General features: G+C 44.1%; 37 protein-coding genes and 1 pseudogene (1 of these 38 running past the window's edge). 22 read left to right on the top strand and 16 right to left on the bottom strand.

What is annotated here, in order from left to right; translation table 11 throughout:
* Together AC1DXC_RS24155 and AC1DXC_RS24150 are read left to right on the top strand one after the other, a co-directional pair.
* Nucleotides 1-1,263 carry the 3' portion of a hypothetical protein gene (locus AC1DXC_RS24155; protein WP_477461743.1) on the top strand. The gene continues 1,209 nt to the left of window position 1, outside the view, so only the last 1,263 of its 2,472 coding nucleotides appear in the window; the start codon falls outside the window, past its left edge; it ends in the stop codon at nucleotides 1,261-1,263.
* A gap of 4 nt (nucleotides 1,264-1,267) precedes the next feature.
* Nucleotides 1,268-4,198 (top strand): pYEATS domain-containing protein, encoded by a 2,931-nt coding sequence (locus AC1DXC_RS24150; protein WP_477461742.1) that lies wholly within the window; start codon nucleotides 1,268-1,270, stop codon nucleotides 4,196-4,198.
* A gap of 4 nt (nucleotides 4,199-4,202) precedes the next feature.
* Here AC1DXC_RS24150 and AC1DXC_RS24145 read toward each other — a convergent pair whose 3' ends face one another.
* A complete protein-coding gene (locus AC1DXC_RS24145; protein ID WP_477461741.1) occupies nucleotides 4,203-4,973 on the bottom strand; it encodes a hypothetical protein in 771 nt (256 codons plus the stop codon).
* A 679-nt stretch (nucleotides 4,974-5,652) separates the two neighbouring features.
* A complete protein-coding gene (locus AC1DXC_RS24140) occupies nucleotides 5,653-7,347 on the bottom strand; it encodes an IPT/TIG domain-containing protein (protein WP_477461740.1) in 1,695 nt (564 codons plus the stop codon).
* Between the two features lie 735 nt (nucleotides 7,348-8,082).
* Between AC1DXC_RS24140 and AC1DXC_RS24135 the strand changes: the two genes are divergently transcribed.
* The gene (locus AC1DXC_RS24135; RefSeq protein ID WP_477461739.1) at nucleotides 8,083-8,829 is read left to right on the top strand and encodes a hypothetical protein; all 747 of its coding nucleotides are present in this window, start codon (nucleotides 8,083-8,085) and stop codon (nucleotides 8,827-8,829) included.
* A 348-nt stretch (nucleotides 8,830-9,177) separates the two neighbouring features.
* Here the strand turns inward: AC1DXC_RS24135 and AC1DXC_RS24130 are convergent, their stop codons facing one another.
* Nucleotides 9,178-11,052, bottom strand: coding sequence for a hypothetical protein (locus AC1DXC_RS24130; protein WP_477461738.1), 1,875 nt, complete (start codon nucleotides 11,050-11,052; stop codon nucleotides 9,178-9,180).
* 603 nt (nucleotides 11,053-11,655) lie between these two features.
* Between AC1DXC_RS24130 and AC1DXC_RS24125 the strand changes: the two genes are divergently transcribed.
* The 4 genes from AC1DXC_RS24125 (at nucleotide 11,656) to AC1DXC_RS24110 (ending at nucleotide 17,968) form a co-directional block, all read left to right on the top strand.
* Complete coding sequence (locus AC1DXC_RS24125) at nucleotides 11,656-12,030, top strand: hypothetical protein (protein WP_477461737.1); 375 nt, start codon at nucleotides 11,656-11,658, stop codon at nucleotides 12,028-12,030.
* A gap of 197 nt (nucleotides 12,031-12,227) precedes the next feature.
* Nucleotides 12,228-13,565: an Ig-like domain-containing protein gene (locus tag AC1DXC_RS24120; protein ID WP_477461736.1), complete on the top strand. Its 1,338-nt coding sequence runs from the start codon at nucleotides 12,228-12,230 to the stop codon at nucleotides 13,563-13,565.
* A gap of 600 nt (nucleotides 13,566-14,165) precedes the next feature.
* Complete coding sequence (locus tag AC1DXC_RS24115) at nucleotides 14,166-14,543, top strand: hypothetical protein (protein ID WP_477461735.1); 378 nt, start codon at nucleotides 14,166-14,168, stop codon at nucleotides 14,541-14,543.
* A gap of 566 nt (nucleotides 14,544-15,109) precedes the next feature.
* Nucleotides 15,110-17,968 carry a TrlF family AAA-like ATPase gene (locus AC1DXC_RS24110; RefSeq protein ID WP_477461734.1) on the top strand — a complete coding sequence of 953 codons (2,859 nt, stop codon included), beginning with the start codon at nucleotides 15,110-15,112 and terminating at the stop codon, nucleotides 17,966-17,968.
* Between the two features lie 437 nt (nucleotides 17,969-18,405).
* Here AC1DXC_RS24110 and AC1DXC_RS24105 read toward each other — a convergent pair whose 3' ends face one another.
* From AC1DXC_RS24105 to AC1DXC_RS24085, 5 genes are read right to left on the bottom strand one after another with little or no spacing between them, the layout of a single operon-like run.
* Nucleotides 18,406-19,956, bottom strand: a complete 1,551-nt coding sequence (locus AC1DXC_RS24105; RefSeq protein ID WP_252758884.1) for an argonaute/piwi family protein — start codon at nucleotides 19,954-19,956, stop codon at nucleotides 18,406-18,408.
* On the bottom strand, nucleotides 19,928-21,394 hold the full coding sequence (locus AC1DXC_RS24100; protein WP_477461733.1) for a toll/interleukin-1 receptor domain-containing protein: 1,467 nt from the start codon (nucleotides 21,392-21,394) through the stop codon (nucleotides 19,928-19,930). The genes AC1DXC_RS24105 and AC1DXC_RS24100 overlap by 29 nt, the downstream gene beginning before the upstream one ends.
* A complete protein-coding gene (locus AC1DXC_RS24095) occupies nucleotides 21,363-22,289 on the bottom strand; it encodes a DUF4145 domain-containing protein (protein ID WP_477461732.1) in 927 nt (308 codons plus the stop codon). The genes AC1DXC_RS24100 and AC1DXC_RS24095 overlap by 32 nt, the downstream gene beginning before the upstream one ends.
* 3 nt (nucleotides 22,290-22,292) lie before the next feature.
* Entirely contained in the window at nucleotides 22,293-22,766 is a 474-nt protein-coding gene (locus AC1DXC_RS24090) for a hypothetical protein (RefSeq protein ID WP_477461731.1), read from the bottom strand.
* 5 nt (nucleotides 22,767-22,771) lie between these two features.
* Nucleotides 22,772-23,104 carry a hypothetical protein gene (locus tag AC1DXC_RS24085; RefSeq protein ID WP_477461730.1) on the bottom strand — a complete coding sequence of 111 codons (333 nt, stop codon included), beginning with the start codon at nucleotides 23,102-23,104 and terminating at the stop codon, nucleotides 22,772-22,774.
* Nucleotides 23,105-23,325: 221 nt separating this feature from the next.
* Here AC1DXC_RS24085 and AC1DXC_RS24080 point away from each other — a divergent pair, with 221 nt between their 5' ends.
* The gene (locus AC1DXC_RS24080) at nucleotides 23,326-27,135 is read left to right on the top strand and encodes a PIN domain-containing protein (RefSeq protein WP_477461729.1); all 3,810 of its coding nucleotides are present in this window, start codon (nucleotides 23,326-23,328) and stop codon (nucleotides 27,133-27,135) included.
* Nucleotides 27,136-27,707: 572 nt separating this feature from the next.
* Here the strand turns inward: AC1DXC_RS24080 and AC1DXC_RS24075 are convergent.
* The gene (locus tag AC1DXC_RS24075) at nucleotides 27,708-29,234 is read right to left on the bottom strand and encodes an IS630 family transposase (protein ID WP_477461728.1); all 1,527 of its coding nucleotides are present in this window, start codon (nucleotides 29,232-29,234) and stop codon (nucleotides 27,708-27,710) included.
* Between the two features lie 455 nt (nucleotides 29,235-29,689).
* Here AC1DXC_RS24075 and AC1DXC_RS24070 point away from each other — a divergent pair, with 455 nt between their 5' ends.
* From AC1DXC_RS24070 to AC1DXC_RS24055, 4 genes are all read left to right on the top strand, one after another.
* Entirely contained in the window at nucleotides 29,690-30,049 is a 360-nt protein-coding gene (locus AC1DXC_RS24070; protein ID WP_477461727.1) for a plasmid mobilization protein, read from the top strand.
* Nucleotides 30,024-31,223 carry a relaxase/mobilization nuclease domain-containing protein gene (locus tag AC1DXC_RS24065; protein WP_477461726.1) on the top strand — a complete coding sequence of 400 codons (1,200 nt, stop codon included), beginning with the start codon at nucleotides 30,024-30,026 and terminating at the stop codon, nucleotides 31,221-31,223. The genes AC1DXC_RS24070 and AC1DXC_RS24065 overlap by 26 nt, the downstream gene beginning before the upstream one ends.
* Before the next feature lie 66 nt (nucleotides 31,224-31,289).
* Nucleotides 31,290-31,637, top strand: coding sequence for a hypothetical protein (locus AC1DXC_RS24060; protein ID WP_477461725.1), 348 nt, complete (start codon nucleotides 31,290-31,292; stop codon nucleotides 31,635-31,637).
* Nucleotides 31,565-32,440: an ATP-binding protein gene (locus AC1DXC_RS24055; protein WP_477461724.1), complete on the top strand. Its 876-nt coding sequence runs from the start codon at nucleotides 31,565-31,567 to the stop codon at nucleotides 32,438-32,440. Before AC1DXC_RS24060 ends, AC1DXC_RS24055 begins: the two co-directional genes overlap by 73 nt.
* Here AC1DXC_RS24055 and AC1DXC_RS24050 read toward each other — a convergent pair.
* Nucleotides 32,437-32,926, bottom strand: a pseudogene (locus AC1DXC_RS24050) (magnesium chelatase subunit ChlI family protein); the annotation flags it as partial. The gene AC1DXC_RS24055 and the pseudogene AC1DXC_RS24050 overlap by 4 nt on opposite strands.
* On the opposite strand from AC1DXC_RS24050, the gene AC1DXC_RS24045 reads away from it, so the two are divergent.
* A complete protein-coding gene (locus AC1DXC_RS24045) occupies nucleotides 32,923-33,390 on the top strand; it encodes a helix-turn-helix domain-containing protein (protein WP_477461723.1) in 468 nt (155 codons plus the stop codon). The pseudogene AC1DXC_RS24050 and the gene AC1DXC_RS24045 sit on opposite strands and share 4 nt — an antisense overlap.
* Nucleotides 33,391-33,527: 137 nt before the next feature.
* Here the strand turns inward: AC1DXC_RS24045 and AC1DXC_RS24040 are convergent, their stop codons facing one another.
* The 5 genes from AC1DXC_RS24040 to AC1DXC_RS24020 all read right to left on the bottom strand — a co-directional run bounded on the left by AC1DXC_RS24040 (nucleotide 33,528) and on the right by AC1DXC_RS24020 (nucleotide 45,091).
* Nucleotides 33,528-34,403 (bottom strand): hypothetical protein, encoded by an 876-nt coding sequence (locus tag AC1DXC_RS24040; RefSeq protein ID WP_477461722.1) that lies wholly within the window; start codon nucleotides 34,401-34,403, stop codon nucleotides 33,528-33,530.
* 14 nt (nucleotides 34,404-34,417) lie between these two features.
* Entirely contained in the window at nucleotides 34,418-38,035 is a 3,618-nt protein-coding gene (locus AC1DXC_RS24035; protein WP_477461721.1) for a DUF6443 domain-containing protein, read from the bottom strand.
* Nucleotides 38,036-38,050: 15 nt separating this feature from the next.
* Nucleotides 38,051-42,034 (bottom strand): hypothetical protein, encoded by a 3,984-nt coding sequence (locus tag AC1DXC_RS24030; RefSeq protein ID WP_477461720.1) that lies wholly within the window; start codon nucleotides 42,032-42,034, stop codon nucleotides 38,051-38,053.
* Between the two features lie 29 nt (nucleotides 42,035-42,063).
* On the bottom strand, nucleotides 42,064-43,458 hold the full coding sequence (locus tag AC1DXC_RS24025) for a hypothetical protein (RefSeq protein ID WP_477461719.1): 1,395 nt from the start codon (nucleotides 43,456-43,458) through the stop codon (nucleotides 42,064-42,066).
* Nucleotides 43,459-44,668: 1,210 nt separating this feature from the next.
* Nucleotides 44,669-45,091 (bottom strand): helix-turn-helix transcriptional regulator, encoded by a 423-nt coding sequence (locus AC1DXC_RS24020; RefSeq protein ID WP_477461718.1) that lies wholly within the window; start codon nucleotides 45,089-45,091, stop codon nucleotides 44,669-44,671.
* A gap of 189 nt (nucleotides 45,092-45,280) precedes the next feature.
* On the opposite strand from AC1DXC_RS24020, the gene AC1DXC_RS24015 reads away from it, so the two are divergent.
* The 4 genes from AC1DXC_RS24015 to AC1DXC_RS24000 all read left to right on the top strand — a co-directional run bounded on the left by AC1DXC_RS24015 (nucleotide 45,281) and on the right by AC1DXC_RS24000 (nucleotide 50,108).
* Nucleotides 45,281-46,771, top strand: a complete 1,491-nt coding sequence (locus tag AC1DXC_RS24015) for a HEPN domain-containing protein (protein ID WP_477461717.1) — start codon at nucleotides 45,281-45,283, stop codon at nucleotides 46,769-46,771.
* Between the two features lie 414 nt (nucleotides 46,772-47,185).
* Nucleotides 47,186-47,347, top strand: a complete 162-nt coding sequence (locus AC1DXC_RS24010; protein ID WP_477461716.1) for a hypothetical protein — start codon at nucleotides 47,186-47,188, stop codon at nucleotides 47,345-47,347.
* 41 nt (nucleotides 47,348-47,388) lie between these two features.
* Nucleotides 47,389-48,936 (top strand): recombinase family protein, encoded by a 1,548-nt coding sequence (locus AC1DXC_RS24005; protein WP_477461715.1) that lies wholly within the window; start codon nucleotides 47,389-47,391, stop codon nucleotides 48,934-48,936.
* Nucleotides 48,937-49,364: 428 nt separating this feature from the next.
* Complete coding sequence (locus AC1DXC_RS24000; RefSeq protein ID WP_477461714.1) at nucleotides 49,365-50,108, top strand: SDR family NAD(P)-dependent oxidoreductase; 744 nt, start codon at nucleotides 49,365-49,367, stop codon at nucleotides 50,106-50,108.
* A gap of 45 nt (nucleotides 50,109-50,153) precedes the next feature.
* On the opposite strand, the gene AC1DXC_RS23995 is transcribed toward AC1DXC_RS24000, so the two are convergent.
* Complete coding sequence (locus AC1DXC_RS23995; protein WP_477461713.1) at nucleotides 50,154-51,371, bottom strand: MFS transporter; 1,218 nt, start codon at nucleotides 51,369-51,371, stop codon at nucleotides 50,154-50,156.
* A 423-nt stretch (nucleotides 51,372-51,794) separates the two neighbouring features.
* On the opposite strand from AC1DXC_RS23995, the gene AC1DXC_RS23990 reads away from it, so the two are divergent.
* From AC1DXC_RS23990 to AC1DXC_RS23970, 5 genes are all read left to right on the top strand, one after another.
* On the top strand, nucleotides 51,795-54,422 hold the full coding sequence (locus tag AC1DXC_RS23990; RefSeq protein ID WP_477461712.1) for a sigma-54-dependent Fis family transcriptional regulator: 2,628 nt from the start codon (nucleotides 51,795-51,797) through the stop codon (nucleotides 54,420-54,422).
* Nucleotides 54,423-54,598: 176 nt separating this feature from the next.
* Nucleotides 54,599-55,354 carry an SDR family oxidoreductase gene (locus tag AC1DXC_RS23985; RefSeq protein WP_477461711.1) on the top strand — a complete coding sequence of 252 codons (756 nt, stop codon included), beginning with the start codon at nucleotides 54,599-54,601 and terminating at the stop codon, nucleotides 55,352-55,354.
* Between the two features lie 243 nt (nucleotides 55,355-55,597).
* Entirely contained in the window at nucleotides 55,598-55,972 is a 375-nt protein-coding gene (locus AC1DXC_RS23980; protein WP_477461710.1) for a hypothetical protein, read from the top strand.
* A gap of 19 nt (nucleotides 55,973-55,991) precedes the next feature.
* The gene (locus AC1DXC_RS23975) at nucleotides 55,992-56,165 is read left to right on the top strand and encodes a hypothetical protein (RefSeq protein ID WP_477461709.1); all 174 of its coding nucleotides are present in this window, start codon (nucleotides 55,992-55,994) and stop codon (nucleotides 56,163-56,165) included.
* A gap of 69 nt (nucleotides 56,166-56,234) precedes the next feature.
* Nucleotides 56,235-57,239: a hypothetical protein gene (locus AC1DXC_RS23970; RefSeq protein WP_477461708.1), complete on the top strand. Its 1,005-nt coding sequence runs from the start codon at nucleotides 56,235-56,237 to the stop codon at nucleotides 57,237-57,239.
* Nucleotides 57,240-57,671: the final 432 nt, after the last annotated feature.

Genomic DNA, 57,671 nt, shown 5'->3' with positions numbered 1-57,671 from the left:
CAAATTGTTTTTGTTATTGATCAGACGTTAAGCCCCGGCAGTATTTTTGTCAATGGACATGATATCCAGCTGTCTTGGTCTTTTAACCAGAAAGCGGACCAATCTCAATTATTCTACAAAGTACTGTACAATTTTTTTGTGAATATGACGGTCCCTGTCAGCTATAGCGACCTTGTCGAAATTTTACGGACGCTCGTTGAAGACGGGGGAAGTGTAGGAAGTCCGGAGATACGAATTGCGCTCCATTGCAAGCCTGATGTAGGCGATTACATCTTTTTGACCCGCAGGCCTAAAACGCAGCAAGCAAACCGCCACCTTATCGTTTATAATCGGGCGAGAGGTAATTGGCAGGTTGCTCCTCATGACTTTATTACTATCTCTAAAAATAAAACTACAACAGTTTTTCAATATAATAGCCCCAAAATAGTCAAAATGGCTGTTGGGGAGGTTTCTGACAAGTCAGGCAAATTATTATTCGCCGGCCGTATGGACAGATTGAACAAAAAAGCGGTCTACGAGATTCAACCGGAATTACCTCCATTTAAAATTTACGCTGAAAAGTTCGAAACTGCTTTTAGTAACATCGTCAATCATATACAACCGGATATTTATTCGAATTTTTCTGGTTTTAAGACTTATTTGCCGATCGCCAGTAAAGAAAGGGACAGTATTCAGGGGTTACACCTTAGCAACCTTTTCCAAGAACCAGCCAGTATAGGAGTACTTTTCAACCTGAAGGAAAGGGACAGCGGTTCTATCAACAAACTTAAATTCGATAGAATCCCCGCCACGCACTTACCTGTATTTTTAAAAATAGCCACCCGTTTTGAATATGTTTATAACCTCCGATATCCGAATCCGGGGTCTGGAGAAATCGACGTTGATACGACATTTTCTTGGATAGGTGACAAATCTGAACGGCAATTTGAGCCAAGTGGTCAATTAGCACTTGGAAAAGAAGCTTTTACGATTAGAGATGGCCGGATAACGATTTGTCAGATTGGCGCTAGGGCCAAATCTTTTGAGGATACGCCCGTTTATCTTGATATTTATATACTCACCGGCTCATTACAAATTAAACGACTAACGAATCAATTTACAACAGTCGGCCCCATTCAGACACGTGAGTTATTTTTTGATGAGCAGGAACTGGTTAGTGACATGCTGTCGAATGACCAATTTGCGGTTATTAAAATATTATTGAGTTATTTTCCGATTTTGATAGACTTCACACAGGACGGATACCGGCCTGAATTAATTTAAAGCGATGCCATTAAAAGTTAAAAAAGTTCTCTGGGATGTCCAGACAGTGCCTATTCCCAATCAGGTCAACTACGGCTGGGGAATCGCTGTGGAACTACTATTTGCGGCAATAGAAATCCTTAATAATGATCAACATGCGGAAGAAGTAAATGAAATCATGAGTTTCAAGCAATTTGCCAGGCTAGTAGTTATTTTAAGACAAGCAGGCGCTGAATTTACGGATATCAACGACGCACTAAGGTTTTGGATTAGCCAGTCGAAAGAAAATGAGGTGCGGCTAAATAAAGAAATTCAAACCTGCTTGAAGTCATTCGGCTGTAGCGGTCGGCTGATTGTGGACGGAATTGCCGGGCCGAGAACTAAATCATTGTTGGCCGATATTTTGGGCGTTTTTCACATCAGCCCGTCGAAAATTAAAACATCGATGACCGAACTGATAAGCCGGCTAGCTCAACACGTGATTAGGATTAAAACAAACGAAAGCAAACTGCTTGATAATGACAGCGGCAGTCTTTTAACTTTATTTGTAAATGACAATTCTGCAAGTTTCGAGTTTAGGACAAACCCCTTTCCTGGACTGTACTTTGCCGGTGAAGATATTTTGCTGGCTGATTTTTCAAAAGAGGCCAAATGGCAAGATGCATTCCGGGAATTTGACTTCCTTCAATGGCTGATGTTCTTTCAGTTTCCCGATGTCAACAGGCCTATGTCTGTCAGCCCAGTAATTAGCCTCGATGGTCAAAAATGGCAGCCAATGCGTAATGAAAACAGTTCGCAAATCACTGAACAGGCGTTTAAGCCCAATCAATACTTGGACGTAACCGGCAGGGATTTGCTTAAACTGAGGTTTAACGTTGCCGTTATTAACCCCCGGGCAATCTTCTGTATCTTGCTGAAAGAAGACTTTAGCCATATTTCCGTACCAGTAATTCCATTCAAATTTAACGAACGCTGGATTTACGAGGCGCAGATTGACCTAGCAAATAAGATAAAAATTCCCAAGGTTCGAAACGGAGCCTACTACCTGAAAGTTTTTATTCTGGATAACCTTGATGCAGACTATTCAATCCCCAAGGATTCAGAAAAATCGTCTGATGGGTCAGTTGACGAACCGTTCTATTTGTTGATGAAAGCAGACCCTTTGGCAATAGATCAAGTGATTACTTTAGGTCTTTTTAATCAGAAAAATAGTCCGGCTTATTTCCAGCCCTTCCGTGATCAATGGATTCTTGTCGCAGGTACAGGAACATACCAGATTCCGGATGACCAGCGCTTCATCGCTGAAGCTCTGGGAAGGGCACTTGCAGTTGCTGGTTACGGTCTTATATGCGGAGGTTGGCCGGGGGTAGATGAAGCAGTGGCCCGGTGTTTTAGGGATACGCTGACTGCAAATGGAAATTCAGATAAGGACCGGTTGATCCAGATAATCAATACCGGCCAACGGCCTATTTACGATTATGGTACGGTAGAACAGGTTACCAATGACTGGTATAATCAAGTCTCCAAACGTGTATCAGCTTTTATTATGATTGGTGGCGAAGGTGGAACATATGACACTTACCTAGCCGCATTGAACAGGGATATACCCGTGATTCCGGTTATGACAACCGGCGGGGATGCCGCACGGGCGTTCGAAGAGTTAAAAGATGTCAGTGCAGGAAACCATATTGACTTTTTCCCTGAATCATTTTTTAATGAACTTGTAAATGAGGCTAATGCACCTGCAAAAGCGGAGCTGATTGTCAAAGTTATTGGTCAGGCGCTAAAGTTAAAACGCCCGGAATTAAGAGAGTTAGCCGCCGAAATGGATAAGCAGCGGCCAGTAATTTATCCCGATGATTTACAAAAAGGCCGCTGGGGGGGGCTCGCCATCAACAATGGCATTGCCTTATCCGCGCTGATAGGGAAACCGGACAAAGAAAACAATTACGCCGTAAAACTTACGGTAACCTTTGCGGACAAGAGAAACTCAGCAGAGGAGGTGGCTTTCTTCCTTCATAATACATTTGAGAAGAAAATTCGTTTTGTAAAAGTAAAGGATGGAAAAGCGATATTGAATATCCGTGCCTATGAAGCCTTTACCGTAGGAGCGCTTACTGAAGGCGGCTTTACCCTTGAACTGGATTTAAACACTGCCCAGGGAGAACCAGCGGGGTTCTATTACCCAGAAATCAACGAAGATTTTCGCAAAAAGGTTGGCCAACTTTACCAGCAGGCTCCGGTCAAGGTGGCCGATGACCTGCAAAAAGGGCGTTGGGGCGGCCAGGCCTCGCATAGCCGGAAAAAACTGTCAGCTACGGTCACCAAAACAAGCAGCGCCAATGCATATACTGTCGTAGCGGAAATTTCAGGTGAGCCGGAACGGGCGTTTTCTAAGGATGTCGCTTTCTTCCTGCATGATACTTTTGAGGCAGAGATATTGTTTGCAAAAGTCAGAGATGGTAAAGCCTCAGTTAACATTCAGGCCTATGAAGCCTTTACTATTGGTGCTTGTGCCAGTGGCGGCGAGTTGCTGGAGCTTGATTTACAGCAACAGCCTGGCTTTCCCAACGGGTTTTATTATACTAATGGTAATTTTTCCTTTTATAAGGAGCGGGAGATTTTGAACCTGGTAGCTGCCGATCAGAAACGTTCGAACCTGGTTATTAAAAAATACAAAGCCCTTTTGCTTTTTGAAACAAACGAGCAGCATACCTGGCTGGTCGTTGCTCAGGACCAGTGCTATATCATTCTTGACGACATGGATACCCGTAAACACAAAATCGCTGTCCAAGTCCGGTTCAAAACAGCAGATTTAATGCCAATAGACACTCGCGAAAAGGATGGAAGGCATTCGGTAAAGTTTACAGGGGAAGAAAACAGGTGGCTTTTCAGCCCGCATTTATTTACCAGAAAGTCACTCGTCAAGCGTGTAACTGAACTATTGGATGCATAAAGACCTATTCTATAGTTTCCTTATCAATAACATCCTGTACGGAAAATTCCAGTTGCTTTTTGCCATCCGTAATTGATTTCTTGGCAAGTCCCGGTGTGCCCAGGCCGAGGAAAGGGTGGTGTACGCCCATAACCTGATAAAGCGGGGTAATATCACTTTGCGTAATGTACTTCATCGTGCTTCCCTGCTCCCGTGCAACCGAGAACTGGAGGCTGGCATCGGTGAGTTTAAGTCCTGCTGCATCGACACTGGCGTTTGCCTTGAGGTCAAGCGCGGCGTTACTGCTGTTGGAAATAATGATTGTTGCTGTTTCCGCTTCAATTAATTTATTGACTATCAGCCAGTCTTCATCAAATTCGCCAGACTCATATTTCTCCAGTATTTCTGCTTGAATTGCCGCCAGGTTGTCTATCTGGTTGGTTTTATAATTTCTGATTTGAAAAACCACGCCATCGGCGCTCTTAAAATTAAACGTAAAGCCGGCATCCGCCTTATTCAGCCCGCTGCCCGGGGAAGGGAGCTTGCCTGCCGCTTTAGTGGTGATATCCACTTTATCGTGCGAGGTATAATCTAAACTCGACCTGGTCTCATTGGAACTAATTTTAAGACCAATGCCTACATCTGCCAGGGTGCTGTACTTAGTTGTCGTTCCGTCACTTTCTAATTTTACTATATCCCCAATATGGAGGATGGTTGCAGGGTCCCATGTTGCGCGGTAACCGGCTGCTTTATGCATGTGCTTCAGGTAGTATTTATAAGGACTTGGCATAGACATTTTATTTGTCCTAATTTAACTTTTTTTTTAAATCATTTCAAAACACAGGAAATATAGTTTAACACCAACAGGAAACCCTGCATGCCTTATCAAAGGTGGCGACTGTCGCTGACTTTTCACTTGCAGCAAAACATGTAATCCAACAAACAAAATTCTTTTATCAAGTGAAATTATTTGATGGCGATCGGTGATAAAACAAATCCTGCCGAAACGGGTCGAGACGCAACGCATAATCATGAACCATCACAAGGTAATCAAAACCGCCAAATTTAGCGGTTGCCTAATGACAAGCCGATTCAATTATTTACTGCATCAAGTTTAATTTAGCCGATAGAGGAATCGAACTCCCATTTTTTAAGCTACTTGTAAATTGTTTAAAACCTTCAGTTGTTCTTTCAGGTGGTTCGAATTATTTCCAGTCTGGGGACTATCGGTAGTGTCCACAGAATGAGCTCTACCATATACTAAAAATCAGATAAACTCTTTAAACATGTCATGAATTGGTTCGAAAAAAGTCCAATGGGGTTCCCACCGGGTTATACGGAGCGAGAGCGACTAAAGTCGAAACGCTTAAATAGTGATATGAGGGTTTTGGATAGAATTCCCTCAGTTTATTAATGGACTTTTTAGAAAATAGTTGTTATTTAATAATTATTAGTTTTCGCAAACCAAATAATCCTTAAGGAAGACTAATCGCTTCATATAGATTGTTGCGGAAGTCGGAATCGTCATAGGACAGTACGTATATTTTGCCACCGATAGTAAAAGCCATCGTCAGTTCATCATCAAATGGATTGATATCAACAGGCTCATAAGTCCAATGGTTCGCTCCGGGATCAAAGCTGAAAACGTCGCGGTTTGGATTACCGACATTTTGTACCAGGTAACCTTTGATGGTGTATATCTTGTTTTTATAAGCAACTACCCCCGTTTGCCTGCGCGGCTCAATCAAATTGTCCAAAGCTGTCCACTTATCGTTTACCGGATTATATTTGTAATCATAGAACCAACCACCACAGAGTACATAAGCCTCGTTGTTGATGACGACCGTTGATGCGGAAGACATCGGGTAGTCATTTTCATAACCCGTCCTCATATCCGCTATCCGCGACCAGCTATTGGAACCCGGGGAATAAACATACCAGTCATCCAAGCCCTTCCGGTCGTTCCCGATATAATGATAACCAGCACCCAGGTAAATTTTGCCGCTCAGACTAAACATCGCTGATTCCCTGCGCGCGGGACCGTTATAATTGGCTCTGGCAGTCCAAACACCATTTGACGGGTCACATTCATAGAAATTAGTAGAAGCCAGGGAATTGTACAAATATATTCTACTGCCGTCCGTCCCTACACGGAAATCACCCGGATTCGGAAGCATATTGCCAACCCTCGTCCACGAAAAATCCACATTGTTGAAGCGCCACAAGTAAACTCCTTCACCATTCGCATTCTTTAATGGAGCTACTAGGTATACATTGGTACTTACCATTAGGGGCGTAGAATAATATGCAGAAAATGGAAGGCCTTCGTTGACCAAAACCCAGTTATCCTTGACTTTAATATTTACGGGATAAGTTACTTCGTATTCAAGCAGCTTAACCTTCACTGTGGTTTCGCGGCGTGGGTAAGCCTGATAAGGCAGCTTAAAAATCATCGTGCCATTGTCCGTTACGCGCGCACCGGCCGGTTTCCCATCCAGGGTGACTTCAAAGGGGGCTAAAGGATGAAAGTATTTTCCCTTAATCACGATCTCCTCACCGATAAAAGCCTCCGGAGTAACACTCGTGATCACTGGTTTCAGAACCTCAAATTCGGGATTTGAAGACACCACGGTCTGTACTTGGGAAGTCACACTTATGGAAGAATGTACACTTGCAATCTCATCCGGCACAACCACCTTAAGCTGACGTTTAGAATATGCATATGCCTTAGCCTCAACTTTCCCAAATTTTACCAGCAACCGGAAGTTGTTGAAATGCTCCCCCTTAATTACCACCGTATCACCGATCGCTTGCGTAACCGTAAATGAGGTGATTACCGGGGCGTTCAGTGTCAAATAATCCTTCAATTCAACTGTCTGATCACCGTATTTCAGATAAACTGATGTAGTAATATTATCTGAAATGGAAACAGGTACCACGCAACGTATTTCCTCACCATTGTTGGAAACCACAGCTGCATTATTATCTCCAAAAAGGACCCTGGTATTCGCGGGCAGATTCTTTCCAGCAATCGTAATCGTATCCCCCCAGTCAGCCTTGACCGTACCCTGAACCGGATTTATACTGGGTAATTTGCTCTCCGCAGATTCCTTTTTACAAGCGTTCAGCAACACAAATACCGCAACCACTAGTAGTAATCGTTTTAACATGTGGTAAAGATAACCACTATTTCCAATTTCAGCCCAAGTGACAATTCTTAGCAAAACGACATCCTTACTTACCAACGATTTGCACATTTTGGCGTGATTTGGATCAAGTTGATTACGCGTCCATAAGCTAATAAAAGCCTGCCCAAAACTTTAAGCTTTTCGATGAGTGTGAATTTTTGATCCATTATTCAATTGTGTTATTAGCAGGAGACATAAGAATCTCTTTTTTCGCCGAGGTCGATAACCAAGACGTGCAATCAGAATTGTTTGCCTGAACCCTATAGGACTTTTTTCGAACCATTTAATGCAAAATTTAAAGCGAATCACTGGAATGTTATAATGATTCGAGCCCAGCCTCTGGAGCCAGAATGGGCAAGCACGAGAAATCGGTCGCTTGCCCGTCTTTTTTTCTATCTATTTCACTGTTAATCAAGTAAATTAATCAAATCATAAACCCGGTTTGGTTGCTGTAAAATTTGCAAACATTTGCAAACACATTGACAGAAAAGGAAAGTTAGGCGCAACAAAAAACTATTCAAAATTCAAATAATATTCCAGATGGTTGTGCGGAAGGGTTTAAGGTGCTGTACAGGCTGCCGATTCCGCTAAAATTGATACCTGGTTATTATCGCAAAGCGAACGGTCTTTTGATATCCTATCCTTCATATTTTTAACTAAATTTAGCTCTTGAATTGTTCAGCTTTTCAAAACAGCTGACCCCCTTATCCGTCTATTATGCAACATTCGCTTCAGGCCTTTCATGGCGAACTTAACGAGAAACTACAACATATGGCCGCCACAACCGGCTGGTTGGAGACCAGGAAAAAGCCCAAAAGCCCGGCCGAGATTACCGATGCAATTTTTAACCCCATCCGGGAGTTCAAAGAGGCGGACATTGCTATAGAAGATTTTTCGGGATACCCGGAAGTACTGGGGCTTCCCTTGTGGCTTGGTTACCTCAACCGGACCATTGACCACCATAGTTCGTCAGGCATTGATTTCAGGAACGAGGGCTATGAATATACCTATTATCCGGAATTTTTGCTGGCTTGCCGCCAGGGCGTTGACTATACGAAAATGCTTTTCCCCTGGCAACTATTCCTGTTAAAAGAATTTATTCCTGAACCTTTCGCCAACGACTCCATGCTGGCCGATATCATTCAATTGCACGAAAACGCAGCAGCGGGGGAATTGGCCGATAATGACCATTGGCGAAAAGCGCAAACGGAACTGGAAGACTTGCTAAACAGGCTTAAAGTTTACAAAAGCTTAAGCTATCATTTGCGAAGGACGGCTTACCTTTCTGTGGAGGAGGTGATGGATATCGAGAACCTGTGGACTTCCTCGGCTGAAGCAGCAGCTGATGCAAAAATCCAGTATATACTGGATAAGGACCCGGGTGCACGGGAAGAACAGGCTCGTAAAATGGTTTGGCAGGAAATCAGGGTGCACTTATTGGCCATGCTGAATAATTGGCGATGAGCTCACTGTAATGATCTGTGCAATCTGTAGGTATTTGTGTTACTGGATGGGGAAACTATTCATTGGAGACTATTGCCGGCAGGCGAATTCCCAGCTTATAAAAATCGATATACTTCGCGACGCCCGTAGAGAAAAGCTGGTCTTGTTCAATGGTTTCCCGGTAAGCCCCAATTTTAGTTCTCTTTTGCCCAAAGACCTTTTTTTGCCTTTACGCAGAAACTTAACGATGTCCGGCCATTAGCATGTAAGCTTGGATATATTAATAAGAGTGCATTTCTTGACGCTCTTTTAAAAGAAGGAAAATTTGCGTCCCACATAATTACTCTGATTAAATACAGATACGGATGGTTAGTTTATATTGTACGGATTTACATCGATCCTTTGTTGATCATCGTGAGTTTTTAAAAACTGTAAAACTTTAGCGGTAGTTGGGTTACCGGGATCTTCTGCAACAAAATTTTCTGCCCGGTTTTGATCTGTTAACCGTCGTAAGTAAATTTTAAAAGAGATCGGAGTTGGTGGACGATCATTGACCCCAGTTATAACACCATGAAAATCGGTTACATTTTGAATTTCTTCGGCAAAGAACTTGGGATCTGCCGTTGGAATAGCAAAAGCGACGTAAATTATGTTCTTCGTAACCGTCTTGTAAGGGGCATTATCATTGTCCTGGACTACAATTTGAATAACTTCTTGCCTTCTGCTTGCCGTACCGGTAAATTTGGCCGTGTTCGAACGACGGTGTTCATATACTGCGTAAAAAGCTGTGTAATTTTCGTCATACTTAAAGAATAACTTATCGACACGAGTATTTTTTAAAATTTTGCTATCATCTATTTCTGATATCGGATCTTTGCCGAAATAGTAATAAACCTCGTACTCACCGCAGCAGCTCATCAGCCTTTCATCGACATCGAGTTCAAACTTAGGGCTAAGCCATTTTTCTAAAGAGTCATCAGTTTCATAGAGATGGCTGATACCTACACTGGGCTGCGTCATTCGGTTAAAGTCTCTGTGAGATAGAAATTTCCGGATTAATATCGGTATCTCATTAAATTTCTGTTTGCTTTGGCCTGTTGAGGTAAGGTCAATTGCATATTGGGTTAATTGTAATTGCGATAATTTATCATACTCCTTATTCGCAAAAAAACTTGGGTGGAAATCTTCCATCTTTAACCATACCGCCATTTTAGTCAAGAACCGGCCGTAGAGCGCGGAAAAATAGGTAAAGTGCCCTACCACGAGGTTTTGGGTTACGTCAGAAGTGATCGTCATTGTGAAAAATGCAATGGAAGCAACTTCTTCTTCCGTAGGGCGGCGAAGATCGGCAATGAGGTGTTTAGTTTCCGTGTCAGCTGTTGCCAGGCCTTCATAGATAACAGTTCGCGGGTCGCCTTTGGTATTTATGGACTGACTAATCATTAAAAGGCTGCTTCTGCCATCAGTATCACTGGTAATAATTACCGGACTAATCGATATCCCCAAACCTTTACCTTTTGTTTTTGACGCATCAGTCCGCCGAAAGCAAAACCACCTTGAATTTAAAAGATGTGGTTCAAGGATGCCCAGTTTCCAGTAATTACTGTGTTTTGTCCATAAATACTGATAATTATCACGACTGGAACTGCTTTGAAATGCTTTGAATTCATTCGCAATAGCCATCAGCATTTTTTTATCTTCGCTGTTATTGGCCCATTCAATTGCCAACTGAATAATTAATAAAGCGGCTTCTTTAGATAATTCAGAGGTCGTTAATTCCAAAAAAGGATTTTCGCCATTACGGTTAATACCTAATTTGAGATGCAATTCTTTATTTATTACTCGTCCGCCCCTTCTTTTTTCATTTCTTTCATTAACAGTCGACTGCGGATTGGCTGTCTTTCTGGGTTTAGAAATCAATACAGACTGAATGGTGATTATCTGAATAGCCTGGCAGGCTACAGCTATATCCCCTCTCAATGTATACCCATTGTTATATTTAATTTTAATTAATTGCCCCTCGAAATTAATTCCATTTGCGATCCATTCGGATTCGATAGGATCATTTTTTATTATTGTGATTGCGCTCAGATCTACAGGGTCAACAAAATCACCATGTGCCAACTTATTATAAATGTTGGAAAGTTCCTTCCTGTATTTAGGTAGTTGATTTTCAATGTTTTGTAATATAACAAACCATGCTTTACGGAGGAAACGACTTTCGATTTGTGATATAGGTTTCATGGTAAGGCAACTCACCATTTCCAAATAGGATTTTATTTGGTAAATGGTAGAAATTCTTTTAAATATATTATTAATGGTGTCATTTTCAAACTTTTTTTCATAAGGGTTTTGCTCTTAGAAAAGTTTGGTTAAAAAAATGGCAATAAATGCCTTCAAATAAGTTATGATAGTAAAAAATCATCGGATTTACTGCGTTTTTTTATGAAATGCCAATGATGGCAAAACCCCTATTTAACCAAATAAAATTGACCATTACCAAATGCCGATAAATCATCGGTTATATGGTAATGGAAAACATGGGGATATTTTAACAATTATTTTTGTAGAGGAATATTCCCTAAACAAAACTTTAAAAATGGAGGTAACCATTCACCAATGATAATTCTTTAACCCAAAAACTTAATGATCGTTAATTAACCCATTAGTATAACAGAGGTTCTATAAACTGCTTGCCAAGCAGCTAGCCATGAACCTTTATTATAAGAAACAAAATCAATAAATGGCTCGCAATAATTTGAAACAGACAAGCGCATAACACCGACAACGAGCGCTTGTACTGGAAAGTTGTCCTTAAAGAATTTTTAATTAACTAATTCAAGCAACATGAAAGTTCATTACGCTCAAACTTTGGCTGACGACGCCGGAGATAGATCGCCAGGCCAGGCGTTAAATCAGGCACCATTATTAAGTACTGAACTGACAAAAATCCACTGGTTCAGCTTTTTCAAAAAAGGAAAATCGGGATGCATATTCGCCTCCATGGTGGAAGAAAACCCTGATGCATTTGGCTGGGTAGCCAAGAATGTTGGGATATCGTTAAAAGAGATCCAACATGCAATTTATGAAGCAATTGTAAATCCTACCGTTAACACGCTGTCGCTGATCTTTCCAACCGTCAGGACAAAAGAAAAACTCCTAGGACTACTGGAGTTGCTCACAGATCTACCGAACATAAGTATTGAATTCAGTAATGTATAACACGATGATTTATGTTTGGGTTATCGTTATAAAGTAGGGAGCTACACATCGTGGCTTACTGGTTTTGCACCTTTTGATTTCCATCCCAGGACCAGACAAACCCCTTACACGGCGATAACATTACGCGTAAAACCTAAACCTGTATATGAAAGGGTGTTAAAAGCATCTAGTGGTCTAAATAATTAAAATGAATTGACATGAAATTAATATCAAAATGGCTAATCATGGCCGCGCTAGTTGCGGGCTATGGTTGCAACAAATCGACTGAAACTGTAAAGCCGGTCGAGTCCCTAAATACAACATCATCAACTAACACCTTGGCGGTAATACAAACATCTGTGCCAACGCTGACAGTTACTCTAACATCGGCTAAGGCACTCACGGTTGGACAATCATTTGTTCACCGAGTAGTAGTTAAATCTGGCAATGTAGTTGTGCCAAATACACTGATTGGTGTTGAGGATCCCGTTTTAGGTTATTGCACCACAGTAAGGACGAATGCTCAAGGTGTTCTGGACTATGTAAGCAAGGTGCCCAACTTTTTAACCTCTGGCTTTTATATGTTCCGCTTTATTTTGAGCGGTGGCAATTCCCTGATAAGTACGGTATCGGTATATAAAAATACAACTGTCAATTACCTGCGACATGCAAATATGTTTTTAAATATTAACTCACCCGAATCGATCAGCCAGGCACAATTGCTTTTGGGCATAAGGGCACAAAATTTCACCAAATATGATGCTAACACCGCGAAATATCTGGTGAACTCAATAGGGCAGGATATTTTAGATGATGCGATGAGCAACCCGGTCACTAATACCATTTTAACGGTTTCTGGAGTTGGATGTGCTACGCCACCCACAGCTGCAGTTGCTTGTCCGGTATTTTTTACGACTCTAACAGATGTTGTCTCCGTTTCTACTGTGAAAGTACTCGCCAAGAGAGCGGTCGCGAAGCGGGATATGCCTATAGCCACTCGTAATAGTCTGAACAATATGATAGATATTGGCGCAATTACCTATAGTGTCAGTAAATTCAAAGTAGACGGAGGCTTAACATCATTCAGCGATGCGGCGGCGATAAACTGGGATCTGTATAATGTTCAGCAATCAATAAATGCTGACGGCAATAACTTTAAAAGCCTGATAATAGCCGGCACAATTAAATCAGGACCGAATGCTGGGGAAATGTGTTTACTAGTTCTCAAGAGTAATCCTAAGAATACCCCAACGGGTCAGTTGATCATTAAAAATGGAACCAATACAAGTTTTAGTAATGTAGCCGCAAATACTAGCAAATCGATCACGTTGCCATTGGTTAACTTGGGAGCGGCTCCGATAACGGTAACAGGAATAGGTGTTAATTCACCATTTTCCGTATCGCAACAAACGGTTACCGTTCCGGCAAATAGCATCGTAAATATCATACTTTATTTCAAGCCGACCAGTAAAGGATACTTTGATTCACCGATCACGATAAAATCGAATGCATCAAATCCAACCGTTACCTACCATACGGATGGTTCAGGTATCTGATGATTTATTTTAATATGTAGTTAGGAACTCGAATTCGGCATCTGGGTATAACGATTTTGTATTATAACAAATAATATCGGGAGTAATAGGTTAGATAGCCTAAGTGCCAAAATAAACAGATAAAAGTGAATTCTCTCGGCATTAGCCCATGATTCTAAGATTTGCAATTTGATCCTGCTCCCCTTTGCTTATTATAATTGAGTGGGAGCAGGATTAAATTAGAACACTTTGGCAGAAAGCATGCAAGTATAGCAACATTTATAACATCACCTTTAGCCTATGTAATTGTAGTAGCCAGATATTAAGTCAGGATTTTCAGCGGATTAATCCCACATAGGTCGCAGCAATTAGCGCAAATTATACTAATACGTCTTTAGGTAATTATTTTGCCGACAATAATCACCTTAATGTTTTCCGTTTAAGATTGCGTTTACAGAATGGTCGAGCCCTCGATGGTTTAGTTCCGACTGCAGTATACAAAATCCTTTCCAGTACGTAACATCTTTGATTGGGAACCAAAGCCAAATCGAACAATAACGCAGAACTTTTCCAGATCGAGGCCAAGAATTATGCCTGTTGGGTTTTCCCTAATGCATGATCATGTTCGAGTTATTGGCCATCGATTACCGGGGCGAAATTGGCGCGAATGACCTAATCAAGCATGTCGGCCAAACGTTGAGAATGGTTGGCCCGAATGTATGCGAGAAAACCATACATACCAAAAACAAGCAGAAAATGTGGTTTGGCAACTTTTTAGATGCCGAAGGCAATGCATTCGATATCGTGCATTTCCCCAATAATACTCTGTTGTACCCATTCCGTGATAAAATCTGCTACCTTATGCTCGGTAAGGTCGTAGCAGAATTTGGATTGGAAAAAAAGCCTCGCGGCCATGCGGGGCTTTGCTCCCAAACTGGACATAATTCGAACCAATTGCTTGAACAATTGAAAATTTTAAATGAAATAAAGGTTGCTTAAAAACGATTTGGTTCCGCTACCGGCCAAGACTAAATTTTTAAATTAGCACCTAGGGGAAGCTTTTCGAACCCCTTTTAGCAGACTTAAGACTATTAGTCGCATCCTAACTATTCGTAACATTTTGATATCAAGCACAGTATGGAAATATTGTAAAACGTTTCATCGAAATTTACTTAACATAATACTTTGTAAGTTTCAAGCACCTGAACTTCTTTTCTTGCAAGAAAAGAGGCAAAAGAACCTTGGGAGATTTTGGCATTATGCACTCATCTTTCATAAGGTTTGAGTCGTCCTCCCGCTCGCTTTAAATCTAAGACCCAACCTGACTGTTGTCGACCGCTTGACAATTGACTTGCAGATTTTTGCTGCAAATCAATTGTAGTTCGAATCCAATGAAAGAGGATAAGAAGGAAAATAAAAATGAAAGTCAAAATAGCTCAGTAAGGCATTTGGGGCAAAATAAATAAATTTAATAAATGAGTAAAACCGTAAGGATATTGATACGCAACGGGTACATTTGGACTGAAGTTTAATGGCACAACCACCAATACCTTACAATTTTAAATATGGATAAAGGCGCGCATTATCAGAAATGTGATTTTCAGGTTCACAGCCCGAGAGACATTCGATGGACAGGAAATAAATTTGGTGTAAATCCTGATGAAATTGAAGCTCTGACCGATGTACAGCAAAAAGAAATTGTTGATAGCCGCATAGAATTCGCCAAGGAATACTTGCAGAAAGCAAGGGATAAAGGTTTGAATGCGATCGCTATAACAGATCACCACGACGTTGTTTTCGCAAAAATAATTCGCGATGTGGCAGATGCAGAAAATCTGGCATTTATCGCAGACAACCGACCGGAGCTCTGTGTGACAGTATTTCCTGGAATAGAAATTACACTGAGTATTCCCACCTGCCAATGTTTATTAATATTTGATTCAAATTTACCCGCACAGCATTTAGATTCCGCTTTATCGATGTTTGGCATTATTCCTTCAAGTGAATACGAAAGAGTCACCGCTGAAACTATCCGAATTCCCAATGAGCAAATTACTGATCTTCAACATTTGCATAGGAAACTTGATTCACAACCTGTATTAAAAGGCAGGTATATATTACTGCCCAATTTAGGAAATGGTGGACAGTCAACCCTATTACGTGCAGGAGCTCATGACCATTATAAAAAAATGCCATCGGTTGGTGGCTACGTAGACAAAGCCATCCCCACAAACGATAGCGGATGGACAAATAAGTTAAATGGCGGAGATATAAATTATGGAAACAAATCAGTAGGGTTATTTAGTACCTCAGATAATCGGTTTGAAGACGGCCGGGAACTGGGATTACATTATACCTGGGTCAAATGGGCAGAACCGAGTGCTGAAGCTTTAAGGCAGGCTTGTTTAGCCAGGCAGTCAAGGATTAGTCAGGAAGAACCGCAGGTCCCTCAAATATTTATCACTAAACTTGATGTAACGAATTCAAAATTCCTTGGTTCGTTTGCTATAGAATTTAACAAACAATATAGTGCATTGATCGGCGGAAGAGGTACCGGAAAATCTACTGTATTAGAGTATTTAAGATGGGGGCTTTGTGACCAAATTGTCGTCTCTTCCGATCCGGAAGACTTGAACGATCTTGAACGAAGAAGGCAAAAATTAATAGAAAAAACATTATCCGATTTCGAGGGAGAGGTAAGGATTACATTTACATTGAATGGAATCAATCATATTATAAAAAGAAGTTCTGTCACTAATGAGACCACGCTAAAAATCGATGGCCGTGATTTCCAAATTGTAACTGAGGAGGACGTCCGAAAAATTCTCCCGATCCAGGCTTACAGCCAAAAACAGCTAAGTGGAGTTGGTGTGTCAACTGAAGAATTAAAGCGTTTTATCGAAACGCCTATTGCAACAGAGCTGTCCAGCTTTGAGTTTCGATTGGCAGAAATCAATAAACAAACGCGATCTGAATACCTGAACGTTAACAGAAAGAAGGAAATCGAAAAAGAAAATGATCAAATTAATCTTGAAATCAATTCCTTAAACACCCAGGTTCAAAATCTCAGGGGCTCATTAGGTGGTATTAGCGACGCACAACAGCAAATAATTGCTAAAAAGGCCACCTTTGATGCTGAACTAAATATCGTTAGTAATATAAAGAGTGAGTTAAATACTGTAAGCAGCAAAATCAATGAGTTGAGTACTCAGATAGATATTTACCCTCAATCTATTCCAACAAATATAACTTTAGAAAACGCAGCAATCATCAATGATCTGGACACTAAAAGACGTGAAAAGATTGGAGAAATAAAAACTTTAATTATTCAACTCAAAGCCGTTTTTGACGCTGAAAACACTACAGAAATTCGTGCTATATTACAACAATGGGAACATGTTAAAGGGGGTTTTGATGGGCAATATGAGGCCGCTAAAGCCAGTACCACTTCTAATCTTCAACAACTGACGGAAATTCAGCGAATAGAGACCAGACTTAACCAATTACGCGAAAGTGTTAACGATCGTTTGGCTAAATTAATAGAAATAGGTGTGCCGGAAGTACTTTTTGCAACTCATCGCTTATCTTACTGGGCGTTACACAGGGAAAAATTGGTGTTATTAACTGAACAGGCAAGGAAATTTAGCGAGTTATCCAACGGGCTAATAAAAGTTCTGGTTGAAAAAAACATCGATTTAGAACTGATAAAATCTGAGTTGGCAAAATTTTTCCAGGGGACGAGAATAAACCAGGATAAAATACAGTCTATTGTCGAAAATATCGCCTCCGCTGCTGATCCGCTAATCGAATGGGAAACAATTCTTAACGAATTACGGCCTTTGGCGGAATTTAAGCAAGCTGAAGGCAATACTATCCAATTCGCACCATTATGCCCAAAACTGAGCGGTTACGGATTAAATGAAGGGAATTTATCAAGAATCGCTGAGCTGTCCACAACTGATATGTGGTTAAATACCGCGACCATAAAAATTGAATTTACCCCAGAATTTAAGTATACCACAAATAGTGAAATGGAAGATGTTATAGCATTTTCCGAAGCAAGTGCGGGTCAACAGGCAACGGCACTGCTAACTGTTTTACTAAATCAACCCGGAGCGCCTTTACTAATAGATCAACCTGAGGATGATATTGATAACAGAGCTATTGATGATATTATTAAAAATATTTGGGCTGCTAAAAAACACAGGCAAATTATTTTTACTAGTCATAATGCTAATTTGGTTGTTAATGGCGATGCAGAATTAGTTGTCTGTTTTGATTATAGGGATACCGGAAGTCAAACCCGTGGTACAATTAAAGCCCAAGGAGCCATCGATTCAAAAAATGTTAAAGATGAAATAACTTCAGTGATGGAAGGCGGTGAAAAAGCCTTTAAACTACGGAAAGACAAATATGGTTATTGACGCTCTATCCCTTACTTAATATTAAATCATTGATTGACCGGCTGAAAAGGCAATTTATGATAATAAATAGTTAACTTCTATTGGTTTATGTGTTACATTATTCTTGTTTGGTTTACAATTTTAAAACTTGGGAATAAATGAAATCTTTTAGCTCCGGCTTTATACCTATAAACCGTTTTGCCCTAGTCAAAAAATATCTTATCTCATTCAGGTAATAGAAACAATTATTATTTCTAATTAAATTATTCGGAAGCTTTTTACTTTAGTCTTTAGCAAGCGGTGTATATCGGCTTAGAAACAAACCTATAATCATAGTTATGATTTGATAAATTAAACACCACTACCTTTCTTTTAAATGACGAACAGCATCATATACTGATCATTTGCAGGTCGAGGCAAGTGGAGCGGCTGTATTTATAGCTAACCTGTTTATCTTCTTAAATGTAATATCTGAAAGGCAAGGCAGGTTTGAGCCCATCTAAATTCCCTGCGGTAAGTACCTCACCAATAACATTGGCAAACTTAAGCGTAACAGGTAGTCCATCACAAAAGCGGCAGGAATTGTAGTTGAGTTTCGTGAGGGCAAGGATATCCTTACAAACCGTTTCAATTTTAACGTTACCTTTTCCGCGGGTGATTTGGATGGTCAATGGGTTTGGAGTTTCCATGCCGAGGGGTTGCTGGAGGCGGGGAATGAAGCCTTTCGTCCACAGGAACGCATTGTTTTCATCTTTCACGAGGTAGCTGCCCCGCAAAATTGGAAAGTTTTTATCCCGGTATAGTTTAAATACTTTTTCGTCTTTAATACTGACGCCGACGAGGTTAATCTCCAGCTCTGCAACCGCATCACAAAAGCCCGCCCATTCTTCATTGTTGAAATGTGTGCGGCCGTGAATGAATATTTCTTTCGGTAATTGCTGTTCGTTTGATTTTTTAAATGACTGGATGGCTTTTGTCAACAGGTCAAGGGCGGCTTCCCGGGTCAGGTGATATTCCCTAGTGTCTTCGTTGTACCATGGCCCTACCGCACCCTTGAATACCATTCCATCGCCGGAATCCAAAAACATCTGCGCCGCACAGCAGGCGTATTTACTTTTCTTTTGTCTTTCGTCGATCTTGAAGACCATACCTATATAACAAACATCCTTGCGGATGCCGCCCAATTTCCAGGGTAGGCCGCCAATTTTGTAATAGGTAGAGGTCGCGATATTCCAGGCCACATCAGTTTCCATATGCGACAGGTCCCTTTTAGGTTCCCGGTTTTTTTTAAGAAACTCATCTTCCAGGTATGCCACGGTAGATTCGCGGATAATCTGGGTCAATATTTCGTGTTTAAGCAATTTTAGTTTTAATTGATTATGAAAGTTGTTGTCATAATCATAAGCTTTTTTCAGTTTGGCATATTCCGGTTCGATCTCATCAAATAAGCCGGGATTTGAACGCTCGTATTTGTTTTTGATACCGATCTTGATGGGGTCGCCAAGTCCCTTGGATTTGATGCGGCCGTGCTGATAGACCTGATCCGGGATGACAACGAACCAGAGATTCACGGGCGGCCGATCGTCATCGGTCTTATATTCGATCAGTGAATCCACATAGAGGTCTACCATGCTAGCCACCCGGACGTGATTATCGGTGTAGCGGTAATATTCATTCAATTTCGTTTCGTCTACTTTGAGCTCAACAGTTGAATTGAGATTGATAGTGATACCGAAGATGGCTTCAAAGCCTGGATAGAACGGCTTGGCGTAATCCTTTTTTAGCGGCATCATGGGTTTCAGGAACTTGTTGATCCATTTTTTCATCCGCGCGATGCCTTTTTCGGTGCCGATCAGTCCTACAGAAAAGTTATTGATCTTGTTTTTGTTGAATGGCCCAAATAAAGTCAGGCCATCTCGTGGATCACTAACTTTCTGATCGTGGTTGAAAAGCAGCAGAGGTTCCGCAATATGTTTGAGCTCAAGCACTGTTACCTCCTTCTTCGTCATCGTAAAATTCTTCTTCGTCCAAATAACTGTCGATCGGCTTCAGTCTTTCCTCGTCATTAGGCTCGAAATAGCTGAATTTGGCCTCAAAAGTGATCGGGGTGGTAGAAAGCGTGATCGTTTCTTCTTCGGCGACGGTCAGGACGATCTCATCGGCTTCCGTGTTAGAAAGGCGGGACAAAAACGCAAGCAGCTGGTCGCGCCACTCTTTATTGTGCATTGTTTTTCCTTTGTTTCTCCGGGCGCTGTGCATCTGTTTTTTATCGATCCAGGGTTTGATGCCGTCATCAGTGAAGATGATATGGCTTTTAAAACTGAAACAAAGTTCTGGGTAGAGCATTGGGCGGAAGCTGATGCCGAAATGCCAGAATCCATCATAATACTTACCGGATACGCCGATGTTTTTGGGCTTACCGTTCAGCATGAACCGGCCCTTCGCCTTATCTTCTTTATGTTCAAAGAAATAACAGTTACTATTGGACAGTTCATAGATCTTCAATTCCATTTCTTTCAGGTAGCTTTCCAAGCACTCGCGTAGTAACCTTACCAGTAAACGCCGGAAGTCGTGATATTCCGGAAAGGAATCGGATTCGTACCATTGCAGCGCATCCGAGCTGTCCTTTACCAATTGCTCAATAGGCTTTACTTCTAAATTTTCATCAGCCAGAAAATAATTGAGCGTTTTTTGAAATGTGACGATCATGTTGCCGTGCCGGTAGCCGGGATAAACCAGATTCTTTACGACGGCTTTTGCCTGTTCATCATTATAGAATTTATAAAAGTGGATCTTTTTTGGAAGGACCGGTATTTTTAGCCAGTTGGAAAAGAACAGGTCTTTCTCTTTGTATTCTATGCCGGAATAGGTGGTGTAAACATTGTCATACCAATCCATAATAGAGTTGGTATTGGCCGCTACTTTGGGCACTTCGTCAAAAGCCAATTTGCGCAAAAGCCTTTTGAGTCCTTCGCCCCAGTTATTTTCAAAGGAGATGATGTTCTTGCGGTTGAGTCCGATACGGGCATTATAGGGAGAGTTATCAACCTTCACCGGGATGATAAAATCTTTTAACTGGTATTGCCGTTCGATGCTTTTGCAATGTTCCCATTCATCCAGCACCCCGCTTTTATTAAAGGTCACACCGGAAACGACCAGTATATATTTGATGCTTTGATATTCCAGCAAGTCTTGCAGATTCTTCCAGTAATCGGCCTCCCCACCCAGTAAGAAAGACAAGTCGCATTCACAGTTATACCCTTCATTTTTCAATTTGGATTGAAGCCAAAGCGTAAATTCGTTATCCTCCGGGGTCGCGTGACCAATAAATACAATATCTCTTTTCAATACTTCCAAATCTGTTTTAATTAAGGGATCAGGTAAAAATACGGATGTCTGTTCATATTGTCCAGGGTCAGATATCAGAACCCCTATCCCAATCGACATCTACGATCGTATAATATTGCACAGGCGGTAATTTCCTATCCGATGATTCTTTTAATTCGCCTTTGGCTAGCTTGGTGTACTCGCCGCTCTCGATCTTTGCTAAAAGCTCCCGTTCAAACTCCGAGCCTTTGTCGTGTAACCTTCGTGCCGATTTGCCGAGGATCTTGCCGAGGGTAAGTGAATCGCCAACGGTAAGTTTGGTCATGGCTGTGCTGAGCAAGGTTCGGAATCCATTGAAGTCTGTAACCACTTTTTCAAGACCGCCTTTGATCTGCTGATCGATGATGTACAGGTTATTCAAAAGGTGGTCGACTATATTCAATACGATGTACAGATCGGCTTCTTTGGGAACGATCATGTCGTGTGCGGAGTCATTGCCCGAAAAGCGGATGGTATGCAGTCTTGCCGCTTCGCGTGGCGTAATCAGCTTTTTGATCACCATTTTGTCGATTTGCGGTTTGAGGTCTTCCATCTCTTTCACTTTGATGCCCTGATCGATGCAAATGGCTTCTATTATTGTCCTGAAACCGATCGCTGTTAGCAAATGTGATTTAGCGGTGAATGCCCTGAGTGTGTCCTCATAAACAATACGGATCTTATCCGGCAAGAGCGCGGTTTCCAGTTCGTTCCGGTGAAAATCAAGGGTCTGCGGATAATAGTCAATGGTCGTTGTCGGGAAATGGTCGTTTTCCTGCTGATCATAATACATCATTTCATAGTCCTCGGTGGTGGTCCGGTAGGAAACGGTTTCGCAACCGTCGCATTGGACTATCGCATAATAGTGAACGACCTGGTAATGCCACGAGCCGTCGATCTTTAAAAGTTCTTTTACGGTATGATTCGTGTTCTTAAAGCAATCCCTGCAGTAATTATCAATCTTTTGTCCTTTATCCATGAGCTATTTATCCTTTTTGCCGGCCATATTCAAAAAGTACCAATCCGCGATCTTTTTGTTATTGAGCTTGCCGCTGGTCAGCGATGCCCAGCTTTCGGCAACGCCGATCCATCCTGCTTTACGTTCCTGGAAATTATCCAGCATCTGGTTTACGGCTCCCGGGTCTCCCTGTTCGGTGAATTTGGTGCGCATGTAGAGGAGTTTGTCCAGCGTTTCTGCCCAGTCTTGGTCGGTAGCTCTGCCTGATAAGGTAAAATCGATCAGCTTGATCATATAAAGTGTTTTCTGCACCACTTGCTTCGGGCCCATCCCATCGCTATCTAGTTGCTTCGCAAAATTCGTAATCCGCAATAGCTGCGTTCCGCTAAAGGGCTCCGGGTCAAGAAGGAAATGGCTGGCCAATGCCCCAAGATCATCCTGGTGCGTGGCTTCCCGGCTCAGGTACCATTGCTGGATCTGGTCCAAAGGTGTATCCATCGTATTTATATGCGTGTAAATGGTGTCAAATAAGTAAACAGGTCCCGTTGCTTATTTTTTAGGTCCAATAGCTTGGCGATCGTCCCATTTAACTCGTCGCCCTGGTAGGCAGCCACGCGCGCACTGAGTTCCTCCCAGAGCTTGTTGATGATCCCTTTGTCCCCGGCGGCCATACCCAGCGTCTGTACTTTTTCGAGGATATTCAGGTCAGCAAAAAGCTTCAGCAACACCGTTGAGACTTCGGCATTGATATCGTGGTAAACTTTTTTGTGGTCAGATTCTTCAATGCCTTTGTCAGTAAGCAGCGTAGTTTGCGCATCCAGGTCTGTGACGACCATCAAGAGTGCGGGCATAAATTGATTTGCATTCATATAAAAGGATTAGGGTGTTAATAATGAGTATCAAAAATACATAATATTAAGTTCTAAATAGCCGTGGCTCATATTCTTCAATGCTGCCTAAATGCGTATTGTGGTATCAGCGAAAAGGCGCTGGCTATTGGTTGTGGATCGGGCGGTAAAAAAGCTAAGTTAAAAAAATACTGCTAACTTCGGCTTAGATGAGCGCGAGGAAGGAAACCCCGATACGTTTAAGTCCTTCTAAAGAGACCTTGAACCGGCTTTTTGCCGTATCGGGGAACGTATGCTCCTTTCCAGGCTGCGACCACCCGGTCTTCGATGAAGACTTTGAACTGGTGGCGCAGGTCTGCCATATCGAGGCAGCGATGCCGGGAGGTGAGCGCTTCAATACGGAATCCAATAATGAGGACCGCCGCAAGCAGGAGAACCTGATGGTGATGTGCCTACGGCACCACGTGAAAACGAATAACGTCTTTGTTTATACGACCGAAAAGCTGCGGGAAATGAAACGCGACCATGAGGCCCAGTTCCTGGAGAGAGACAAACAGGTGCCGATCCCGCCGATGGCCGTGGATAAGGCTTATGACGAGATCAAAAAGATCTCCGAACAGATCTTAACGACGGTACTGAGTACGGATGCTAAGGTCGACCGACTGATCGAGCAAAACGAACAGCTGACCGCGCTGGTGACGGCCCAATCGGCCGGGCTGGCAGACTCCCCATTCAAATCCGAGATCGACCGGATCATGTCGCTGCGGGATACGTTCAATCAGCAGAGCGCTATCGATCTCTTCACCAAATTCCGCGAAGATAACTGGGACAAGCTTACGTCGAACGAAAAATTCCGCACGCTGGCGAACCTGGCCATTTGTTATTTGGAAATCAACAGCGACGGGGAGGCCGCCGACCTGTTCATAGAGGCGCTCGAACACGAACCAAACCTGGTGAAGGCTCTTGGACTGGCGGCGCTCGGCTACACCATAAAGGAAGACAGCGCACACGCTGAAGAAATGACGGCCAGGGCGCTGGTGCTGGACCCGCTCGACATCAATGCGTACCAGGCGGTCATCCACACGATGGGGCTGAAGGGCGAAACTTTCGGAACGATCCTGTCGGCCATTCCGGAAGCAATCCGCCAGCAGCACGAGATCGCCTACGCGCTGGCTTATGTAGCCCGGGAACGCGGTCTGCTCAATGATGCGCTGACCTGGTTGCAGATCGCATATGATCAGACGGAAGGACAAAAGGCAGACCTCACGGCGGCTATTGCCAACGTGCTGCTGGAAACCATCAATGCCGAATCCTTCCTGCTGAACGGCATCGTTGACCAGGATGGTAAAAATAAGGCGCGGCTTGCGCTGCAATATTATACTGAGGGGTGGGCGGCCATCGCGGCGTCCACCTTACGGCCTTCAAGGTCGTGGTGGCTGGTCAACCGTGCCGTTGCCAAAAAGTTCCTCGGCGACAAGCAAGGTGCCTACGACGACGTACTGGCGGCCTGGGAATTGAACAGCGATTTTTGGACCTCGCGGCACCTGGCCGTAGCTGCCCTTGACGTCCGAGATTTCGAACAACTGCACAAAGCGCTGGCCCGCATGAGCGAAACGGCCACGGATGAGGATGAAAAGACACAGACCACGCTGTTTATCGCCGAGGTCGACGTATTGGAAGGGCGCCGGGAGCAGGGTGTCGCCGTCATGGAAGGGATGCTGAAGAACGGGCTCGGCGAAAAGGAAACGATCTATTTCCGCAACAAACTGGTCGAACTGTACAGCACGGCCGGCGATACGGAAACTGCCGAAAAACTGATCGCCCAGATGGTTACAGAGCATCCGGATGCAGTGCGCACTTATATTACGCAGGCGCAGTTCCTGAACCTGACCGGACGCAGCAACGAAGTCAGGGCAAGTCTGGAAAAGGCGAAAGCGTTGATCAATGACGATACTACTGCCCGTGACATCCACGAACTGGCGGAGTTATTTTATCTGAGCGGCGAGCGCAAGATCGTGGCGAAGCTCTTGGAACGGATCGCCAATCCCGGGATCTATTCCAAGATCACCAGGCAACTGCTGCTGGCCTACTATGAAGCCGGCGAACATGCGAAGCTGATCAAAACCTGTGAGGGGCTGCTGGCAGCTTACGGGCCGATCGATATGGTGACCGAAATGCTCTCCTGGGCCTACGAAGGTTTGGACGACCTTCCCGCGGCGGTCAAAGTTTTGACGGATTACCTGGAGATCTATCCCGCAGACCAATTGATTCAGTCCAGGCTGGCCTTCGTATATTACCGGCAACTGGGCAAAGAAAACCTTGCTAAACTACTGGCCACCATCGATCATATCGACCAGACCCTGCCCATGGAGACCCAGTTCAAACTGGCGCGGATGTTCGAATACATAGGCGATCTGAAGAACTTTAAAAAATTCAGTTATGAAGTGCGCCGCAACTTTTACGAGCAGGCACAGGCGCATGATACTTTTGTGTCGATGTTTACCGAGTTCACGCCCAATGAGGCGCCAGCCAGCAAACCAGTAGAGGCGGCTTTGCATACCGCTGTCACCGTTAAATTAAACGATGCCCACGTTACTTACCTCATTGAAGACAGGGATCATTATTTCAAGACACGGGGCGAAATAAGCCCGCAGAGCCCGATGGGTGCCGCGCTTATGGGAAAAGCAGTCGGTGAAGCATTTGTACTGGAGCAGGACGGACTACAACAGGAATATGAGATCGTCCATATCGCTGACAAGTTCAGCTTTGCTTTCAATGAAAGCTTTTATCTGCTGACCACTAAGTTCGTCGGCGAAGCCAAGACCAAAAAGATCACCATTTCGCAAAAGGAAAACGGCGAACTGGATTTGGAAGCGTTTTTCGCACCGCTGAGATCCGGCGTAGACGACGACCGGTATATTGAAGCCATCTACCGCGAGCGAAAGCTACCTATTGGCGTGGCGGCAAGTTTTAAAAGGATCTCGCCGATCCGCTCTTGGGCACATTACATGGCAGACCCGGCACTCGGCGTATTCACGACAGGCCCGAATGAGGAACTGCTTATCGCCGAAAGGCTGGTCCGTGCAGGAAAGCCGCTGGTGCTGGACATCTTGGCGATCACCACGCTGTCCAGTCTTGACGTGCTGGACGACCTGAACAAGCTTCCCAATCAAAAGATCGTTACCCGTTCTACGCTGGAAGAACTTTACGACCTGCTCAAAGAGCAGCAGCGCAGCAGCCAGAGCGGCACTTTTACAGTAGGCTATGCAGACGGACAGTATCTTAAACAGGTGCTCAGCCCGGAAAATATCCAGGCGCAAGTCAGCCACTTGCAGGGACTGGCGGATTGGGTGAACACTCATTGCCAGGTCGTGCCGGTGACTGCGGCGCTGAAACTGAACGCCCATAAAAAGCAGGACCTCGACGGCAAGATGGGAAAGAGTTTTGTTGACAGCATCCTGACCGCCCAGGATCAAAATGCAGTGCTTTATGCCGAAGAAATGCCCTTGCGCGGCTTTGCCTTTGTGAATTACCAAGTCAACGGCTGCGCGACGTTCATCCTGCTCCGGGTGCTCCGCGACCTGAAGCTGATCGATACAGGAAGGTTCCGGGACAAAACCCTGCACTTGATGGGGATGAACTATAAGTTCATCCCCGTCGACGCTGATATCCTTTACCTGGCCGCCACAAAATCGAAATATACCACAGGATTCCCATTTAACGTCGCCGTCAACGGGTTGATCGCGCCACTGATGCTCCAAGGTTTTGAGACCGCAGAAGCGGTTAAATTCTTCTACAAACTCTATAGGGAAAAGCTAACCGTGATCCTCGACTCTGGTGACATCAATCATATCCAAACCCTGCTACATGCTACCCTCAACACCTTATGCAAACTGTTCCCACCAAGGCTGTTGGAAGAAGACCTGATGCGGAAGATTGACCGAGTGTTTATATACCTGCCGCTTCAGCAGCACGAACTCCGCAATATGATCAGGCAATATTTCAGCAAAGCAATATAAACGCTCATGCCCCGCTTCACACTGTGTAGCCCACGGTCAACCAAGTGTTTTGCACTTCGTACTTAGTTGCTAATACGGTTGCGTATCAATTTGTCGAACGATATAGCACAATTAAAATATTGGGTTCTCCACCTTATAAAAAATTAACTTCTAGCATTTTATTCAATAAAGGATAACTGAACATTATCTAAGAAATCACTACCACGCTGAATATTCCGGGGCCATTGATCAACGCGTTCCTGAAAAGAGTTCAAGGCGTTCCATTAAATCTTGACGATGCTTAACCTGTTGATTTTAATATTTGAAATTGGCATAATTTAACGGAACACTATTGTCAAGCACGCGGGGATGTGCAGTTACATCCGAGTTTACCCAAAATGATTTAGACTTATATTCCGTCTCAATGACCTGAACAACTTTACTGGAAAGTTCTGACAGCGGAATTGCTGAAATAATATTATCCAGGTGACCGATTTGGTTTTGATAAAGTTAAACAGATATTCATCGTTATCCATAAATACCTAAAAGCTTTTATATAAAAAAGCAAAGCCAACAACTGCCGGGCATGACGATTACCTCATATTATGGTAACGACAGTTGTTTGCTTCATCGAAAATCGGCTTAACCCTTTCCATGCCCCAAATCATTTTTCCCGCTCTTTTTGGATGCGCTAGGAAATATTGATTTCGTTCCGCAAAATGCCGATCGATAGCTACCATACAAGCTTCAACAGAATCATAATCGCTATTGTGAATAACTGCTTTTGCCAGACCACTGAAAACCGACTCAATGACATTTAAGAACTGGGCGGAAGCTGGTAATGGGGCAAGTTCTACTTGTGGGGTAGTGGTGTCCAGGTTGATTTCCTCTATTCTAGCATAAAGCTTTTTAGAGGCGTGCCAGCTGGCCGCATCCCAGGAAAAAAAGATTTTCTCTTGATTGCCATACTGCATCAATAATATATCAACTAGTTTGATCATTTCCTCCGTATTCTTATGCCGGGAATAAAAATGCGTAACCTGATTGGTTGATAATTCCAGTGCGGCTGTAACAATTAGCCAGCCTTTGCTGCGCTGAAGTTGCGGCACAACTACGTTTTTTTTAGTGAACGTGCGGCCGCCCTTGAGTTTTACTGAAAAATGCCCGTACTCATCAACAGAAAAGAACTTCTCGTTTTCACCCAAATTTGCAAGTATTTTTTTTATATAGTCTAATTTCTCCCGGAATAAGGGATCAGGGCTCGTCAAAATTTCTCTTGATTTTCGAAAGCCGAAACCTTGGTTTTTCAGGTGTGTTGATACAGTCATTGCACCAATAGATTGCCCATGAGTTTTTTCGTAAACCGCAGCCAGATCCTCCAGGCGCCAGGACGTTCGGTTTATACCATGCAATGCAGGTGATTCATGCAATATCTTAACAAGGTTGGTCCGGGTTATTTTAATACGTTCTTCAATTGCAGCATTAATACCAACAGGCTTAGGGATAATACCAGCTAGACGGTGCTTCCTATAATGATCGATCCAGCGCTGTATGGTTCTTACATTTTGTTCCACCTGGGCCGCCATTTCATGGACATTTCGTTTATTCAATGATCCCAATAAAACAGTTGCCCGTTTCCATCGGTTATTCTGATTAGAGCGTTGCCACTTTTCCAATTCAAGGAGGTCGGTTGGTTCAATTTCCCGGAGCCGTCGGTGCGTATAAATACAGGCTTTTGTCTTACGCCGCCATGCGATATAGTGTATTGTGAACTGTTGTAGGCTATAACCATTTGTTTGGATGACTCTATAGTCCTTCCAAAGCGGGATTAATTGCACCTGCAACGTTACAGACTTTTCCATTAGAGAAGGAAGCAGGCTGATCATTTCAGCCAAACGGGGATCTGCCGGTTTTACATGTTTTATTTTAGGCAGTCGGAACTTGAAATCATCCAGCTTCCCGGGATAAAGCCGTTCAATTTCTCTAAACTCCTTGCGATATTTATTTATAGTTGTTGTACAAAGTCCAAGCCTCAAAGCTAATGCTGCCGAATCAGTAGCTCCATCTATGAAGTCTTTGCGGATGCTAAACACCTTAAATCTTGCTGTTTTAGATACCATTGCGGTAATGTATTGAATTTTCTTTACATCAGTTGTGAATAGCCGTCRGCATTTTCATCAACTCCATTTGTTCAATGCTCAGCGCTAAATAACACGGGGGCTAACGATCAAATGCATTTGCGCATAGACATGCTGATGCCCGTCGATAACAAAGTTATTTGACGGCTGACATCGTGTACCCGCAGATGCGTACCCAGATTTTGCAACATCCGATGGCCGCATAAATACGATAGAGCTGGATACATAAATCTTTTGAGTTCCGGGTATTTTAATAGCTCTGATAATGTGAAGCAAGCCATGTTTTCGCATTGCGAAAACGGCTTGCCGGGGTACCCGGACCCGATATACTTCACTTTGTTCAGCACATCATTTCAACAAATTTTTGATTTTTTTAGGTTGCCACCCTTCTGGGTACCAACTTGCGTTCGCCCTGTTTCTGACCTTTGGTGCTGAATATGGGCAGGCCGAAAGCAGATATTGATAAACTACGGAATGTTAACTTCACTATCCGCTTAACAGCTAAGGAAATTGGGCAGCTTGATGACGCGGCCTTGCTTTGCGGCAAAGCAACCGGAGAGTTAATCAGGCATAAGCTGTTTAAGGGTAAGTTTCCGGAGGCAAGGATTGCCCGGCTGGAGTTGAACACTTACCTTGAGTTAAAAAAAATCGGAGTCAACCTTAACCAGCTTACGAAGCTTGCCCATACCGGCAGGATAGATATGAATTTTATTAAGATTTTGATGCAGCTGTTAAGGCAACAGGAAGTCATCATCGCTCAAATACTTTTCCGTGATAGCCAGCCAGGTAATAGGTAGGGATTTTATGGGTGCACTGGAATATAACTGCAACAAGATCGACCATCCCGACATCAGGCAAAGGGCTGAGATCCTGGATAGTAACTTCGCATCGTTTAATTATGATATCATTCAGGCCGAGGTGGATGCCGTGCGGCTGCTCCGCCCAAACCTAAGCAGGTATGTTTACCATACCAGCCTTAATTTTTCTAAAACAGAAATTGATTCGTTGTCAAACGATAAGCTGTTAGCCATCGCCCACGATTATCTGGACGGTCTTGGCTATAACAATAACCAGTACATCATCTTTCGTCATTATGATGCCGACCATCCGCACCTGCACCTTTTGGTTAACCGGGTAAGCTTCGACGGCAATGTCGTCACCGACAGCAATAATTATAAACGAAGCGAAGCTGTCGTACGGCAGCTTGAGGTTAAATATGACCTTATACCTTTAGAGCAAAGTATATATAAAGCTACAAAGAGAGATAACCATATAACAGTAGAGCGGAATAGCCATGTATCTCAAAAGGCGCTTAAAAAAAATGAAATAGAAAAAGCTTTACGTACCGGAAAACCCTCGGATAAAATGGTTTTACAGGAAAAACTTAACAATATCATCGGACGAGGGGGTATTACTTTACAGCAACTAATCACCAGGGGCGAAGAGCAAGGAATCTATTTCCTGTTCAACCAGGCTTCCACAGGGTATATAAGCGGCATTACCTATTTCCATAATGAGTTTAAGGCAAAAGGGCAGGCACTTGGTAACCGGTTTAAATGGGCGGAGTTGATCAAACACATTGACTATGAGCAAGACAGAGACCGCCAGGCGGTTAGCGAGGCAAACGAGCGGACAACAGCAAAATACGGGCAGCTCACAAGCCAACAACAATCCACCGGGCAAAGCGGACGAGGAGCTTCTGAGTTTTTTACAGGCAATAGGGAAGATACTGGAATCGACGGAATCCAACAAGCTGATTTTGGAGAAAATGGAAATGAAGCTCAACCAGATGGAGAAGGGCTATTCGGAACAGCTGCGGATGATAATCATGTTTATGCTCATCCCGATGATGATGGCCATGATGGGGTTAGTGGCAGTATTAATATTCAAATAACCAATGATGTTGACGACGAGGCCATACATGGCAGGAACCGCAGGCGGCGCAGCAAGCCGAGGACCAACACCAGGTAAAGAACTAAATGGTATAAAATGTTGTTAAGATTAAGTAAATTTGAATATCTGATAAAGATATGCTGTATGGAAATTGTCCTGGATCATGATCAAAAGCCGCAAGGCGTATTCCTTCCGCTCGATGAATGGGAACAGCTTAAACATGGCATAAACCGTGCAAGCGACCTTTACAAGCTGATGGACGAGCTTAGCCAAAAGGATATCTTTGATATGAACGCTGATGAATTCTCGGCTTACCTTGCGCCCGTTGCACAAAGTGTTGTTCAGGCAGCCCATGATCAGGATCTTTATTTTTCCTACCCTTCCGGCATGGCACCTGCTAGCCTGCGAAAGTCAGGTCCGTGTATGATCTTCCTATCGCCCTGGGAATTCTTTGTGAGTCCGGGCAACTACCACCAACCGAAAGTTTTCTGATCGCCTGCGGGCTATCTCTTAACGGCAAACTCCGCCCCATCAAAGGCGCACCCTCTATAGCCATCGCCGCTAAAAAAGATGGATTCAAAAGCATCATCCTTCCTGCTGAAAATGCTGCAGAAGCCGCCATCATTTCCGATATTTACGTCTACGGATTTGCAGATTTAGGCTCCGTCATCCGGTTTTTAAATGGCGAAAAAGCCAAGCCAACTACCCATCATACCCGTGGACTATTTATAAAAGAACCCGACTTTAAAGTTGACTTCCCAGAAGTAAATGGACAACTAAGAGTTAAGCCCACTTTGGAAATTGCCGCTGCCGGCAATCACCATGTGCTCCTGATCGGGCCGCCAGGCTCCGGCAAGATCATGCTCGCCTGCCGCCTGCCCGCCATCATGCCGCCCATGGATTTGCACGAAGCCCCGGAAGTGACGCGTATTTATTCGGTCGCTGGACTTTTGCAGACAGAGGGCCTAATGCCTTCCCGCCCATTCCGCAGTCCCCACCATACGCTATCGGACATCGCTTTAGTCGGCGGGGGAACTACCCCGCAACCCGGCGAAATATCTTTGGCTCATCAGGGTGTCTTATTTTTAGATGAACTGCCCGAGTTTAAAAGAAAGGCTTTAGAGGTATTGCGACAACCCCTGGAAGAAAGATTGGTGTCCATCTCCCGCGCGAATTACAATAACGTTTTCCCAGCCGGGTTTTTGTTCGTTGCTGCCATGAACCCCTGCCGGATAACCGAGGCAACCGACCCGAAAAGGCGAGTAGATTGCCCTCATTGCGGCCAAATCATTTAACCCGCCCAGCTCTCCCTATCCAAGCTCCTGAAGTGGATGGCTTCAGCGAGGTGCTCCAGCAGTATTTCTTCGCTCCCTGCAAGGTCGGCAATCGTGCGCGATACTTTCAGTATGCGGTCGTACGCACGGGCGGAGAGGCCCAGTTTCTCCATGGCTTTCTTTAAAAGCGTTTGGCCGGCCTGGCTTTATCTTGCAAATGTCGCGCACCATCTGGGGGCTCATCTGCGCGTTGGCGTGCAGGTCGGGCTTGCTGCCGAAACGTTCTATCTGCAGTTCGCGGGCTTTGATTACGCGGTCGCGGATGTGTTCGCTTTTCTCGGCCAGGCGGTCTGATGATAGCTCGGTAAAGTTTACCGGGGTAACTTCTACGTGCAGGTCTATCCTGTCCAGCAACGGACCGGATATTTTGCTGAGGTATTTCTGCACGGTGCCCGGCGGACAGATGCATTCCTTCTCGGGATGGTTGTAATAGCCGCAGGGGCATGGCGGCGAGAACATTTCTCTCATGCACCAAGGTACTGAAAAACCCTTTTGAAAGGCAGAAAATTGTCACCCCGCAAACGCTCGGTGAGCATTTATTAAACAAAAGGCTTGACAAGGGATTGCTGCAACGGGAAGTCGCCAGCATACTTTCTGTATCGGAAGACACCGTTACCTATTGGGAGAACGGGCGGGCTGCGCCGCAGCGGCGGCACTACCCAAAGCTGTTCGAATTCCTGGAGTATTATCCGTTCGACCACGAAGTTGAGAGTGTGGGCGGAAAGCTGAAACAAGTGCGCTCGGCTATGGGAATGACGGTTGGGCAGTGCGCAAAGGCCCTGCAGGTTTCCGAAAACGCTATCCTCCGATGGGAGTCGGGCAGGCGCATTTGCAACCCCCAATACCAATCGCTGATTGAAAATGCATGGTGTGAACTCCCCCATTACTGCACCCAACGTCCTCCCTTGTGAGGGCGTTTTTCTGATTTTTTTCTCGAAAAAAGGGCTCTTGCAATCTACATTGGAGGGCATGAATTTAAGCGTTATTACAATGGCAAGCACCTAGTAACGCAAGCCTGCGCTCTCACGCCAGCCAGAAAGGTTAGTAGTCAATTATATATAAACAAAGATACTTCATCTATACTTTTAATTGTTCCAGTTAGCTCTTTAATTGTTCGGCTCTTTCCAACACTTGAAATTGGACGATATTTGATTTTTTTACATACCCTTCCGGTTAAATCATATATATATTCTGTGATAGTAATTTGGCTCAAGTATTCATTATCATTTTTATACTGTTCATTTTCTGTCCAGTCTATAACTTCTGTCTCCGAAATTATTTTGTTTGAAGAATTGTAGGTATAAACAATTCTATCTGGGGGGTATTTTTGATTCCCTTGGCAGCACGATTTATTAATAAACCTTTTTGCAACAAGCTGTTTTAGTTTGTTGTATCGGTAAACAGCGTCATACACTATATTATTATTATAACTAAATCGCTCTGAACCGATTCGCCTTCGATTAAGATAGCGATAATTGTACGTTAGGATAACTTTTTTATTATTGCTTAAATAATTTATTCTTTTCCCAATTTTTCCTTTTTGATTATAAAATGTTTCACTAATGATTTTACCATTATAATATTCCTTATTGACATTAGGTAATTGAAAGATATAGTTTACATCGGGATCCATTTTCTCCAGCCAAAATTTAGGCAGAGATGGAGCTAAGTACAAGTAGCAGGTTTTTTTTGAAACACTGCCGTTTTCATTATAAAATTCTATTTTTTTTATTTTTTTTAAAAAAGGGTCACGGTACTCCGTTGAAATTAGTGTTGTATCGACAGGTGAATTACCTTTATAAGATATTTTGTATTCGCGTATAATAGAATCTGGCTTGAACACGTCCCTGTTTTTAGGAGAAAAATCCCTCTGAATTGCATCAATCCTAAAAGCGTATCCCAAAAGAAAAATTAAAGTTAACATATACAAACTTATGTTTATCTGTGATCGTAAAAAACTGTGCCCCCATGAGTTGCCACGATTTTATAAGGATTCTTATCAGGCACTGCATTATTTAAAATAAGGGGTTGAACTGCGTTGTACTCGCGTCCGCCCACTCCAAATTTTTGTCCTATATAACTACGCGCGTTGTTATAAAAGGTAGGAGCTAGATTAAGGGGGTCTGTTATGCCTCCATACTGTTGTCTATAATGATCTTCCGGGTTATTGTGATGATTAGGCTTATGTGAATTAGGTGAGCCTTGCAAAACATCAACGCCATCCCATCCTTTAGCGCCATTAGAATAATCCTTTCCTCCCGTTACCGCATTTATAGCTCCGGCCATTGCTTCCTGCATTTTCGTTCCATTTCGTTTTTCATCGCTCGTTTTTTTAAACCCACTATATCTAGATGTATTGTTTGATTTCTCATAAGAAAAATTGCCTGAAGTCGCTTGTGCTTCAGATAAATTATCTCCCATATTATTGGCTACCACGTTTGAAAAAGCAAATGTTTCATCATGGTTGCCTGAAGACTCTGCATAGGCTATCGCTGCCATATCAACAAGTTCTTCTATAGTGAGTTTTAATTCGGTCAATGTTGGGCCACCAATACCACCGCATAAACGCGAATCCTCTTCCAGCACATAGGCTTTATGGTCCTTCTTACCGTCATTGTATAGCCAAGCTCCGTCATGACTAAAGATATCCCCCCACATCCCGTCGGGGTCTATGAACCGGATGGGATTGTTGAACGCATAAGTATAAGGTGAAAGTCGCCTCCCTTTCTCCGCCAACGGGTCAACGCTCGTCCACCTCGCGACTACCGGATCGTAAAACCTTGCGCCATAATCGTACAATTGAAGATTCTCCTGAAGCTCTTTACCATTGTAAAGGTACTCGTTCTTCGGACTGATGAGTGTTCCTCGCGAGATTTCCATTCCGAAAGGCAGGTAGTCGTCTTGTTGGGTCACTCGCAAGCCGTCGAACGTATCAAAGCTTACACGATTATTGCCTAGGTGGTCTTTGATTGTATATTCGTACCTGTATCCGCTTGACGTCGAAAAAGCCCTGCCTTCTTCAGTTTGTATAAACGACAGGCCGCCTCCATCATACTGTATCCCGTCTAAATAGTCCGTAATGGTGGTTCCCACGACTCGCCTTAATTTATTGCCAGTCGCGTCATACACATAAGTTGTATTTTTGCCAGCAAAACTTGTGGGCAAATTCAGGATATTGTAGCTGATACTTGTAATCCCCTTACTGCCATCTTGTTTCATATTTCCATTCCCATCGTAAAAATACGTGCCCGTCCCAGCCTTATAGCCTAAAAGTCCCGCGTCTGGCGATTTGTCCACAACGCCCTGCAACTGATTTGTCTTGTTGGAGTTACTTAGGTAAGAATAACTCAGGCTGTCAATAAGCGCGTTGTTGTACAAGCGCGATAACGAGATAATGTTTCCTTGCTTGTCATAGCTTATCCCCCTTTCGGCAAACCCGTCGCTGCTTACGCCGCTGGTTAGCCTGTTCAACTTATCATATTTATACGCATATGATTTGCTAAAGTTCAAATTTGCTCCCCATAATTGGTTGGCGATATTGCCGTTGTATTGTGGGGAAATGCCCTCGTTATACTGCAGTTTTTCCGAAAACAACGAGGACGTTGCCTGGCTTAGCCAGCCCCGCTCATTGTACAGGTACGTAATTGTCTGCGAAGGTTCTGCTATGCTGCCGGTAAACTGAGCCGTTCCCGTTACGCTAAAGCCGTTGTCAAGCGTAATCCTATTTGACGCAATAATTGTTTTCTGTCCTGAAGTCATGGCGCTGCTGGTCCCAAGCGTCGTATCCGCCACTAACCCATTTCCTGCTCCGTTCAAAATTTTAACGTATAACTGGCCGATGTCATTGTAGCTAAGCCGTGACAACAAGGTCTGCGTGGCGGTGTTTATGGAAGAGTAGCTGTCTTTTTTTCTGCCAGTATGATCGTAAGAATACGTTGAATTTATGGTTAATGCCGGACTTGAGGTATTCGAGGCTGTAAAATGCTGTCTCTGCACGCCCGTTATTTCGTTATTGAAACTATAACTGTTTAAGTAAGAATCATAGTTGTTTACGTTCACTGTTCCTGCAAGGTAATGCTGCTTCATGGCTTTTACCGTCCGGCCAAGATCGTCGTAAAATTGAGCCTGCCAAAGCATGTTGCTGGTGCCTAAAACGTTCGTTTGTGACACTGTTAGCAGCCCGACGGGATTGGAGTTAACATTGAGTGGAATTGCAAAATTGGCTGGCAGTCCCGGTATGTCCACGTAGCCGTCGTAAAAAGAAAGCGTTAAAGTGGTGGTTACAAAAGATGTTGGCCACGCAATGTTGCTATAACCATTACCAGTTGGTGTCCTCGACTCGTACAGGCTGCTTTGACCGTTGATGATATTTTGCAGCGCGACCCTTGTTATCGCGGAGCCGTTGTTGTTCCAGACGCCCGTCAAAGCCACTCTGCCCAAGGCGTCGTACTTGGTAAACAGCCAATTATTTTGGCCGCGCTGAAGGCTGTCCTGCGTCGCGACGACTTGGTCGATTTGATTATAAACCAGATACTCCCAGCCCTTGCCGGGGAGCTTCTTTTGGATTAGCCTGTTCCTGTCGTCATATTGGTACTGGTAGCACAAATTGTCCAGCACGGGCTTTGTGATTGCTGCGGTTGTGTCTGGGCTGGCACCGGGCGGCAGCACGAAACTTAAGTTTCCAAGGTCGTCGTAAACGTAGTATGTGGAGAGTATTTGTACCCCATTAGCGTAGTTATATGCCCGTTTTAATATAGTTTTCCCCTGCAAGTCTTTATATTCTTCAACAGTTCCTGTGCGGCCGCTTTTCCAGTTTTCGTCTTTGCTTACAACTACGCTGATTTGGCTGGTGTCATACAAGGCAGAATTGCTTTGCGCCCTTGTGAGCGTCCTTGAAAAGTCCGGATTTATTGTTACTTTATAAAGTGCAACCGCAGTTCCGCTTGCGGTATCCAAGGATCCGTTGTTAGCACCATAATCAGTTTTAACGGTATGCCCCGGATTTATAGCTCCTGGCTTTCCGGCAAACTGCCAATTGTCGCCAGGCGCGCTTTGGTCTAGCACTCTTGAGAGAGCCGACGGCTCGATTAGGGTTTCAGCGTACGGAAACTTGTTGCGCGCCACGCCGTTGGACAATTGCGGCTGGGTATCGCCCGACGGGTTATAAAAAACGGACTGTTCTGAGTCGGCATTCAAAACAAAATTACCGGCCGATCCCGTTGACGCGAATGGAAGGAGCTTTTTTACCTCCCTGTCGTACTGGTCGTAACTGTAAATCTGTACGATGTCCTTCCCGGCAGGCGATGCCTGCTGCCCAATTGTTTGGCTCGGACGGCCCAGCCCGTCGACGTAGTTGACCGTAACCATTACCGAATCTTTGTTGCCGGTGAGCTGATCGAGCTTGATTGTGGACTGGATCGCTCTTCTAGGAACTCGTGTGCGTATGAAATTCTTATTCCATGTTTGCCCGATAGACGTTGCGGGCAAAAGGAATACTAAAAGAAATAACAGGGAGCCTAAGTATTTAATGCTTGACTTGTTGCATGTCTGAGCCATGGGCTGGATTTTAATTTAAGGTACATAAATGGTTAGCGGAGAAGAGACAAGCTGGCCTCCTGCGGTTAAATTTTGATAGACCTCGAATTTGTAGCTGCGTCCCTGCGCAGGAACCCCGACCGTGGGCGATGTCGTAGCGTTACAGGTGATGGCTGTCTGATAGACCTGATTGTTGCTCAGGTCCGTATATTTCAAATAACATCCGCTACTTGGATCAGCCGTTGTCATACAGCGAATCGTTACTGCGGTATAATACGTATTATCCAAGGATAGGGTCGGAATTGATGCGCCAGACGGTTGATTGCCGTAGTTGTATGTGAAGTTCTTTATGATATTCCTATCCTTGTCCCGCATATTTACAAGTCTCTGCAATCCATCGTATTCGTAATATGAGATTTGCCTTTTAGGGTCGGTTATGCTCGTCACGCCAACCAGCGGCTCATAGGTATAGTAAGTGATTTGAGCGTCGATTGGGATCAAGCTAAGATCGTCGATTTGCAAGCTGGTCGAAAAAGTGGTGCTCCCCGCCGTAACGGTCACTGCCGACCTGATTAGGGCCCAGGTGTTCGTTGCGACGTCCTTTCTCCAATAGCTTAAGGTGTAATTGCCGTTATCCAACCCCGAAATTGTCTTTGCGTACGCGCCCGTATGGCTATACATGCCGGTCTTCGCGTCTGTGCTGTTTCCCGTTCCTTCTTCGAACGTCTCCAAAAACACGTCGTTTGCTGCTGCATTCGACACATTGGCCAGCACGTAGCTTTTAGTGCTGTTCCAGATTACGGACACCTTGCCACCGCCCGGCCTCTGCGCGCTCAAAACGTTACCTTTGCTATCATAGCCCAAATAGTTCAATTTCAGGTACTGCGGCCCAGAACGGACTTTTCCGAATTCCTGCACGGGTGCAATAATCACGGTATCCGGCCATTGCTTATACTTCGTGTATTTGGACTGCATGAACGCGCCGTTAAAATATTCTGCCTGAAGTATAGGCGCGTTTACGATGTGCCGCGACAGCATCTTGGCGTAGATGCTCACCGAGCTCGAGTCTATTGGGTAGCTTATTCTTGTCTCAATAGTGTCCTTCGTGCTCGTTGCAATTTTAGTGGCCGTCAACTGATAGAGTGCCGGTGTTTTTTGATAGTAGTATTTTTCGGTCTGAACGATGGGGTGCCCATTATTGTAGGTGGTAACGACCTTGCTTTTGGGTTTTGTAATGGCTGTGAAGCGCTGGAAATAAGGGACGTTTAGATATACGCCGGGGCATAATAGCGCGCCATAACCTGTAACGACAGGGTTATAATTTCCGGTTCTGGCACCATAGTAATATGTTACACAATTGTCAGTATGGCCGAAAGAATTGCCGTTATATATCGTCGTAATTGACGGCCCGCCGTCGTAAGGCCCGAAGTCGTAATTTGAAGAAATGGCCGTGGCTAAATATTGTAAGCTTATTAAGTCGGTATTGATTTCCTGGACAAATTCCTCCTGATTGCCGGACGAAAGATGTGGGGAAATCGAATAATAGGTATAGTCTTCTTTGTATATAACGGAGCTCGCTTTAAACACTTTTTTCGCTAAAAGCTTGCCATTTTCCCACTCATTGGGCTCGTAAGCCCTTAGCGACATGAGTGGATACGTTGAGCTGTATAAGTATGGCTGATTGAAGCTAAATCTGTAATTCGTCCTGAAATTATTGTTATTGATCGTATCGGTATCGAATTCATCGACGTATTCGTATCCTGCATACGATCCAGATGTGGTTTCTAGTGGCGTTATAGAATTGGCCGAAAAATTTATTGCGGCGATTGTACCCCACATTACGTTACTGTTCCAATATTCCTGTGATGTGCGCTGGAAATAGTTGGGCAAGGACACGATTCGGCCAGAGGTCAGCGTCGGTATCGATGGGGTTGGATTCGTGTAAGTGTAGCTTTTGACTTTCTTCAGCGTGCCATCAGAGTCGGAGTACTTTATTTTTTTTATTCGAAGCCCGCCGACATTTATCATCATCTTCGTGGTGTCGAAGGCGCGATATTTTACATTGAAATAAAGGTTGTATGGCTGTGCTTCGGCGGCCGATCCTATCCCATTTAAATAGGTAAGCCTAACGCCCATTTCGTATTTTCCAGCCGTCAGCGACAGGCCGGTATTAAATGTCCCTACGCGTTGATAAACGCCGTTTGCGTCCGGATTTTGCGCGGTGGTGTTGAAGTTCCTGACCAGTGTCTTGGTTCCGTTAGCTTCGATTTTGTTCAAAAAGAATTCGACATTGTCGGCATTGTACGGCGTATATTGCTCAAGCGTCGAAATCCCGTAATTCGTAGAGCATGTAAATCCGAGATTCGTAGCCATCAAACCATTGTTGCCGACGGTGAACTTCTTCAAGAAAAATACGCTGCTTCCGCTTGTACTGTCGATAGTCGTCTGGTAGCTCCTCCTGCTGTAACTCGACAGGTTTATTCCTTGGCTAACTTCCGGAATATTATCGTCCTGGTACATCTGGAGCAATTCATTCGGTATCGATGCCAATTGGGCGGTGTTGCTCTCGTACTCAAACGAGGTCTTGCCCCCCTCGGGATAGGTGATGCTCGTTAGTGAAAATGCGCTCGAATTTTGCGGTTTTACGCTTCTGTCCCCGCCCGTGAAGTAGCCAGGGGCGACGTTTGGTATAAATGAGGCTGCCGTCGTATTGGCAATCCCGTTATAAAACCCCCAATGGTCCTGCGCAAAAGTATATTTGGATGGGAGGTTTATATCTTCCTTATAGGTGAAGCTGTATCGTTGTATTTTTCCGTCGCTCCCCGTTACTTCTAAAGCATTCAGCTTAAGGCGCGTGAAGCGGTAATTGCTTGGCTCGTAGGAATTGGCCAATGCCGAATTCTGCGATGGGAGCATATCAAAAGCGCTTCCGTAAAAATAGTCGTAAATAAACTTGATTTTTCTGATTAGGTTGCCATTCTTGTCCTTTACTTGTATCTCGCTCAATGCCTTTGTGGGCATGTCGACGCGTGATATGGTAAAAAAATCGACGCTGCCGTCTGGGAAACTGATCGATTTAACCCTCGAATCAAAATTATTTATGGCCGAGAAAGCCATTGCACTTGGAATTTCGTTGGGCGGTATAGACATTCCGCTGCCACCAGCAGCCAGAAGATGGTAGAAGCTGGCTTTGACTCCGGACATTGGATAAGTCCTGTAGCTCAACGTATCATAGCTAAAGCTAATGCTGTCATTGAACCTGTTTTTGATCTTGAGTATTTGCCAGGAATTTTTTACGGTTTTTATATTATCCCTGGTAGCGGTAGTCGCATCTTTCCCGAAGTCGACGGCTGTGCCGTCTGCTGTCTTAAGCGTCCAATAATACAACGGTGTAATTGTGCCATACTGATTTGGCGGGCTATTATATTGCGTGATTGCGATGTCTTCTTTTGGAAATAAGATGAATTTATTCTGACGCTGGCTAAACATGAAGCGGCCGGACTGTCCTAGGACCGAATAATAAAACTCATCTGGTAGAAAATCCGCACCCTGATACTTAGCCACTCTTACGTAATCCATTCTAATATTATGGTCGTTATTAGTAGCAACTGGCAATGAATTGAAATAATCTACGCTGCCGCCATAAACAGTTCCAGCCTTAATAAAATAGTCTTCGTCGGGAGCCCCTCGTACTTTACGGCTTATCGAGCCCCCGTAATCCAAATTCCAGCCCAACCCCACCCAAGTAGCCTCCTGGTCGGCCCGAATGCCACCGGCGTGGTAACTCAGGGTGATAGGCACAGATACGCCGTTGATTGATACTTGATACAATGGGATGCTAATGTTTGGCACCCCGGTGTAATAGGAAACGGGAGTCTCGACACGCCGGTTGAATGCATTCACTTCGGGCGTTTTTACAGGCGACACTGATGGCAACGGACCTTGTCCATGGGAGCGAACTGTGAATGCCAAGCTAAAGGCAATCAGGCATGTAGTATATAAATACTTGGGCAGTTTCATGATTTAGTTTTTTGGGAAGTCCGATTGGGTTACTTTTTCCTTTGCAAGGAGTTCAGTCTTTTTTCTAGCGACTTTAGCTTTTGCCCTTGAGTAAGGACTGTCCGCGTCAATTTCGCATTCTGTTTGTTGCTATCTATCAGATACAGGGTGAGCTCCTCAATTTTCTTCATCAGCAACTTGTTCATTTCCCCCACGTCCATGCCGTTGCTTACCACTTCAGCCGCAGATGGCACGTCCGGCAAATGGTGGTTCATGTCGATGTATGTTTTCACAGACTGCAGCGAAGGGAGATTGTACCCTTTGTCGAACACATAGTCGCTCCAGCCCGTAAGCTCTATGACCACCTTCTTCGCCCGGACGATGCCGGTAGCCGTGAGCTGAAGTGCGACCTTTGTCTTAAGCGTGGCGTCGTTTATCGTTTGAGTCGTGTTGCCGATGTCGCCTATCGCCGCAAAATTGATATTACCGTAAATGTCCCCGTAAATCACGCCACCACCGTTATGGCTTGGGTCCGCGTTGATCGTCCAGTTAGTGCCGTTCCTTGCAGCGTTGAAGCCAAGGTAACTGGTACCTAATAAGCCGGCGCCCGAAGCTGGGCCAAGGGAGGCTTTTTCAAAGCCGTCCTCGACCTGGAAAAGCGATATTGGCGTAGTTGCCGCGATGCCGACGCTGCCGTTCGCATCCAGGAACAGGGGGGCGGAGCCGATGCCGCTATTGAAAAAGTAAAAGTTCTTCCCGCCATTCATTAAATAATCGGTGCCAAACTCCCATTTAGGCTCCAATGCGGTTCCGGCCAAGTTGTACCCTGCAAAGAAAATTGCGGAGCTTGAGGCTTTAGTGGATGCATTATTGTAATTATTGGCAATAGTTATCCTGGCGCGACCTGTAGTAGAAGCACTTACAAAATCAGCTACTGATTCATAACCTGTTAAAGTTGAAATACCGGAACTGGTTACACTGAATTTCGCTGAAGGGGTTACCGTCCCGATGCCGAAACTGCCTTGTTTCACGGTGAAATAAGTGTTTGCAGCGGTACCCCATGACTGTATGTCCGCATAAGGGTCGCGTTCCCACCACGTCTTGGTATCGGTTTGTGGGCTAACGTAGATGTTGTCGACAGAAATCCCGTCGTGCAGCCGTGCTGTGAACCAGTCGCTGCCTGCCGCGTTCCTGACCAGCCATAAGTTGTTTTGGAAATCGTTGCTCGTCAACCCGCTAACGCGCGTCAATAAGGTAGCATTCTTGGCGACGGCCCCCAAGGCTGTCGCCTGATAAACGGTGAATTTTGCCGGGTAAGTCGTTGTTCCAACGCTTACGTTACCGGTAAGATTGAAATAGGCATTCGCGCCCGACGCGGTCCATTGGGCATTTGCAGAATATAACGAGCCAAATATCAGGCACGCCGAAATGAAAATCTTTTTCATACGATGATAAAGGTTGGATTTTAAAAAAATAAAAGAATGTACGGGAGTTATGCTGTCATGGACAGCTATGCGCTTAGCGTTATTTTGAAGGCTTGAAAACTACCGAGCGGAATAATAAAAAGTCTGTTCATAGCATTGCGATAAAAGGTTATTAGGAATTACTCGCTGAATTTATAAACAAAATTTCACTTTTTGAAATTCTTTCTAATAATTTTCTGAGGAAAATTAATGCAAAATAAAAAACACATACTTCTTTTTAGAAAAAGTAAGATACAGGCCGAAAATTCATCGTTCAATTTATTTCAATGAGGCTTTTCAAATCAGGTTGCCCAATAATTTCAAACGCTCTGTTGCTTGTAATTCGTAATACCTGGGAATAAATCGATGGTAAAAGCCGCATTGCGGATCTTTGCCGTTAACACGGTAAACCGGACATCCGCTTGTGTAGATGGAACGATAGCGGCATTTTTTGCAATCGTCTGATTTTGCATCTTCGTGAGGTTCACCGCTGGCAATCATATCAACCACGTCTAATTTTTTATTTAATATAATAACCTGTAAATCATGATTTTAGATAAGGAAGCCATGACGGCACTTGAAACCACCATCTATATAAAGCGCAGGGTCAAAAAAAACAAGAAAAGGTTTGGAATTCCAGTGATTCGGTTGACGTTTTATTTGTGTATAATTAATGCCTAATTTCACTTAATATGAATTCGGCTTATGGTCTTTAGCAAACCAGGAGAACTATAATGTAGTGGTTTAATATGCCTTTCCGTGTAAGAGCACCGCATATCTTGTTTCTTTGAATTATTTGGTTAGTGACCCTATTCGGCGACCTAACATAAACACCATTTATAAATAACTGACTTAGAGAATATAAGAATTTCGCGATTGTTCCCTCCCCCTAAGTTGCATTTCAAACTATTCAAATAACCTCTTAAGAATTTTGCATAATGGGGTTATGCTTTTAAAACGCCACCAAAATGTTCAATAATCTATATTAGAGATGTGACCTTTGGGGCCTTCCAATTTATCTGGGTAATTCAGGCGGCAAAGGAAAAGTAACACATAGAAGGAATAATTGAATATGCCTTCTTGCCGATACATGCTCGCAATCAACCATTCTTAATCCAATTAGATTAAACGAAAACGGCTGTTCATGATTAATGATCCAGCCGTTGTACATGATTACTAATTAGATGGGGTTTTAATCCTTGCGTTGTTTTAGCAATTCAACTTTTTCTCGCTCGCTGGCTAATAACCGCTCGTAAAGTTTTCTGTTTTCTTCAAAAAGGTCAATTACTTTGTCAATAGGGTTGAAATTGAAGGTAGATTGATAAGCGATTGACGTTGAGTTGTCACTACTATGAAACGTAGTATTTATAATATTAATAGCTGCTTCCTCATCGAAATTTTGGATGGATTCGACAGGAACTTTTAAAGCCTTTGCAACTTCGCGCAATAAATCTTCCTCTATTATTTCTTTTCCTTCTACTATCGAGACTCTTTTTTGGCTCCAATCGTCACCCAGCTCAAGTGCAAGGGCTTCTTGTTTTAAGCCGAGCATTTCGCGGAACCTTTTGATATTCCTGCCTTGATGAATATGTGGTTTTTCTGAAGTTGTATTCATGGCTTATGGATGTTTTATAACAAAGGTAACAAATTCAGTGCATCAATACACGCATAATTATATCGTAGAGTAAGGAATAAATTACCCTCGGTTAGAATACGATAGACTGCCATCCGAATTTTCTAGACGCTCACGCTGCCATTCTTTTGTGTTGCCGGTTAATGCAGACTGGTAATAATTCACATGTTTATGTATAGCGGCGATTATGCTCCATGGGACCATTACCCTAAAACCCTGCGCCATTATGAGGTGCAAAACCCCTTCCGTGTTCTTGTTGATTTTTTTAGTGCCGATACACCTAAAGGGCATAGGAAAAAACTAAAGCAATGGCGGAAGTTTGCTATCGGTGACAACTATTATTGCCACGAAAGGTTCGGGCCGGCCAGTTTATTGTTCACTTACAAAATCAATCTGAATTTACTGGAGGCGATGTTCCTGCTGCTGCTGGAGAATGAATCTGCATGGCCGCCGAAAAAGGTAATAGGCGAGCAGTTGGCAAGGGAAAAGGCAGCCTGGAGATGGTACCCTAAAAACCTCTCGGAGGAGGAACTGCTCGAACCATTTAAAGCGGTCAGGAAGATATTCAAAGCGTTTTCCTTGCCACAATACCGTGACCATCTGGATGAATGGCTTGAGGAGGCGCTATCATTGCGTACGACTGCAGAACGGATGGACCCCGCAGAAATAATCGGTATTTACGATAACCTGCGCCGTCTGTATTCAGCTGCCTGGATAATCTTTCAACGGAACGGGATGGAACCGGACTTGAAAGATGAGGAAACCGCTCAGCCAATAAACAATCATGCACCGGGTAAAGAAGCAAAACGCTCCGGAGATAATCAGCTGTTAACCGCTGTGCCGCAATTTAATGGACAGGTTACCTGGGCTGAAGGGCTGGGGTTGGAACAGGTAACCAGCCTGATCGTCAAGGAAATGCCCACGGTAAAGCTTATCGTGCATTTACATACTTGCCGGGAACCGTTCACTTTTTACCTGTTGGTATTGGTCAAATCCAGCGAAGCGTTACAGGAGCATGAGATAGCCAACAAGATAGAGGAGAAATGCAAGCCACTGGCGAATGTATTTATTTTCGCCCACAAGCTGTCCGGCTTGAAGAAAGCCTTGCAGGCAGAAAGGCGTTTCTTTATTGATGCATTGACTGCAGGAAAAGTAGCTTACCAGGCAGCAGATTTTACGATGCCATCGCTGCCGGCATTATCGGCAGGACAAATAAAAGCTAAGGCCCATCTTGATTTCAATAGATGGAACGTGCAGGCGCAGGATTTCCTGCGCGGAGCGAGGTATTACCAGGAACTGAAAAACTACAACCTGGCTGCATTCAACCTGCACCAGGCGGTCGAAAGCATTTTCATCGGTACCATCAAAGCCGTGTTAGGCTATAAAATCAACGTGCATAACCTGTCCAGGATGCTCCGGATATCCTTGATGTTTACGGACGATTTGAAAGATGCCTTGCAGCTGGATACAGGAAACGGCAGCGAACTTTTCGAAGTACTGCGATCGGCTTATACCAATACTCGATATATCAGTAATTACCAGGTCGATGAAAGGACGGTGGTTGCATTAGATGCACTAGCGGTGGATTTATTGCGGGCAGGGCAAAAAGCCTATGACGATTATATGATGCGGCTTGGAACGACTGCTGCAGGAAAATTTTAGGCTGATGGATAAGCACCTGCGGCAAGCAGCTGCATTCCGCCATGCGCTGCCGCTCCGGGCTCCATTCCGCTGTCAGCCTCGGTGCGGGCGCTAATGTTCGTTGCGCTCACAATAGCGGACGTTGAGAAAGTACCCCATCTGAATTACTCACTGCACTGCTGCCACGAAGATAGCATCGCAGCAAGGTCGTCAAGGCTATACAAGCGGGCCGTTTCAATCGCTTTCCAGCGGTGGCCCGGCCTTGACAACCTCGCTGCTTGCTGCTGCCGGTTGTTTACGCATTGCAATGGGTTGGTGTGTGCCGTTTTGGTTTTTCCATTAATTTATTCATTCGTTTAATTGTAGGTCTCAACCCTCTGTGATACCTATAAATGTATGTACGTTGTACCATCATTGTAACCTTAATAGGTTACGATGAACGAAGAGGACGCCGGAAAGAGGAAAATTACGCCTGCGGACGCTGTAAAAATATTGGCGAAAAATGGCGTGGAAATGGATGAAAAAAAAGCCGCAGATGTCTTGGAATTGATGTATTTTTTAGCTAAATTGATTGTAAATCAGAGCTTTAACAATTGATTTTATATAGGGATATATAGCTAACACCATAATTATATAACATGAGAACAGCAGACCTTTATATCAGGGTGAGTACCGATGAGCAGGCAGATAAAGGCTACTCCCAGCGGAACCAACAAGAGGTATTATTAAAATACTGCGAGATCAACCGGATACAGGTGCGTAAAACCATTTTCGAAGACCATTCCGCAAAAACTTTCATACGCCCGGAATGGACGAAACTGCTAGGGCTCTTGCGCCAGCAGAAAAACAGGACAGATTTGGTGCTGTTCACGAAATGGGACCGCTTCAGCCGGAATGCACCGGATGCTTACCAGATGATAGCCACCCTAAAAAAGTTGGGGGTGGAGCCGCAGGCCATCGAGCAGCCGCTCGACATGGAGGTACCGGAAAACAAAATGATGCTGGCCATCTATTTGACCGCACCGGAAATCGAGAACGACCGGCGGGCGCTGAACGTGTTTTACGGGATGCGCAGGGCACGCAAGGAAGGGCGCTATATGGCCACTGCGCCGTTGGGATATAAAAACAGGACACTGGATGGCGGCAGGAAGACCATCGTACCCTACGAGCCGGCAGCATCCGCCCTGCAATGGGCCTTTAGCGAATTGAGCCTGGGGCAGAATACCGTAATAGAGATATACAGGCAGGCAAAAGCTAAAGGCTTGCCGTGCAGCAAGAACAACTTCTGGCATGCTTTACGCAACCCGGTATATATCGGCAAAATCGTTATCCCCAAATTGAAAGAGGAAGAAAGCTATATGGTTGACGGCTTGCATGAGCCCCTAATCAAACCGGATGTATTCTACGAGGTACAGGATGTACTGGAAGGGCGCAAAAGGAAATTAGCTACAAAGGTCGTAACGCAGGATATGTTAGCTTTAAAGGGCTTTATATGCTGCCCCAGGTGCGGGAAGGTATTGACAGGAAGCGCCTCAAAAGGAAGGAATGCACACTACCATTACTACCATTGCAATTCGGCTTGTGGCTACAGGACACGTGCAGAGGAAGCGAATATTATCTTTGAAAACCACCTGAACGATTATGCACTGAATGAGGATGCAGCTGTCTTGTTTAAAGCGGTTATACTGGACGTTTATAAAAGTGAGCATCAATCTACATTCAGCAGCAAAAAGGAGTTTATAGCCCGTATAACAGCGTTAAACAACAAGGTAACAAAGGCGAGGGAGCTGCTTTTGAATGATGCAATAGATGCTGCTGATTTCAAAGCAGTAAAAATGGAAGTTGAGCGGGAGATTGCAGTGCTGGAAAGCAAGGTAAGCGATTTGGGAAGCGGTAACATGAGCTTGAGTGAGGTCGAGAAAACCCTTGATTCAGCATTGCTGAAGCTTACTTCAATTCGTACAATTTACAATAAGTCAGACCGTTATGCAAAAAGGAAATTAATTGGTTCGATATACCCCGAAAAATTCACATTTGAGGATTTGAAAGTTCGAACCAGAAAAATCGGGGAAGTATTTCAGTTTATCTACCTGATAAACAGTGAGTTAAAAAGGCAAAAAAAAGGGACAAACGATGTTTTTTTTCGTTTGTCCCAAGAGGTGAACCCTATTAGATTCGAATCATAGGTCAAATTGAAGCGAACAATCTCAAGTCACTTATAAAATGGTTCGATAATAGTCCTGTTGGGGCTACCTGAAAAGTAAAGAGCCTTGAATCGAAAGATTTGAGGCTTTTTTATGCATTTATTTTTAATGGAGCAGTTCGTTGCTCGTCGGGCTCATATCCGCCAGAAGGCGGACATAGGTTCGAGTCCTGTTCCCGCTACCTAATCGGACAAGGTTGAAAATCACGTTTTGTCCATTTTTTTTTGCGGTTAACGGGCTGTATACCATACTGAACAAACCCGTCAATACATCTAACAAAAGCTTTGCAAAGCTAGACGAATATTCACTTCAACAGGTTATATTGCATACGGATTTGTCTTAATCGCCAAGTGCCAGGCTCCGGGGCGTTACCTTCAATCCTCCTTATGCCGTAAATAAAAATCAGATTTATGGAATGGAAAAATTCGGTTACCGTTATTACCGGTGCCACCTCTGGAATTGGTCGGGCCACCCTGCAACTCTTAAGAAATGAGGGCAGCCTGGTGTACAATCTTGACAACGCGCCACCAGAGCAACCTGACCCTTATTTTATTGATTGTGATGTAAGCAACCGGTTAGGCGTGGAGCAAGCCATCAAAAGGATTTACGATAAAGAAAAAAGAATCGACTTTCTGTTTTCAAATGCCGGGCGGCATCTTTTCGCGGGTATAGAAGACACCAGTTATGAGCAACTGGAAACATTGGTAGGTATTAATTTGATGGGTACTTTCTACCTGTTAAAAACAGTGCTCCCGCTTATGAGGCAACAGCAAAAAGGCAGTATTGTGCTGATGGGTTCCGATCAGTGTTTCGTTGGCAAAGCCAGCAGCTCTGTATATGGAATGACGAAGGGAGCCATAGGCCAACTCACCAAAAGCACAGCCATCGACTATGCTCCATTTAATATAAGAGTAAACTGTATTTGCCCGGGAACAATTCAGACACCATTACTTGATAATGCGGTGAAACAGTTTGTTAATCAGTCAGGGCAAGAAGCATCTGACGTATATGCTGCGCTGGATAGCGCTCAACCCCTTGGGCGTGTAGGTAGGCCGGAAGAAATTGCCAACACTGTTCGTTTCCTTTTCTCGGATGACAGCTCTTTTATCACCGGGGCATTGATTGCTGCAGATGGCGGGTACACTTGCCAATAAATAGAGGAGCATCCTGCAGGGTTTGATACAAAACTACGGGTTCAACTAAGTATTAGATGGAGCGAAGCGCCGCACCATAACGGCGCTTAAAATAGCAACCGCACATAAAATTAGCATCAAATCAAACCCGCTCTTAAAGCTTCCGCTCACTTTTCTAAGGGTTCCGAGCACTAACATGCCCGCGCTCCCGGCCAATTCGTCAACCATTATTACAATGCCTAAAACCGAGCCGTAGCTTTTGCCGCGGTAAATACTTGCAACCCATACCTGTATAAGGGTGAATGCCCCGCCAAAACCAAACCCGGCAATCAGGGCAAATGCGGTTAACACTAAGGGATTGGTGCTTAAGGTTTGCATGATAAAAAAGTCGCCGGCCATTACCGCAATGGCGGCTGCGATAATATACTCCTTAGTAATTTTATCGCTTAGGTAGCCAAAGAATAACTTGCCAACTATCGCCGTCAAGGAAAAATAGCCCAACAGCTTGGCCGAAAAAGCGGGAGTTTTCCCAAGATCCTTTATAACAAACCCGTGATTTTGATGGTAGCCCTTTATACAAAACCACAATATGGCGGTAACTAAAAGCACCATGTAAAATGTACGTGAGCGTAAAGCATCACTAAGGGAACGGTCGGGCCCGGCGGGTTTTGCATCGGGCCTTTGCGGAAAATATGCTCCATCCGGAACGCTTCCTATTACAGCCGGTTCGGGTTTGATCAATAATAGCGCCGGCAGAAGAAAGATGGCTGACACGATACCCAAATACGTACAGGATCTTTGCCAGTCGGCCCCTGCCATTACTGCAATGCGCGGAAAGATCATACCTCCAAGACTGGAACCAAGTATCATAATGCCGGTTGCCAGTCCTTTATAATGGTCGAACCATTTATTGATCAGGTACATGAAAGACATAATGCCCGCAAGCGCCATACAAACTCCATACAGTACGTAAAACACGCACAAAGCGGTATAACTGGTAACATATGCCAGCGAGAATATCAAAACTATGGCCCCGAAAGCGCCAATAGCAATAACATTACGCGGGTTGTACCGGTCGAGAATGCGGCCAATGAAAGGAGATGCAGTAGCTATTGTTAAAAACAACAGCGTAGGGAGGAACGCTGCGCTTTGCGCATCCAGCCCGAAGGACTTAATCTGCAAGGGCCGCATCACCGTTAAGGCATAAGCGCCTACGCCGTTCGTGGTGGCATACATTAGGGTTAAAGCCGCCAGCATAAACCAGCCGTAGTAGATATTTTTCATGAAGCCAAATAAATCTTTGATTTTGAGCGGAATATACAATAAAGCTGATAAACACAAAGATGATATTTTGTCGATATTCTCGCGGGTAATTGCCTCGAAGAATTGCAATATCAAACCGCTTTTATGAGTGAAATTTATTCTTGATTAACAGGGAAATAAAAGGTAAAAGAAAGCAAGCGACCGATTTCTTATGCTTGCCCATTCTGGCTCCCCACAGGGGCATTTTTCGAACCAATTCATTGAAAAATTACTACAAATGAATTACTATTATTTCTACTATATCATTCTTTTATAGTCAGTTGTTAACTTGACACTTAAAACCGGGATTGCCAATAAATGCCATTTACTTTTTGACCAGCCCTGGCCCTACTCACCTTTATTTTCCCTAAATTGCCAGCTCAACAAGCTATCTTATAACACTTCATGAAAAGGGTAAAAGATATGGATCCGGGGCTTTCAGTTCCCTCCCTCGCTGTACTTGAACAGGAAAGAAGAATCTTATCGGACCTGGGCAACGATATTACCGGGGTACGGGATAAAAATGACCTGATTATCCTTTTTTCAAATCGGATCAGAAGCCTGTTTTATTTTACGCATACGATCGTGACCCTCATCGATGCCAGGGATGAAACCTATACCCCCTTCCTACTCGATCATAAATCCTCTCCCATCCGGTCACACGCGATATACCCGGAATTGATAAAGGCGCATTTTTCACTGAACGAGCCATTCATTCAAGCCGCATTGCGTGCAGAGGAACCCATCTCTTTTTTGCTGGAAGATATTATGGACCAGCCGCAAAGCCCTTCCTTTTTACGGGCCAATTATGAAGCCGGCGTAAAGGAAATACTAATGACCAGGCTTATGAAAGAAGGGAGGCCAATGGGTTTTATTCATATTTATTCCGATAAACCTAATAGTTTCAGCATTGAATTCCGAAACGTTATTAAAGGTATTGCACCACAGTTATCGGGTGCTGTATCCAACATCATCAAAAATGAAGAGATAATTAAAAAGGAAAAGGAGAAATCCTTCCTCCTCGATTTCAGTAATGACATCGCAACCGTAAGAACGAAAGAAGAACTGGCCCTGGCCGTTCGCGCCGTGTTAAAAAAAATAAATCCACCGGGTGGTTTTGTCATTCGCAGGGTAAATGAAGATAATACCACCATGAGCCCCTATGCTTATGATCTTACTAAAACGCATGATCCGAAGGTGATAAATGCGCTGGAGCAAGCCAGGTATCCTATTAATGACGGATTGCAGGACCGTGTACTAAATAGCGCTATCCCTTTATTGTTCAACGTAGACAGGGAAATAGAGCGCGGCATCGCCTCGTCTTATTTACAGTATTGGAAGGCGATGGGATTCAAAGAAATTGTGGGCATACGTTTGCGGAACGGGGAAACGAATCATGGAATTTTGTTCCTGGACATTCAAGAGATCAATGTTCAGTTATTGCAGGGCATTTGTTCGCAAATATCCATCGCCCTCGCCAATATTATGGCCAATGAGCAAATCAATAAAAAGCAGGAAGAGCAGGCTTTTTTGCTCGATTTCAGTAGCGACGTTGCACAGGTAAAAACCCAATTGGACCTACAGGCAGCTATTTTTAGGGTACTGGACAAAACCATGCATACACAATTGTCAATGATCCGGGTAATAGACGAGGATGACTATAACTTGTCGGCGTTTATGTATGATGAAACGTTATTTGAAACAGCAAAAACACATTTCGCAGAATTACTTGCCAACCGCGTCACTATTGAAGATGCTTATACAGCAGAAGTACTTGCCAGTGAAGACGGGATAGTATTTAACATAGAGGAAGAGCTAAAAACCGGCAACACATACGCAAGATTATGGAAAACTACCGGCTTAAAAAATATGTACGGCTTACCATTGCGGGTTGGCAACAAAAATATCGGCACCATTTGGCTACTGGCAGACCGGCTGAGCAAGCTGATGCTAAAAGGCATTTGTGCACAGATATCCATTGCCATTGCTAATATACAAGCCAACGAAAAACTGCTGGCCTATAAAAAGCAGCTCGAGGTAGAGAATGACTATCTGAAAGAACAGATCAAAACCATCTATAATTTTTCGGAAATTATTGGCAACGGTGAGCAGATGCAGGAGGTGTACCGGCTCATGTCACTGGTGGCGGGGGCTAACACCACGGTTTTGATATTGGGCGAAACAGGTACGGGAAAAGAATTGATTGCAAGGGCCATCCATAACGCATCGCCGCGTAATGAAAAATTGATGGTGAAGGTGAACTGCGCAGCCTTACCTGCCAATTTAATAGAAAGTGAATTATTCGGTCATGAGCGGGGCTCATTTACCGGTGCCATAGACCGCCGCATAGGTAAATTTGAACTGGCCAATAATAGTACCCTGTTTCTGGATGAAGTGGGCGAATTGCCGCCCGAGGCGCAGGCAAAATTGCTGCGCGTGATCCAGGAACGCGAACTGGAACGTTTGGGGGGCAAACAAACCATTAAAGTTGATGTGCGTTTGATTGCTGCTACCAACCGTAACCTGGAAGAAGAAGTAAAGGCGGGCCGTTTTCGCGCAGATTTGTACTTCCGGTTAAACGTATTTCCTATCAATCTGCCTCCGTTACGTGAGCGGCTGGAAGATATTGAACCACTTACACATTTTTTTGTAAAGAAGTATAGCCGGAATACAGGCCGTAAGATCAGGAAGATCGCACCAAAAGTGATACAGCAATTGCGTAGCTATACCTGGCCGGGCAATGTGCGGGAGTTGGAGCATTTGGTAGAGCGCAGCATATTACTTACCACCGATGATATTTTGCATGATGTGTATATCCCGCAAAATACCGTTACAGATAAACAGGAGTTACCCCATCTTTTAAACCATTCCCTTGAAGAGGTTGAACGCAATTATATTATTGAAATACTGAGGCGTTGTTCGGGCAAAATTTCAGGCCCCGGCAGCGCCGCCGAAATATTGAAGATCCCCGGCAATACATTGCACTCCAAATTGAAGAAATTAGCCATCACCAAAAAGGATTATTTTAGCTAATCTATGCCTGCGATACTCCGTATTGTTCCCTTTATAAGGTGAAAGAAGTAGTGCTTTCACTAAATACAGTGAAAAAACGACTCTCTCAATTTTCATATTTATTTGATTATCAATTATTTAATTGATTGGCATCGCATTTGAATTAATAGCGCCGAAAACAATAAAAAAAATAAATTATGAAAATCGTAGTTATTGGAGGCTCCGGCCTCATTGGAACCAAAGTAGTTGCCCATCTTCGTCAGGCAGGGCACCAGGTGATTGCCGCCTCTCCGGCCACAGGCATCAACACCATTACCGGAGAAGGCTTAGCGGAAGCTATGAACGATACCGATGTTGTTGTTGACCTTGCCAACTCACCCTCCTGGGAAGACCAGGCTGTCATGGATTTTTTCCAGACATCCGGCCGCAACTTGCTGGCGGCAGAAATCAACGCGGGCGTAAAACATCACCTGGCTCTGTCGATTGTCGGCGTCGACATTATGCAAAACATCGGTTACATGCGGGCCAAAAAAGCCCAGGAAGATGTTATCAAGCAGTCGGGGGTACCTTATACAATCATCCGTAGCACCCAATTCCTTGAATTTCTGAAAGGCATCGCCGACCAGGCCACCGACGGGAACGAAGTACATCTTTCAGACGTGCGGTTCCAGCCAATCGCTGCAGACGATGTAGCGGCCTTCGTTGCAAAATATGCCCTGGCGACGCCCCTCAATGGCAAGGTAGAGATAGCTGGTCCGGAACGTTTTGCCATGTATGAAGTGGTGGCCCAATATCTGCGGCATGCAAATGATCCGCGGAAGGTAGTACCTAACGGTAAGCCATCATACTACGGCGGAGAAATTAGTCATAAAGCGTTAGTGCCTGCCGGACAGGCAGAACTGGGGGCCATCAACTTTGAAAAATGGTGGAGTAACCAATTACAAAAAGTCTGAGATAAATTGGTCTGCTGGCTGTTAAACGAAGATGACAGGTGCCAGTTTGCCGAGGCGGTTGTAATGGGAATGCACTTTCTACCTGTTCGTGCATTAGGGTATCCTTACGCCGGCACATGATCCTAATGAAAGCCGGTCAACAACACGGCAAGTTACCAGGCGGCAGACCAACCCTTCAGCCTATTTATAAAACTGGAAAGACAACAATCGGTCTAATTACACACCCCCTTCAAAAAGTTAAAAATGAACAGTGAACAATTAATTGAATTAACCAAAGAGCTCATCTATAATGCAACACATTTTAACGTGCCTTATGTGGAGCAAATTTATTCAGATAAGCTGCTGATTGTTAAAGTAGACGAAAATGGCGCGGTAGATACCATGAACAAGGAACAGCTGATGAGCTTCGTCCGGGGGAATAAAGAGGCAAACATGGAGCCCCTTTCTACTAAAACTGAGTATCACTACGCTGTATCCGACGAAAATATGGGGATGGTGGTGATTACCCGTGAATTGGTATTTGATGGAAAATTGAATAGAAAATTCTTTACAGTGATCTGGGAATATTTATCGGATAGATGGCAGGTTGTCAAAGAATCTTCAGTGGTACGAGTATGAATTATTAAAATCAAACGAAATGAAAGATTTTTTATTTGGGTCTTACGCAGATCCTAAAACTAACCAGAACGGGCAAACTGATGAGGAAATCCTAAAAAATTTCGAACCGAATGAGGAAAGCTTAAGCGAAGGCGGAGAGTATATGGACGATGCCTTAAGAAGGGTAGAGCAGCCCTTTGATCGAAATATTTAAAAGGATTTAGAGCCAACTTATATTTGGCCCCGCGCAAATCATCTATCGTTAACCTCAAAGAAAATAGCCATGATAACCTACAATATGGAAATCAAGAATCCGGGTCCGATATTAACGGACTTGTTAAGCGCAGTTCAGAGCTTTAATGCTGCAGACCATGTGTATGTAACTAGCATAACATCGGCAGAACAACTAACTCCGGCATCATCCGGTTCATCGTTAAGCGCATTTGATATCAAGGAATCGCCGCTACCCGATATTTTAAATATACTGGGAATACGCAGCCTCACTTTAAACTCCGTTCAGCATCTGGAGACGCTTTCCCGGCTCAATGCCGCGGCACCCGCAACGGAAAGGCTTGTGCGGGAATTTTTTAAGGATGGTGAAATGATCAAAGCCCTTCAATCGATCTTCAGCAATTGCCGCACCATTGCTTTTGATGATTGGGCAACAATAAGCGGGGCCTCTGTTTTGTGGGACGGGCTGCTGAGAGATGTCATCAGGCCACTTGGTAAAATCGATCTGGAATTTATTTTCTACCTGGGCGACCCTACCAAAAAGCTTTCTTTTGAGGTAGATGAAGCCCTTGATATTATCAGTGCCTTTTCATTGCATGGAAAAGTGACGTTTGCATTGGACGAAAATGAAGCTATCCGGTTATGGATGATATTAAATGGTGTACAACCGGGTACAGAAATTGTTGAGCAGTCTGCCGCCGATCTGAAAAAGAAGTACATCTCTATTTTCAGAACGATGAATATTTCCCGGCTCCTGATTTATTCGACGAACAACGCGATATTATATGCTAATGACCAACAATTTGTTCTTTCCCGAAAGAAGGTGGATCATAGTATAGAAATCGCCTCAGATGCCCGGCAAAACTTTGTCGCCGGCTACAGTATTGGTGTGCTGCTGCAACTCGATATCGGACATTGTATCGCGCTCGGCCTCATTGTGTTCGGCGCCCATGGCGAATTAAAATCGTCGCCGAAACGAAAGGATCTGTATGCTTATATCCGAAACTGGATTCAAGACCTCGAAAAATCAGCAGAAATACAACTTTATCAGGACTGAATTGAGTTATTTCAGAGCAACTTCAAAAGGTGTAAGGGATACTGGTTTCTTCCTTTTCTGGCTTGCTAAAATATATGCGCAAATATACCATCCCCCAACTTTTCGGACTGATCAGTTGTTATCACCACCATCAATCGTAAAAACCTATGGCACAAAAAAAAGCCCCCGCAGACATGGAGGGCACTGAAAAAGCACCTTCTTTCATAAAGGCAATAATTAGAAGCGATCAAGTAAGGCATGATTTTACTTGGTCGCTTTTTTTATTTCTGCATTCGCGATGGTTAGCTGTTTATCAGCGGGTGTTCAAAAAGGGCTGAATGGAAGAATTTGAGTCTTTTTTTCTCTGAGTTTACAGAGTTAGGCGATTAGTTTGATGATTCTTTTAAGATTAACTGTGAAGATCGCCAACGCTCCCTGCATCTCCCTGCATCT

This window comes from Mucilaginibacter sp. P2_D11, from assembly GCF_056404435.1.
The sequence above is the reverse complement of the archived record's forward strand: the minus strand, read 5'-3'. Positions and strand labels throughout refer to the sequence as shown.

Excerpts from the sequence above, each read along its gene's own strand:
- AC1DXC_RS24150 (WP_477461742.1), top strand. The coding sequence starts at position 1,268 with ATGCCATTAAAAGTTAAAAAAGTTCTCTGGGATGTCCAGACAGTGCCT.
- AC1DXC_RS24145 (WP_477461741.1), bottom strand. The coding sequence starts at position 4,973 with ATGTCTATGCCAAGTCCTTATAAATACTACCTGAAGCACATGCATAAA.
- AC1DXC_RS24140 (WP_477461740.1), bottom strand. The coding sequence starts at position 7,347 with ATGTTAAAACGATTACTACTAGTGGTTGCGGTATTTGTGTTGCTGAAC.
- AC1DXC_RS24135 (WP_477461739.1), top strand. The coding sequence starts at position 8,083 with ATGCAACATTCGCTTCAGGCCTTTCATGGCGAACTTAACGAGAAACTA.
- AC1DXC_RS24130 (WP_477461738.1), bottom strand. The coding sequence starts at position 11,052 with ATGAAACCTATATCACAAATCGAAAGTCGTTTCCTCCGTAAAGCATGG.
- AC1DXC_RS24125 (WP_477461737.1), top strand. The coding sequence starts at position 11,656 with ATGAAAGTTCATTACGCTCAAACTTTGGCTGACGACGCCGGAGATAGA.
- AC1DXC_RS24120 (WP_477461736.1), top strand. The coding sequence starts at position 12,228 with ATGAAATTAATATCAAAATGGCTAATCATGGCCGCGCTAGTTGCGGGC.
- AC1DXC_RS24115 (WP_477461735.1), top strand. The coding sequence starts at position 14,166 with ATGTTCGAGTTATTGGCCATCGATTACCGGGGCGAAATTGGCGCGAAT.
- AC1DXC_RS24110 (WP_477461734.1), top strand. The coding sequence starts at position 15,110 with ATGGATAAAGGCGCGCATTATCAGAAATGTGATTTTCAGGTTCACAGC.
- AC1DXC_RS24105 (WP_252758884.1), bottom strand. The coding sequence starts at position 19,956 with ATGACGAAGAAGGAGGTAACAGTGCTTGAGCTCAAACATATTGCGGAA.
- AC1DXC_RS24100 (WP_477461733.1), bottom strand. The coding sequence starts at position 21,394 with ATGTCGATTGGGATAGGGGTTCTGATATCTGACCCTGGACAATATGAA.
- AC1DXC_RS24095 (WP_477461732.1), bottom strand. The coding sequence starts at position 22,289 with ATGGATAAAGGACAAAAGATTGATAATTACTGCAGGGATTGCTTTAAG.
- AC1DXC_RS24090 (WP_477461731.1), bottom strand. The coding sequence starts at position 22,766 with ATGGATACACCTTTGGACCAGATCCAGCAATGGTACCTGAGCCGGGAA.
- AC1DXC_RS24085 (WP_477461730.1), bottom strand. The coding sequence starts at position 23,104 with ATGGTCGTCACAGACCTGGATGCGCAAACTACGCTGCTTACTGACAAA.
- AC1DXC_RS24080 (WP_477461729.1), top strand. The coding sequence starts at position 23,326 with ATGAGCGCGAGGAAGGAAACCCCGATACGTTTAAGTCCTTCTAAAGAG.
- AC1DXC_RS24075 (WP_477461728.1), bottom strand. The coding sequence starts at position 29,234 with ATGGTATCTAAAACAGCAAGATTTAAGGTGTTTAGCATCCGCAAAGAC.
- AC1DXC_RS24070 (WP_477461727.1), top strand. The coding sequence starts at position 29,690 with ATGGGCAGGCCGAAAGCAGATATTGATAAACTACGGAATGTTAACTTC.
- AC1DXC_RS24060 (WP_477461725.1), top strand. The coding sequence starts at position 31,290 with ATGGAAATTGTCCTGGATCATGATCAAAAGCCGCAAGGCGTATTCCTT.
- AC1DXC_RS24045 (WP_477461723.1), top strand. The coding sequence starts at position 32,923 with ATGGCGGCGAGAACATTTCTCTCATGCACCAAGGTACTGAAAAACCCT.
- AC1DXC_RS24040 (WP_477461722.1), bottom strand. The coding sequence starts at position 34,403 with ATGTTAACTTTAATTTTTCTTTTGGGATACGCTTTTAGGATTGATGCA.
- AC1DXC_RS24035 (WP_477461721.1), bottom strand. The coding sequence starts at position 38,035 with ATGGCTCAGACATGCAACAAGTCAAGCATTAAATACTTAGGCTCCCTG.
- AC1DXC_RS24030 (WP_477461720.1), bottom strand. The coding sequence starts at position 42,034 with ATGAAACTGCCCAAGTATTTATATACTACATGCCTGATTGCCTTTAGC.
- AC1DXC_RS24025 (WP_477461719.1), bottom strand. The coding sequence starts at position 43,458 with ATGAAAAAGATTTTCATTTCGGCGTGCCTGATATTTGGCTCGTTATAT.
- AC1DXC_RS24020 (WP_477461718.1), bottom strand. The coding sequence starts at position 45,091 with ATGAATACAACTTCAGAAAAACCACATATTCATCAAGGCAGGAATATC.
- AC1DXC_RS24015 (WP_477461717.1), top strand. The coding sequence starts at position 45,281 with ATGTATAGCGGCGATTATGCTCCATGGGACCATTACCCTAAAACCCTG.
- AC1DXC_RS24010 (WP_477461716.1), top strand. The coding sequence starts at position 47,186 with ATGAACGAAGAGGACGCCGGAAAGAGGAAAATTACGCCTGCGGACGCT.
- AC1DXC_RS24005 (WP_477461715.1), top strand. The coding sequence starts at position 47,389 with ATGAGAACAGCAGACCTTTATATCAGGGTGAGTACCGATGAGCAGGCA.
- AC1DXC_RS24000 (WP_477461714.1), top strand. The coding sequence starts at position 49,365 with ATGGAATGGAAAAATTCGGTTACCGTTATTACCGGTGCCACCTCTGGA.
- AC1DXC_RS23995 (WP_477461713.1), bottom strand. The coding sequence starts at position 51,371 with ATGAAAAATATCTACTACGGCTGGTTTATGCTGGCGGCTTTAACCCTA.
- AC1DXC_RS23990 (WP_477461712.1), top strand. The coding sequence starts at position 51,795 with ATGAAAAGGGTAAAAGATATGGATCCGGGGCTTTCAGTTCCCTCCCTC.
- AC1DXC_RS23985 (WP_477461711.1), top strand. The coding sequence starts at position 54,599 with ATGAAAATCGTAGTTATTGGAGGCTCCGGCCTCATTGGAACCAAAGTA.
- AC1DXC_RS23980 (WP_477461710.1), top strand. The coding sequence starts at position 55,598 with ATGAACAGTGAACAATTAATTGAATTAACCAAAGAGCTCATCTATAAT.
- AC1DXC_RS23975 (WP_477461709.1), top strand. The coding sequence starts at position 55,992 with ATGAAAGATTTTTTATTTGGGTCTTACGCAGATCCTAAAACTAACCAG.
- AC1DXC_RS23970 (WP_477461708.1), top strand. The coding sequence starts at position 56,235 with ATGATAACCTACAATATGGAAATCAAGAATCCGGGTCCGATATTAACG.